Raw genomic sequence first — 57671 nt, forward strand, 5'->3', positions numbered from 1 at the left:
CTATGACGCGGATGCGGATGTTTACCGATGTCCGGCAGGCGAGACGCTGACATACCGCTACACGACTGAAGAAGGCGGCCTGGTGGTGCGGCGCTACTGGACCGACGCCTGTCAGACCTGCCCTGTCAAGGCGGGCTGCACCACCGGCAAGGAACGTCGTATCACCCGATGGGAGCACGAGCATCTGGTCGACGACATGCGCGACCGCTTGAGCCGCGACCCGGCCCTGACGGGCCTGCGTCGCTCGACCGTCGCGCACCCGTTCGGCACGATCTAGGGCTGGATGGGGGCAACGCACTTCCGGATGCGGCGGCTGAAGAACGTCCGCACCGAAATGGCCTTCCATGTCCCCGCCTATAACATCAAGCGGAGGGTCGCCCTGATCGGGGTACGTCGGTTACTGACCGCCAATCCGGCTTAAACTGGGGCGATCCGTTCAAATTTCACGACGGGAAACGCCGCAAGAGCGCAGATTCAGCCCCCTGCGGCGCATAAAGCGCCACAATGGTCAAAAATCCGGGTGCCTCCACAAAAAGCAAACGGAGCATCCTCTTCGTCGAGAAATCAAGCGAGTTTCCACACACCCTCAACCCAAAGTGGACGCGCCATTTCCGTGGTGAAGACAAGCAGGGCGAGGCCGGTGTTTCGAGTTGTTTAGCTAGCGGGGCTAACCTCGTGCAGGCGCCACTTATTCGGAACGCCCTTCAACTCGTGCTCACCGCAGTCCTGAAATTGAAACGGCGCACCAAGCATCAGTTGACGCGTGAGATCCGAGGTCAGTACCTGCCCGTCCTTGGCTTGGCCCATCACGCGCGCGGCCACGACCACGCCAAGGCCGCTGATGTCATCGCCGCGCATTTCAATCTCACCGGTATGTGCGCCGAAGCGTGCGTTCAGGTCGATTGCCGACAAGGCTTCTCGTACAGAACCAGCGCAGGTCAGCGCGCTGGTCGGAGAGCTGAACGTCGCCACCACACCGTCGCCCGTGAACTTTACAAGGTGACCACCGTGTCGTGATATTTGGGTTGCGCAGATGTCGTCGTGGCGGTTCATCAGGTCGCGCCAACGGTCGTCACCGATCCGTGCTTGTTGCGATGTGGACTCGACCAGATCAGAAAACAGAACGGTGGTAAGAGTACGCGTGGGTTGGGTTGTCACCGGGGCCGCGCCGGTGACAAACTCGACGATTGCGGCTGCATAGCTTTCCACGTCACCTTCCCAAGGCACATGTTCGTGGCCGGGAATGGTCTTGTATTCGGTCTTGGGCATCAAACGCAGAAAATCCTGGGCGCAATCCGCCCCGTTCGCTTCTTCGGTTTCGCGATGAATGACCAATGTGGATTGGGAAATAGAAGGCAGCAATTCCCGGATATCGATCCACGCGGCCAATTCGAACAGGTTGGCAACTGTGATCGGGGTCGCGCTCATCCGTTGGAAATGCGCCCAGGCTTCCTGAGCCTCGGCATCGTCCTGACTTGGGCCGAATTCGGAAAATGGGTGAGGTTTGTAGGGCTTTCCCCAGTTTTCGCGGAACTGGGCCAACGCAAGTTCAAGGCTTTCAGGTGTCAGATAACCACGGGTTAAACGGCCTTGAGCGTACCCGCCGCAAAGGGCCAGACGTTCGACCCGTTGAGGGCGCATCGCGGCATAGACACAGGCAAGTGAGGCACCCTCGGAAAAAGCAATAATCGTGGCCGAGGGCATGTCGGCGACATCCATCACCGCCTCGATATCCATCATGCGTTCTTCAAGGGTTGGTGTTCCCTGAATACGGTCGGACATGCCGTTGCCGCGCTTGTCGAAAGTAACGAGCCTTCCAGCCGAGCTGAGAGATGTCATCCACTGCAGATAGCCCGGATGTTCCATGAACGCTTCCAGATGCGAGATCATGCCGGGGACCAACACGAGATTTCGCGGTCCATCGCCCCATACCTGATAGGCGATGGAGAGCCCGTCGTTTTCAGTGAAAAGGGTCTCCACGCTGGCAGTCATGCACCCCTCTATTAGTTCTCTGGCCACTCTGCCGCCTGCGATTTCAACATAGATCGAAGCGAAGGTGACGCGCGATCATAATGAAGTCCGAAGGGCGTTTTGGCAACGACCGCTTTGGTTTAGGGAAGCTGCGGCGACAGTGCATGGATAGACGCCGGAATTTCTCTATGGCTTCGTACGCAGCTATTGGCGCGGTGGGGGCTCGCGCACGCTTTTTGTGTTGGCTTCGCCCGCAGACCGTGAGTTCGGCCATCACCTGATTTCGCGCCAGCGGCGAACGGCGGCACAGTGGGCTGCAATTGCAGCGTCAGGGTATTGGGTTGGGTATCGGTTATGTGTCGTTCTGCATCTCAGCGTGGTTTCCTCAGGTAAGGGTCAGGCTGCGGACAATACGGTCACTCGGGGCATGATGCCAAATGTCCGTTAATGGGAAAGAGGCTGGGGAATGACCGGATCAGAGACCTGACGATTCCGACAAGGAGTTAAGTAAGCAAATCGCCCGGTTCCGCAGCCGAGCTCGGCACGCAACCCGTCAAAATGCGCCGCCAGAGCTGCTGTTTTTGAAGGAGCACTTCTCAGGGTGATCCCGCACGACCCCTAATCTTGACGGCCATTTCCTGCCGAACAACCCGCTTAAACAGAACCTCATTGCATCGACTCGGCCATGAGGTGCAAAATCGACGTATTATTTTTATTTCAATCTATACTGTGGGCGGGCCAGAACATGAGCCGCGAGCCATTCCAGTTTGAAGATTTTCCCCTTTCCTTCGCAGAGGCGTCGCAGGCGAACTATTTTCGGTGCGTCTGTGAACACGTCGTGGATGGTGACACCATTGATGTCGTCGCTGATCTGGGCTTTCTCACCTACAACTATGTTCCAATTCGTCTCAAGGGCGTAGATACGCCGGAATTGCGGGGCACCAGTGGGGTCACGCACGAACGGGCTGTTGCAGCCTTCGCGCTGACACGTGACCGGGCATTGGGCCGCAAGATCCTGTTACGGACGAGCAAAGGCGCGCGATCTTTTGATCGCTTTGTCGGCACCGTGCTTGTCCCGCCCGAACCCGGTGGGAATCCCACTGAAGGTGTCGAAACCGTTTCCGGCACGACTTGGACCTCACTCACTACGCTTCTGATCGACAGCGGTTTGGGGGACGCAATCGATTGACCGACCCGGCCATGAGAGGAGGACACAATGATCGACACGACGTGGCATGACACACAAGTGCTGAACGGTATCGGCCCCGTAATGGCCGAAGCGCTCTCAGGCGTTGGCATTCACCACTCCGAACAGCTGTTGGGTCATCCTGATATCGTCCTTGCGCAAAGCCTGGCCGATCTGGGCGGGCTGACGGTGGAAAACCTGATGGCAGAATTCATCCCGCAAGCACGGCTTTTGCGGCTCGATGGGCTTAGCGAGGCACAGGCCCTCGATCTTGCCCAACGGGGGCACGACTATGGCACGCTGATGCTGTCGGATACCGAAGACCTCATGTCCACGCTGAACGGTGCGGGACATCCGGCTGCGATGCAAGATCTGCTGAAAGCTCAACTCGGTGCGGCACAGCGCTATCAGAAAGGCACGCTTCTGGTGCGTGTTGTCGACCCGGACTTGCAGCCGGTAGCCGATGCCGAGGTGTTCATCATCGACCCGCCCGGCAGCGGCACAGCCGTGGCCTGGACCTATCGCACCAATGAACGCGGTTATGCCCTGATTGAAATGGTCGCCGCCGGACAAAGCGCGATCCTCGCCTTTGCCGATGATCGTTCCGCCTATCTGCCGATGGCGCTGACTGCGCAAGCGCGGTCACTGATGTTGGTGCTTGATCGCGACGCGCCAGATGGGATCACGCATGACGAGGCAGTCGACGGCCCCGTCGCCATGGCTGTACCCGCCAGCCGCCCACAAGTCGACCTGGCTGATCTGGCCGATGGCGCATTGTTGGAATATTCGGGGATGCACGAAAACCATGGCGTTCTCACAGTATTCTTTCGCAAACGTTTCAAACTGACCTGGCGGATCGAAATCACATCGGTGCCGCAAAACGACCTGCCGGCCGGGATCAACCCCGGCGCGCTTCTGCTTTGGACGGGCAGTGCGCTCACCGACACTGGTCTAACCAGCCTTGAAGCCCGCCTCACCCTCATGCAGGGCGACCCCCTGCCAATCTGATTCCGGAGACCTGCCATGCCCCCGCCTCCTCCACCCAATAACTCGTCAATCACGGTCTATCAGTGGACCTTTGGACCGCTTGGATCGCCCTGTGGCGCCTGTATGCAATTGGGAGCAGTGCCATCGCTCGTGCGTCGCTCCAGCCCGCATGCCTTCTGCGTATGTCTGGGCGATATTCCTACACCCTGGCCGTGTACCTATCAGGGCCGTTCAAGCGTCGAATCCGAGACTGAAACGTTCGAAGTCCCGGGTCCTGTCATACCGGCCGGAGGCAGCCGGAAATGGACGACCTCGGCTTCAGCGACAGGTAGCGTCTCGGTCACCGGCGAGGGTGACGGAACTGCGGCCACCGTCTCAGGCAGCACGACCACAGGGGAATCGACAGAATGGAATATCAGCAATCCAAATGATGATATGGCAGTTCAGTTGTTCGAAATCTGGAACAACATCAACGAAAGCTGGGTCGATACAGTGGAATGCACTGTCGTGGGTTTTACCGTGACCCATAACATCCCACGCAGCGAAGCACGCCAGGAATTCGGGGGGTTTATCTCACGACCTTTCGTACCCTGACGAAAGAACGGTGGGCGCGTTCCCTTTTCAAAGCCGAACCGTGCGAGAGGTGGGTTCCCTCTTGCCGCAACCATACCGAACGACCAGAGCTGACGAAACGCGTCCAGGTAGTCCAGAGCAAAACCAGGCGACCCGTTCAATTTGAAATCGCGGAAACCACAGGGGACTCTGTCCTGGCATAGTTTCTCGCCGCAGCAATGGTTTGAATCGAGCCCGGCCTGCCGGATGCCGCACGGTGCATGAATGGCCGGTTTGCGTGAACATCGCCGCGCTTATGAGGATGGTGCATAGCTTCCGTCTTTGCGGTGCACCTCGCCGCCGCTGAGTGGAGGATTGAAGACGCAGACAAGCCGCAGATCAGCGTCTGTGGCCCGCACCATATGCCGGTCATGTTGATCCAGCGCGTAGAGCGTAAATGGTTCAACAGGATGCCAAGTTTCGTCGTCAGACGTCTTGATCTGACCGTTACCCTCGACACAATAGCATGCCTCTAAGTGATGGGTGTATTCAATTTCAAGCAAGGCACCCTTTTTGATGACCGTGTCCGTAAGCGAAAACCCCATCCCATCAGAGGCAAGTAGTAACCTTCTGCTGTTCCAACCCGGACCGGATACGTCCTGATCTGTGCCAAGGATATCTCTGAGCGCCGTAACAATCATATTTCACCGCCTCATTGCTATCGTACCGCGCGGTTCATCCCACCGTCTGACAGTATACTCTGACCATTAATATACCGGGCTGCATCGCTGGCGAGAAATACGCAGGTTTGTCCGATTTCCTCGAACGTTGCGGGTCGCTGAGCAGGGATTTCCCGACGGGCTTGTTCGGACAGGTTCACATTCTCGCAGAACCCTGGAAGCAGGTTGTTCATGCGGATGTTGTGCCGCGCATAGCGATCTCCGTAAAGCTTTGAAAAACTGTGCAGTGCACCGCGCAGCATGCTCATTGGATAGGGTGCGCGTGGTTCGATTGTGTTCATGGACGAGATGTTTACGAAAGCACCCCCGCCTTGTTCGATCAGTATCGGCGTGACGATGCGGGCAATCTTGACGACGTTCAGCACATACATGTCCAGGCTTTCGTGCCACAATGCGTCGCTGAGCTCCAATAGAGGTCCGTCAAAGTCAGGATCGAACCCGACGGTCTTGATGGTTTCGGGCACCGTTCCACCGTGGCCCATATTGCTGACGATCGCATCGATCCGTCCATATTTACTCATGGTGTCGTCGATCATCGCCTGTAAATCATCAACGTCCAGCACAGAGCCGCGGCGGCCAATGCCCCCAAGGTCCTCCGCCAGTTCGACAGAGCGGTTTGATGGTGACATCAGTGAGACCTTGTAGCCTGCCTTTGCCATTTCAACGGCGCAGCCCCGGCCAATGCCTTGCCCTGTACCTGTCATCAGCGCGACTTTGACTTCGGCCATTGCTTTTCCTTTCATCAGGCAAGTTGTGTGTGAGATTTTTTTGATCTGAAACCATGTAGCCTCGAACAAGCAGAAGGACCTATCGATTTTTTGAGGTTAGGCTGTTAGATTTTCTCACATGGCAGAGAATCTCAGACACCTTCGTGCCCTTCAAGCCTTTGACGAAACCGCAACCCATTCCAGCCTGACCAAGGCTGCGGATGCATTGAACGTCACACACGGGGCAATCAGTCGGCAAATCAAGTTGCTGGAACTGCACCTTGGCGTGACACTCTTTCATCGCCGCCCCAATGGGGTTGAACTGACTAAGGCCGGGGAACGCCTGCATCAATCAACACGCGGGGCGTTTTCTGCTTTGCAATTGGGCGTATTGGAGGTGAAGCGATTACATCGCCGCCAGTCGATTACAGTGTCCTTGTCCACCTCGCTGGCGCTCAAATGGCTTGTACCGTTGCTCAGTTCGTTTCAGCAAGCGCATCCGGGTATCGCATTGTTGCTGGATACAAATGACAGCTTTGCAGATTTCAATGCAAGTGAGGTGGATGTGGCCCTGCGGTTTGGGGAACCCGGTTGGGGCGGGCTATATCATGAGCTGATAAGACAAGAAGAACTGGTTGCAGTGGCCGCCCCATCCCTTGTTGAGAAAGCACGCCTGCCAATGCGCGCCGAGGACGTGGCTGATCTCCCGCTGTTGCACGATGCCTTCAACGTCGGGTGGGAAAGCTGGGCCGCGCAAGTTGGGTTGAGCGATGATCGACTTAAATCTCAGAGTATCAAGTATGTCGATAGTGCTGTTCTTTTGGAGGCCGCGATTGACGGGCAAGGCGTGGCATTGGCCAGACATCTTTTGGCGGCAAGAGATTTGGAACTTGGCCGCTTGATCCGTCTCGATGAAAGTTGTGTTCCCTTGGATCGTGGGCTCTACTTCGTCTGCCGCCCTGATGATCAGGAACGGGTCACGGTGAGACTGTTCAAAAAGTGGCTCATGTCGATTTGAACTTCGTGCCGACACTGAATATCCGCGAAAGCAGTCATTGAATCACGTATTACAGGAGACGGCTCCGTCCGCGCCTTTCATATCTAGGCTTGGTGTGGCGAACGTGCGGTCTTGATGTAGTTTCAAAATCCGCTTGGCAACGACCGCTTCAGTAATCTGGGCTATGATGCAACCCATTGGGCCGCTTGAAAGTGTGGTGCCGGAATTCCGGCACCACGTTGAAATTATTTGTCGGTCACGTCCGATATCCATGTTCCGGCGGCGACAGCGCGCGGCAAGCCCAGAGGGCCGATCGCCAGAAGCGCAACCTGCTGCATGTCTTCAGCCGAGATGCCCTCGGCCAGTCCCCGGCGGCTATGCGAGTGCACGGCACCTTCGGATGCGGCCCCAATTGCAAGCGCGAGTTTGACGAGGCGGCGTTCCCGGTCGGTTAGTGAACCCGCCTGTGCGGTTGCTGATCCAAGTGCGGCATATGCATCCCAAATCGTCGGATGTTTCGCGGCAAGCGCCCCTGCGGCGCCGGGCAGATCTTTGGTCATCTCAGTCTCTCCATCCTGTTAGTTTGTCCCTGTGGCAACGATGTCTTCAAACGCCTTTTTGGCTTTCTTGGGCATTTTCGCGTCGAGGAACCCATCGGGCATGTCACCAGCGCCGACCTGAATGACCATTACCATACCCATGCCAAGATGTGGTTTGCATTTCACGCCGATCATGCCTTCGGTGGTCAATTCGACCTCGATCTCTTCATTGATCTTGCCGGCGAAAGGCTCTTGTCCTTCGGGGACCATGCCCTTGACGGTTTCGGCATTGTGACCTTTGTCCGCCGCGCGGAAGACCACCACATCACCAACCTGGGCCGAGACAAATCGCGGTTCGAACACCATAGTGCCCGCTTCGCCGCGGTTCAGCATCTGGACCTCGATGGTTTCGGCAAGCGCCGGGATCGGGGCAAGCGCCAGCAGGGTGGCGGCAGTCAGGGATTTGAGTTTCATCTTACGTTTCCTTGTCAGGCTTGAACGTTTCATCCACCAAGCGCGGACATATGGCGCGCCACGGCGGGTTTTGACATTTGTGAAAGGTCGAAGCGGTGACGCTCGGGCTTCATCAACAGCGCGCTTCGAATGGCGGACGAGGCCTCATCCTCGGATCGGCGCAAGGGCGCGCGCAGATCAACCGATCCTTCGTCGCCCATGCAGGTGTAGAGGCGTCCGGTGCAACTGACCCGCACCCGATTGCAGAGCGCGCAGAAGTTGCAGGACATCGGGGAAATGAAACCAAGCTGGCCACCGGTCTCAGCGACCTGCACATAGCGCGCCGGACCGCCGGAACGGCGGTTAAGCGGGGCCAGCGTCCAGCGGCGCGCCAGGTCCGATTGCAGATCACGCAGGGACAGCGCGCTGTCACTTCGATCCTGACCGGTATCGCCCAGCGGCATTTCCTCGATCAGCGTCAGGCCCATGCCGCGCCCATGGGCAAAGCGGATCAGATCGTCGACTTCGTCTTCGAACGCGCCACGGCTGGCAACCGCGTTCAGCTTGACTTTCAGGCCCGCGTCCTGCGCGGCATCCAGCCCGGCCAGAACCATGCGAATATCACCAAGCCGGGTCAGGCTGCGGTATCGATCCGGGCATAGCGTGTCGAGCGAGACGTTGACCCGCTTTACCCCGCAAGCGGCCAAACCATCTGCATGGCGCGCCAGCAATGTGCCGTTGGAGGTAAGTGTCAGTTCATCCAGCGCGCCAGACCGCAGATGCCGCGACACATCCCGAAACAAGTCCATCACATCGCGGCGCACCAGAGGCTCGCCCCCGGTAATGCGCAGCTTGCGCACACCGCGCCGTATGAAAATGTCGCTGAGGCGGGCCATCTCTTCAAGGCTCAGAAGGTCGCGCTTGGGAAGAAATGACATCTTCTCGGCCATACAATAGGTGCAGCGCAGATCGCAGCGGTCGGTCACGGACAAACGCAGATAGGTGACGGTTCGGCCAAATCCATCGACCAGCGGGGCCAAAGGTTGGCGCGCTTTGCTTGCGGGGGCCAAAGAGGCGCCAAGGCGGGCAATTTTGACGGGGGTCAGGTCAGAAGGGCCTGTATTCTCGCCGAAACCACTGCTGTTAGTATTGTCCAGCATCGGACCCTCCTGCATGTGATAGTGAAAATCTGGGGGGGTACGCGGCCGGGCTTTGGCCCGGCCGCGCTGCTCTTTGGTGCCTTAGTTGGCGTCGGCCGCGTTCATCATCAGGTATTCCATGACGAGCTCGCGTTCGCTGTCATCAAGACCAGCCCGTTCGAACATGGACGGCACGATGCCTTTCCATTGTTGTTGCGTGTAGTGGGTCACTTCCCGCGGGGCGTGACAGACGGTGCAACGCTGGAAGAACATCTTTTCGCCTGGGGTCATGTCGGCATAAAGAGACGCGGTCAAAGCTTCGAGCCGTTCCAGACCAAGCTTGTCATCGTCAATCGCGGCAAGCTCTGTGTCCTCGATGATCGCGGGCTTTTCGTAGGCCATGTTCGGGCCTTCCGGGTCTTCGCATTTGCGCATTTCGATCAGGACCGTGTTGGCAGTCGTGGCCTCGCTGAGGCCCGAGGCGCGCTGCGTGGAGGTCAGGAAGTTTACCAGACCCGAGTTACAACGTCCCTTGCTGTCCAGTGACGGCCAGCACCCTTCGTAGATCGAAACGACGCCCGGCATGATCTCGTCGCTGACAACGGCCCCGGCAATAACGGTGCCCCGGTCGTTGTAAAGCTCGACCAGATCGCCATCGGCGATGCCGCGTTTTGCGGCGTCATCGGCGTTGATCCGAACCGGTTCGCGGCCCTGAACCTTGTAGATACCCCGCAGCGTTTCCGACTGGTCCATCTGGCTGTGCAGACGGTACCACGGGTGGGGGGACACGACGTGCAACTGGCCTTCTTTGGCGTTGCCGAGATATTCGTGTTTTTCCATCCAGGTTGGCATACCGGGGCAGTCGTCGATCTCCATGTTCGCGATGTTTTCGCAGAACATTTCGATCTTGCCAGATGCGGTGTGCAGCGGGTTTGTGTCCGGGTCCGAGTAGAAATCGCCGTGGCGCACCCATTTCCGGGCCTCTGCAGGAACCGGCATCCGGGCGTACCCTTTTTCCCAGAACTCTTCGAACGGGGTTTCCTTGGCCGCGCCCGATGCCTCATAGGCCAGTTTGATGTGATACATCTTGTCTTCGCTGTCGGTGAACTGCGCCCACAGACCCAGTTTGTCGGCCAGACCTTCGAAGATTTCATAGTCGGGCAGGCTTTCGCCAACGGGTTCGATCACCTTCTTCATCGCGTAGACGCGGTCGTTCGAATAGGTGCCGCCCGAGGTGATGTCATCCTGTTCCAGTGTCGATGCCGCAGGCAGGACGATATCAGCCCAGCGGGTTGCAGCGGTCCACCACACATCGACCGAGACGATGGTGTCGACCTTCTCAAGCGCGCGGATCAGCCGGTTGGTATCCTGCTGGTGCGACATGAAGTTGTTGCCGGCGTTGAAGATCATCTTGATGTCGGGATAGGTGTTGGTCTGCCCGTTATAGAAGAAATCCACGCCCGGACTTTCCAGCGCCTCGGTAATGCGCGAGGCCGGGACGATCTTCTTGACGAAGTTCCGGCCCTGGCTCATGCCGACCGGAGTGGCGTTACCACCTTGGGGCATACCGCCGTTACCGTAGTGCCACGAGAATCCTACGCCCTCGCCCGGTTTGCCGATCTTGCCAAGCAAGGCTGCAAAGTTGATCAGCGACCAATAGGCCATTTCACCATGCTGGGCACGCTGGATGGCCCAGGAACCGGCAATGCTGGTTTTCGACGATGCAATGAGTTCGGCGAGATCCTTGATCTCCTGCTCGTCAATGCCGGTGATTGCCGAGGCCCATGCGGGTGTTTTCGGTGTGCCGTCTGTTTCGCCTTTCACATAGGCAATCCACTTGTCGCTGCCGACTGTGTACTTGTCCATATAGGCCTGATCTTCCAGACCGTTTTCCAGCGCATGATAGGCCATCGACAGGAACAGGGCGGTATCGGTGTTCGGTATGATCCGCTTCCATTCTGCGTTCAAATAGTCGTCGCTGGCGGTGCGCTGCGGGTTGATCGAGATGAACTTGACACCCGCATCGCGGATTTCTTCCCAATGGGCGTACATGCCGTGGTCAGCCACGCGGTATTCGATCCGGTTGTTCTTGATCGGGTCACAGCCGACAAGCACGAACAGTTCGGTATTGTCGCGGATGGTTTCCCACGCGGACTGCGCGGAATAGACTTCCATGTCGCCGATGATATGGGGCAGGCAGACCTGACCGGCACCGGCCGACCAGTCGCCCGCGGTGTTCGTGCAGCCGCCCATCAGGTTGATCAGACGTCCCTGCAGAACATTCGGACGGAACACACCGGCATTCGACCAGCCGCCATAGGACGAGCTGAAGATCGCTTCGTTGCCGTGGTTGGTGGCGGTATCCAGCAGCGCCTTGGCGGTCAGGCTCCAGGCGGTATCCCAATCGACGCGGACATATTCTTCCTTGCCGCGCAGTTCAGGTTTGATGTCGCCACTTTCCCAGCCTTCCAGATAGGATTTACGCACCATCGGATAGTTGATCCGGCTCTTGTCATAGGTCCGATCCATGACGCCGTAGGCCAGCATCTCGGTGGGACGAGCATCAAGTTCCATGATCTTGTTGATGCCGATCAGTTTGCCATCGCGGACCACGGCCTCGAACGGGCCGAAATGGGTCGCGTGGAATGTGCGTCCTCCGAACGAGTTGGGATCAAGCGCGGCGAGCGCGGTGGAATTCATCAGAGCGGTTGCGCCGAATGTGGCGATACCCCCTTGCAAAAAGGCGCGGCGGGTTGGCGTTGAGAAAGACATATCGGGCCTCCTGTGGCTGGCTTCTGGGCGCACATTATTCTTTGGACGAAGCTGACACCTTGATTGCGCACAACTGCGGTTGTCCGAATATGTAAAGAAATGTAAAAGTGGCTTATGGCGCAGCATATCCTCATCGTCGAAGACGACCGCACAACCCGGTTGCGGCTTGCCGCTTACCTGCAAGAGCAGGGGCATCGCGTCAGCATGGCCGAGGATGCGGACGGGATGGAAAGCATCATCGAATACGATCCGCCGGACCTGTTGCTGGTCGATATCAACATGGACGGAAAGGATGGCCTGACGATCACCCGTGAACAGCGGGCAAAATCACGGGTTGGTATCATCCTGCTGACGGCTCGCGATGATCAGGTCGACAAGATCGTCGGCTTGGAAATGGGCGCCGACGACTATGTGACCAAACCCTTCGACAAACGCGAGTTGGCAGCCCGCGTGAAAAATCTGCTGGCCCGGATTGCGGATATCGGTCAGGCCCCTGAGGGTGCTCCGCCGGTCGAATTGTTTGGTGTTTGGTGTTTTGACCGGATTCGGCACCGGTTGATCTCGGCAGCAAGAACAGAAACGCTCACACCCCAGGAATTCGCGGTTATGACCGCGCTGGCGGATCACCCTGGGCAGACGCTCAGCCGTGCGCGGCTGTCCGAACTGATCGGCCGCAGCTCAAGCCGCGCCAATGACCGGATGATCGATGTGGTGGTTGGACGGCTGCGCAAGAAACTGGAAAAGGACCCGGCAAATCCCGAATGGATTCTGACCCAACATGGTCAGGGCTATCACTTCGTCGACCCGGCCTCGACCTGAAGCCCCGCCTTTGCGGCCGCCGCTTCAAGGGTGATCGCCGCAGTCTTGGCACTGGCGCAGACCCGATCCAACTGGGCCTCGCTGGCATCACTGTCTTGGGCCTCCAACTCGGCAAGCAGCGCACACAGCGCCTCAAGCCGGAAATTCGAGGCGGCCCCTTTCAACCGGTGCGCGGCCTTGCGTTGCTGGTCGGCCCGTGTGGACTTGATCGTTTCTACCGCCTCGGGCAATGCGCGCAGAAACTCGGATAGGATCAGCCCGGTTGTTTCGGGGCCGAGATCTGAAATATCGCTGCGAAGACTGTCCAGAACCGCCGTTTCGTGCCGGGGCGTTTCGGTCGGGCTGACGGGCGAAAGAACTTCCGTCAAAGCTCTGGGCGAGATCGGCTTGGCCAGAATGCGGGCAACACCCAGCCGGGCGCGGTTCTGTTCGGTGTCATCGATCAGATGCGCCGTCAGCGCGACCAGCATCGGCGCGTGTTCCCCGGCGCCAATCCGTGCAGCCACCTCCTCGCCCCGCATGTCCGGCAAATCAAGATCGATCAGGATCAGATCGAAACGGTTGTCGCGGTAACACTCCAATCCGGCCGTTCCGGTTTCGGCTTCCTGCACCCGACAGCCCAGCCGCTCCAAGTACCCCCGTGCCACCATACGGTTCACAGCATGATCGTCGATCACCAGAACACTGCGGTCCAGATCAGCCTCGGACAGTTGGGTTTCGTCTTCGGGCACACAGTCTGCATCGCCGGGCATCAACGGAACGGTCAGGGTAAACCGGGTGCCGACGCCGGGTTCACTTTCGACGCTCAGCACCCCGCCGAGCGCTTCGGTCAGATTGCGCGAGATGGCAAGACCCAGGCCCAGCCCCTCAATTCCCGCGCGCTTGACGGCTGCTGTCCGCGAATAGGCATCAAACGCCTGAGCGATCGCCTCGCGTGTCATGCCTATTCCGGTGTCGGCCACCGTGAAACTGACAACCGGCTGTCCGGTATCGTCCGCCACCGCATGATCCACGGTAAGCGTGACAGTCCCGCGTCTGGTATACTTGACCGCGTTCGAGATCAGGTTGCCCAGAATCTGGCGGATTTTCACAACATCGCCAAACAGCACCGGCGGCGCAGGCTCTGCGAGTTCAACAACGGTCTGCAGCCCTGTCTTAGCGGCCAGCGACTGCAACTGGTGACCAAGCTGGCCAACCAGATCGCGCAGGTGAAAATGCACCGGGTTGGTGCGATTGCCGCGGTCTTCACTGCTCGCATAGTCCAGAATGTCATTGGTGATCTCAAGCAATTCGCGGGCCGAGCGGTGTGCCGTTCGCACCCGATCTTGCCGGGCCTTGTCCGTCACTTCGGCCTCCAGCAGCCCCAACATCCCGATAATCCCGTTCAGCGGGGTGCGGATTTCATGGCTCATCCGGGCCAGAAACTCGGTCTTGCTGCGGTTTGCGGCCTCGGCCTCGGTGCGCGCCGCGTCCGAGGCCTGCATCTCGGCGACGACATCGCCGGTACGCGCGATCACCGCCTCTTCCAGATGTTCGCGCAGATCGGCCGCTTCGCTTGCACGGCGCCGCAGGATGTTGAGCGCCTTTTCCATGCGCCCGATCTCATCATGACCGCTGATCTGCAGCGGAGCGCCATAGTCCCCTTCTGCCACGGCCACGATGCGTCGGGCCAGCTCTCCCAGACGTGCGACCAGTTGCCGTCGGGCGTAAAGCCACAAGATCGAACCGGTGATCACCGCAGCCGCGACCACCACAAGCAATGCGATGTTCATCACCGACGACTGCCGTTCCGCAGCCGCGATCTGGGCGACCCCCTGGGCCTGCACTGCGTCGCGTGCCTGTCGGGCTTGCGATGACAGGCTGGTGATCATGGATTGCAGGTGTTGACTGTCGTCAGCAATCGCCATCTGCAAAGCGATCCTGTCCCTCTGCGTATCAACCAAACCGCCTTGCGCAATGGTTCCGCGCAGCTGGTGCAGCGCAGCCTGTGCCGCATCCCGTGCTGTAGGCGTCGGCAGATAGCGGATGCGGTGGTCGGCCAGCGTCAGACGATCCGATAGCTCGGCGCGCAGATCGGCCAGCGTATCCTGCGCGGCCATCACCTGCACCTGCTGCAGCTTCAGCCGGATCGCATCAACCACGTTTGCGAGCTCGGTCAACCGTTCGAATGCAAAGAAATGACGATCCGCAAGCTCGTCCAGCGCCGGGCGCGGGTCGCCTTCAGACTCGGTATAAATCCCTACGATGCCAGCTGTTATCCGCAGACGCGCCAGATCGGTCTCGTCGCTGATGAGTGAATCCAACTGGCCCGCCAACTGGATGATTTCGTCTGTCTGTTCCGCGATCCGGATGGCAAGCTGCAACTCCTCCTGTCCGTTTTCGGCCATTTGGGCGACTACTTCGCTGGCACGAGGTTCCGGCCCCGCGCCTGCCATGGCGGGGGTCATGCCCTGCAGGACCTGAACCCCACGTTCGATGCTTTCGACGGTCTGACCAAGCGCAACTGAAATGCGATCAAGATCATCGCTGGTATCCGCCTGCGTGAATGCGGTGGCAAGCGTGCCGACAACTTCGGCAGAGGCACCGATCCGGCTGGCCAGCTCAATCGCGGGCAGGTTGGTTTCGATCAGCTCGTTCTGCGTGCGAATAAGATATCGGTTGACGGCAATCGCGACGATACCCACCATAATGGCAAGCGCCCCCATTGCCGAAAGAATCTGGATCAGCCGCGTGTCAAATCTCGTCCGTCGCATTGTCAGACACTACGGGGCCTTCTGGGCTGGTTCAATCTTGGCGACCGGACTATGTGTCGCGTTCTGGTCTGCTGCTGCGGCAGGCCCGCGCCCTCTGGTGTGCGTGCTTGTTCCCCATTTCAAGGATGAATACTGGCTAAGCGTCGGCTATGGCCTGGAACAGCAGGCTGAGCGGTTGGGATTGGACCTTTTGTTCTATGAGGCGGGCGGCTATCGCGCCCGGTCCCGCCAGATCGAACAGATTGATACCTGCATTGAACAGGGCGTCGATGCGATCCTCATCGGTGCGGTGACATCCGATCATGCGGATCTGATCGCGGCAATAGAACGGGCCGCGCTGGGGACCTCTGTTTTTGGTCTGGTCAACGAGCTTCATGCAGAGACGCTGAGCGGACGCATCGGGGTCGACTGGCAGGATATGGGACAAGCCGTTGGGCATCACTTGGCCAAGCTGCATCCCCAAGGATCGCCAGCAAAAACCGCAATCCTCATCTCTGGCCCGCCAGAAGCCGGTTGGACCGGCCCGCTGGAGGTCGGGTTGCGCAATGGCCTGAGCGGCAGCGAGGTGACAATCCTTGAGGTCTTTGGTGCCGATACAGGCCTTAGTCAGCAATTGGCTCAGGTCGAAATGGCATTGGAGCGCTACCCGAATGCCGATTACCTGATTGGCAGTGCACCAGCGATCGAAGCGGCCATTGGCACATTAATGCACTCCGACAATCCAAGCCCACCCGGTTTGATTTCGACCTATATCAGCCACACAGTCATTCGGGGCCTCATGAATGGCAAAGTTCTGGCGGCCCCCTTTGATGACCCGACCATGCAGGGGACTATGGCGCTTGATCAGGTGGTTGCCGTACTGACGTCTGGAGAGCGAGAAGGGCTGATCGGCCCCGACATCGTTCTTTTGACCCGTTCGGATGCGGAATTGACCAAGATACTCATTTCCCCTGCCGAGTACTTTCCAAACATTCAGTGATCGCCAGTGATTTCATCACCTACATGTCCTTTCAGGTGATTTGATCCGCAGTTGCGAGTATTGAACAAGAGCAGTCCCGAGGCATGAAAGCTTCAGCGATATGCCCTCTACACGACATTTGCGTGAATGGCCCGGCAACGTCGTATTAGTCCGCAATCGATGGCTTCACACGCTGCGCCTGATTGTGAAGGCAGGCTTTGGCCGGAATTCGCTCTGCATAGAACTGACCGGGTGCCGTCAACTTTTGGTGCTACGATGCCCTTGGCCCGATGATCTCAACCAGTTGCTATGCGAACGTCCCATGTGTCGTTCAAGGGGCTGCTATTTGTGAACGTTCCAATCGGGTTTGTTGCTTTTGATTAAAAGCTCTTCGATTGCGCTTCTGACTTCATCAGGGGTAACCTGAATTACACTTACACCAACATCTTGATTGTTCTCCAGACACATTTGCACATTTTCAAGCTGTGCGCCTGTCCGCCTGTCTTTTGAAAACAGGTGTTGGCACAGTCGCTCTCTTATGCCTTTGGATTTCCTTTGGCCGATGTATCGAAGTTGCCAATAGCCGGTACCTTGATCCTTTGACCAAAGAGCATATACGTTGCCGCCCTCAACCAAGAGTGTTGCGAGGGAAGCCTTGTTAAGCTGACGAGACTCTTTCATCCTCTGCGTCAGGCAGTTGTTCGGATCGCCTCTGTAGTCGATTTTGACAACTCGTTTTTGATCCAAGAGGATATCTCCGGCATTCGTAGCCGCAGCCTCAAGCTCAGGTGTTAAGTCAATGCTCGTTTGGTTTTGTTCTGTCATAGTCTTGCAGGCCAAATGAAAATGAATACACCGCGTAACCTGATCTAGCTGGTTTGTTTTTTGATTGTAAGCGGATAACCGTTTCATAAGAGCAGGCTGTCGAACTGATCAACAGCGGCGATATGATCTCGGCGGGTCAGGCACACGGCCTCTTGGTGACGCTAATTCGCGCTGACCCAAGATCAATTCGGGCGTAATATTGCTGGGGCCGTTCCGCAGATCGATTGATAGCAGGGTGTGCGGGGCAGGGGCATGTCTGTGGCGATACTTTCCTGCAACTGGCTTGCTGTGGTGCGCGAGCGTAGCCGCCACGCGACAGGCGCCAGAAATGCTGATGGGTGTCAATCATCGGCTTTGCCTTCTGATCTCTGACGTAATCCCGGTCGCAATAAGCTGAGGCTGCCTCGTCTCGTCAGGCTTGCGACTTACCTGTGTAGAAACCGGTCAGTTCATCGGCCAGCGATTTATAAAGCAGATGCACTTCTTCCAGTCCGGGAACGTCCAGTTGATCGATCCTTTCCAGAAACGGACAGTTCACGACGCTGATTGCCGTCCCTTCATGGTCGAGCACAGGGTAGGCGAGGTTCGTCACCCCAACCGCGGTGGCTGATGGCATTCGCTCATAGCCCAACTCGCGGATGCGGGCCACATGTTCCCTGAATTCGACCGCATCCAGTTCCGGTTCGCCCTGCGCCAGCCTGTGTTTGTCCAGCAGTTCGTCAAGTTCGATATCGCTGCGGAAGGCGGCCAGAACGCGCCCGGTGCCGGTGTTGCCGAGGCCAATCACGGTTCCAACGCGCAACGCCAGACCCCAGTTCCCGGGAGAGGCGATCGACGCAACAACAACAATGTCCCCATTGCTTTCCATCCCCATATGGCAGGACTGCCAGGCTTTTCGCGTAACGGCCCGCATTTTGGGTGTCGCCATCTCAAGCAGCCGCTCGACTGGCGGATATCTTTGCGAAATCGCAAACATTTTCAGGCTGAGCGAATAGAGATCATCATCAGACGACCGGATGACATATCCGCGCCGCACCAAAGTCGAGAGCATCCGATAGATCTCGCTTTGAGAGCGATCGAGCGCGCGTGCAATGTCACCCTGCGCCAGTCCGTCGGCGTGCTGCGATAGCAATTCGATAATGTCCAGCCCCTTCTCAAGGGCAGGGGCGCGATATTTCTCAGAAGCTGCCGACACGTATTCCTCCCAAGTCGCGTTTGAGGGCGACTGCCTCAGAAAGTGACTTGAAAACATGGCAAATGTCAACGTAGATTTACATATGAAAAAAGGTTTTGCATACGAATAAAGGCGATACGGGAGAGCCACCAAAGAAAAAATCTAGGGAGAAGCACGTGATGAATTCGTCCAGAACAATCAGCGGGTTGCTTGCCAGCTGCGCCGTTATGGCTGCAGGTGCGGTGCACGCGGAATCGGACTGGGGATCGTTCCCCGGGGCTTTTGTCGAAGCTCTATCGAACTGCGCATGATCGACCTGATCCCATTGGTCAAACAGGTCGATGTGATCCAGCCCATTGTCAGTCGGGAAACACTCATCGTGACCGATAGCGACGGGCGCAGGGTGTGGGCTATTGTTATACCATCAGCACCTGTGGCCCGTCGGTGATGGCGCTGCCAGAGAAAACGCTGGCGCCCGCTGTGATCGGGCGCGAGGCCGTTGGGCCGGGTTATGAAATCCTGACCGATGGCAATCAGGGCTTTACCCTCTCTGAGGCGATCCGCCGGGCGCAGGTATTGGAAGACTATGATATCGGTTGGTTCGAGGAACCTCTTCCCGCTGATGACGTCGCAGGCCACGCCGAGCTGTCGCGCCGGAGTTCTGTTCCGATTACCGTCGGTGAAAGCATGTATTCGCTCAGTCAGTTCAAGGATTTTTTGCAAGCGGGCGCGGCCAGTATCGTACAAGTTGACGCAGCGCGGGTCGGAGGGATCACACTATGGCTGAAAGTGGCGCATCTGGCCGAGGCGTATAACATGATGGTCTGCTCGCATTTCCTGATGGAACAGCACTTGCCGCTGGTCTGTGCGGTGCCGAATGCCAAGTGGCTGGAATACATCCCGCAGCTTGACAATGTGACCACGCATACGATGCAGATCGAGGACGGCTGCCATTCCATCAGATACGCCGGGTCTGGGCGTCGCGTGGGACTGGCAGGCTATCGCTGCCCAGCCCCCACCGATTGAGATCAGGGAGGTCGTATAATGAAACGTATGGGTATGGTGATCGGTGTAAAACCCGAAAAGTTGGACGATTACAAGCGTCTGCACGCCGCTGTTTGGCCGGATGTGCTGGCGCAGATCGCTAAAAGCAATATCTGCAGTTGCACGATCTTTTTGCGTGAACCCGAGAACCTGTTGTTTGGGTGCTGGGAATATCACGGCACTGATTTCAAAGGGGATATGGCCCGCATGGCGCAAGACCCCCGAACGCAGGAATGGTGGACTTTCACCGACCCTTGCCAAAGCCCGCTGCCCAGCCGCGCCGAAGGCGAACAATGGGCACCCATGATTGAAGTATTCCACACGGATTGAGGACGACATGACCAAACCACAGGGCCGTCTGGCCGGAAAGAAAACGCTGATAACCGCCGCAGGGCAGGGCATTGGACGCGCCAGCGTCGAAAAATATGTGGCCGAAGGCGCGCAGGTGATCGCCTGCGATATCAATGAGGCAACGCTTGCTGAACTGGCTGCAATCGAGGGCGTGACAGCTCTGAAACTGGACGTCACCGATGCGGATGCCGTGGCCGAGGTCGTGGCAACCGCCGGCGCTTTGGACGTACTGTTCAATTGCGCAGGGTTCGTGGGGGCCGGGTCCATTCTGGAATGCGATGACGACCAGTGGGATTTCAGCTTTGATCTGAACGTCAAGGCAATGTATCGGCTGGCCAAGCTGGTGCTGCCCGGCATGTTGGAAAATGGCGGCGGCTCGATCATCAATATGTCTTCAGTCGCCTCGTCGATGAAAGGCGTGCCGAACCGTTTCTCGTATTGTGCTTCGAAAGCGGCCGTGATTGGCCTGACCAAATCCATTGCCGCCGACTTCATCACGCAGGGCATCCGCTGCAACGCGATCTGCCCCGGCACCGTCGACAGCCCCAGCCTGCACGACCGCCTGCGCGCCACCGGCGATTATGAACAGGCGATGAAAGACTTTATCGCGCGCCAACCCATGGGCCGCATCGGCCACGCGGACGAGATCGCCGCCTTGGCCGTCTATCTGGCCAGCGACGAGACCGAATTCACCACCGGACAGACCTTCGCCATTGACGGTGGCTGGACCGTTTGATCAGGGAGGTTTGAGATGCAACTGCTGCGTTATGGCCCGGTTGGACAAGAAAAACCCGGCCTGATGGAAGAGAGCGGTGCGATCCGTGATCTGTCCGGTAAAGTAAGCGACATCGCAGGTGACGCGCTGTCGGATGCCGGGCTTGATGCTTTGCGGGCTTTGGATGTGAATGCGCTGCCTGTGGTCGAAAGTGCGCCTCGTATTGGTGCCTGTGTTGGTCAGGTGGGCAAGTTCATTTGCATCGGTCAGAACTATGCGGACCACGCCGCTGAACCCGGTATGACGCTGCCCGAAGAACCGGTGATCTTTTTTCAAGGCAACGTCGGCGATCATGGGTCCTGATGACACCGTGAAAATCCCGCGCGGTTCGGTCAAGACCGACTGGGAGGTCGAGCTGGGCGTGGTGATCGGCAAGCACACCAAATATGTACCTGTCGAGGACACGCTGGACCACGTCGCTGGCTATTGTGTGATCAACGATTTGTCCGAACGGGACTTTCAGCTGCACCGCTCGGGTCAGTGGGTCAAGGGCAAGCCCGCCGACACGCTCGGTCCCATCGGCCCCTGGCTGGTGACCCGCGATGAGGTGCCGGACCCGCAGAACCTGCCGATGTATCCTGAGGTCAACTGGCATCGCTATCAGGACGGCTCGACCAAGACGATGCATTTTGATGTGGCGACCGTGATCTCGCACCTGCCGCAGTTCATGTCCCTGCAGCCCGGCGATGTGATCTCGACCGGAACGCCTCCGGGCGTGGATATGGGGCAAGACCCGCAAACCTATCTGAAGCCGGGCGACAAGATGGAGCTGGGCATCGAAGGGTTGGGCGTTCAGCGTCCAACCGCAGAGGCAAGCCTATGACCCGTACCACCGGCATTCGGACAGAAGACCTGCGCTTCCCGACCCCGGTCACGCGCGCAGAAGGTTTCTCGCTGCACCGCCGCCAATATTTGATTTGCAGCGCAGCAGAAAATGCGGTCATTCATGCGAGTTGCAGCACGGCTTTGATTGGCAAGAACAGGACCGCGCAGACAATGCTGCCAATCAAAACGGTGCATGCTGGGTTTTTGATAGGTGAGTTGAGAGGACGTTTCGATGGCAGACACAGAAATTTACGAAAAGCAGCAACTGGGCGGAGCCCTGGAAAAGGGAAACCGAACAGCGCTAATTGTGGTCGATTTTGTAAACGGGTTTATCGACCCGGAGATATTCGGGGGTGGAAATTGTTTGGAGGCGGCGCAGACAAGCATCGGTGTTCTATCAGCGTTCAGAAAACAGGACCTTCCGATTGTATTCACCCGTATCGTTTATTCAGAGGACGGGTCTGATGCGGGGGTCTGGTGTGAAAAGGCCCCCCGGTTGCGCGAACTGAAGGAAAGCAATCCTGCAAGCCATGTAATTGACATTCTGCGACCGATTCGCGGCGAATATGTTCTTTGCAAAACTCAGCCTTCGGCATTCTTCGACACGAACCTTGGATCGGTACTGCGCGGCAAGAACGTTGATGCGGTCGCCGTCATCGGAGCGACAACAAGCGGATGTGTTAGGGCCACTGTGGTAGACGCTGTCAGTGGAAATTTCCGTCCAACAGTCATTTCGGACTGCGTCGGAGATCGGGCGCAAGGCCCTCACGAAGCAAACTTGTTCGACATGGAGCAGAAATATGCCAACCTGATCCACTCGAAGGATGTGCACAAATTGTTCTGACAACAGGCAAGTGGCCGCAAGGGCTCCGTGCCGACTTGCGGTGCCACAGAAATGGGCAATCCCACCGCGATTTGTGACCAGCCGTTCATGTCAAATCACATGGATCATGTGAGGCTCCTGTATAATGTCGTCATTTTTGAGAGGTTTTGCCTGAAGCTCGCCATTCGCTGAAACGGACCGGTCGTCATAGAAATTGCGGTGGTCGCTCACCCCGAGTCCACAATGGAACGGTCGATTTCTCGCTGCGCGCGCTCGCATCACAAGAAATGTCGCAGTAGCGTAAACAGGCGCGCTGCCCCGCAGCAGGAAAACCGGTCATTCATGCTGGCCGCGACAAATCTAAAACTGCAAATTTACATAGCGGTGAACTAAGTATGAGTTCGTTGCAATGGCGCGAAAATTTTTTGCTTTATTTTGATTTTAAGCTCACTCAATGCGGACGGGCAATTTGCGAGATACGCTGGAATTTCTTCCTGTACGCGGCCGGGGACAAGCCGGTGCCGCGTTTGAATACGCGCCGAAAGGATGCCGGATCGTCATAACCGACGGCCGCGCCAACATCGTCATTCGAAAGCTGATCTGTCTCCAGCATCTGTTTGGCTTCTTCGACGCGGAGCGCCTGAACATATTCAATCGGGGCAAAACCCGTTGCCGCGCGAAACCGTCGCGAAAAGGTCCGTGCATTCAACCCCGACCGTTCAACCATCTTCTCAACTGGTTTGGTTGTCGCATAATGATCCGCGATCCACACCTGGCAGTCGGAGATCGGACCGTCGTTTGATTCCATCGGGCGGGTCATCACCGAATAGGGTGACTGACCTTCGGAATGCCCACTGAACAGGAAGACCTTGGCGGTTTCAATCGCAGTCTGGTAGCCACAGTATCGTGCAATCAGATAGACCGTGAGGTCATGCCAGGCGGTGACCCCACCGGCAGTTACGATCCGGTCAGCCTCAGCTGCCAGGCAAAGCACAGTTTCATTGCGAAACGTAATCTTGGGAAAATGGCGCTGAAACATATCGCGATAGGCCCAATGTGCAGTCGCCTGATGGCCATTCAGCAACCCGGCCTCCGCCAGCAACAGGGAGCCGGAACACACCGATGTCAGCAATGCCCCTTGCTGGTGCACCCGCTTGAGCCAGTCTATTTCGCGTGGATATCGACCTTTGGGCACATCATAGATCGATGTGTACAGGTCGCAGATCACAACAGCGTCGGCATCTTCAATCTCGCCAATGGCGCTTTGGGGCTCCACCGGGATGTTGCCAATACAGTGAAAGGGCTTGCCATCGGCAGATACGATGCGGACATCCAGCATTTCGTCGCCCGGCGCACCAGTTACCATATCCGGATAAACCGCGCCTGCGGACATCAGAACATCATAGAGTCCATAAAGGACTGATGCCGATGTTTCTGGCGCGGCGAGCAACACGATGAGTGGTCTTTTGGCTGTGTTCATTTGACGGCCCTGTCTGAAACGGCACGTTTTTGACCAGTTTGCCATATTCGTTTGTCCAGTATGCCGCAGCTTTGGCCATCTTGCCACTGATATGAGGGCCGCCAGTGGCATAGCATTCCAGAAGATCGCAAAGGGAACTGCATTATGAACAGTATGGATACAGACCGGAATTTATCACCTGTCGGACTCAAAGCTGAGACATTGATGCCCGACTCGGCTGAGTATGATGAGGCACGCGCCGTGTGGAACGCGATGATCGACCGGCATCCTGCAATGATCGTGCGTTGCCGGAATGCGAATGACGTGATAGCGGCTGTCAATCACGCCCGCGACAACGATCTGCCGATCTCTATCCGCTCAGGTGGCCATAATGTAGCGGGCCATGCGGTGGGTGACGATGGATTGATGATCGACCTCAGCCTGATGCGCAATGTGACTGTAGATGTCGGCAAGCGCACCGCATCGGTGGAAGGCGGAGCGCTCTGGCGGGACGTGGACGCTGCAAGCCAGGCCCATGGGTTGGCAACGCCCGGTGGCTTGATCTCAGATACCGGTGTCGCCGGTTTGACCTTGTCAGGTGGGATCGGCTGGCTGAGAGCCAAGCATGGGTTGTCGATCGACAATCTGGTTGCCGCAGATGTGGTAACCGCAGACGGCAGATTGGTACATGCCAATGCAGATGAAAACTCAGAACTGCTTTGGGCGCTCAAGGGCGGAGGTGGCAATTTCGGAGTGGTTGTCCGGTTTGAATTTGCCCTACATCCGATCGGCCCTGAGGTCATGTTTGCCGCCCCGATCTATGCGGTTGAAGACGGGCCGGGACCCATCCGCGCATGGCGCGATTTTTTGGCGAAACACGGTGATCTTGTCGGATCCCTGTGCGAGTTCTCAACGGCAGGAGGTGAAGATTTCCCTGAAGAGTTTTGGGGCAAGCGCGTCTACACTCTGGCTTGTGTCTACAACGGAGATGCGGCCGAGGGAGAGACGCTGCTTCAACCGCTTCGTGAACTCGGCAATATGGTGACCGACTTTTCGGGTCGAATGAATTATTGCGACGTGCAACAGCTCTTTGACATGCTGATGCCAGCCGGAGAATATCGGTGCTACTGGAAGGCGCGCTACCTGACGGATTTGTCGGATGAGATGATTGATCTGGCAATGAAAAATGCAACTGCCGCGCCCTCGGACAATTCGATTTCATCTTTGTGGAATTTTGGCGGTGCAACGGCAAAGGTCACAGCCGAAGCAACGGCCTTTGGCGACCGCTCGATGGGCTGGATGTACTCTCTGGATGGGGTGTGGTCAGACGCAGGTGACGATGCAGCCAATATTGACTGGGCACGTCAAGGCTGGGAAAGCGCTGAACCCTACGGGCATCACGGTCGGGCCTATCTGAACTTCCCTGGGCACGGAGAGGACGGGGATTCGCTAACCCGGGCGTCGTTCGGCGCGAACTATCAACGGCTGGTCGAGATCAAGTCAAAGTATGATCCCGAGAACCGGTTTCGTTTCAACCAGAACATTCAGCCGGAGGTTTGAGATGACCGTTCAATCCCCACTTCCACCAATGGGTTCCGGCGAGTTCTTTCTGACCGAAGGTGGTACAGAAACAGAAATCATGTATCGCCATGGGTTTGAATTGCCCGAGTTTTCAATGCTACCGCTTCTGGACAATCCTCGGGCTGTCTCCGCAATGCGAGATGTGATTTCTAAGCAGCTTGATGTTGCTGCCGAATTTGGCTTGTCGTTTCTGCTGACTGGCTTTGACTATCGTGCCAGCCCGGACTGGGGTGCAAAACTGGGCTATTCAGCCTCAAGCTTGGCAGATGCAAATATTGCCGCAATTGAGCTTCTCCGTGAAATTTCAAAAGGGTATGAAGGAGAAATACCAAACCTTCTGATTGGTGGAATTCTTGGGCCACGCGGAGATGCCTATAGTCTCAACCAGGAGATCACCGCTGAATCCGCCGAGGATTACCACGCCGTTCAACTCGAGACATTGAGGCGGGCAGATGTGGAATTTGTCAGCGCCCTGACATTCAACAATATCGCGGAATCTGTTGGCGCGTTACGCGCGGCAGAACGGATCGGCCTGCCTCTTTCGGTGTCTTTGACGCTCGATAGTTCGTGCAGGTTGAAATCGGGGCCAACTCTGGCCGAGGCGATCGTTGAAATTGACGCTCAGGCCGGTGAGGCCGCGCCTGAGTTTTACATCGTTAATTGCTCCCACCCGCTTGAATATGAACCGGCCCTTGAGAACGGAGATTGGATCAAACGGTTGCGCGGCGTGCGCCCGAATGCGTCGAAGATGGAGAAGCTGGCCCTGTGCAAATTACACCACATTGAGGATGGCGATCCCGCCGAACTTGCCTCACAACTGTTCAGCCTGGCAGAACGATTCCCGCATATGGACATCTTCGGCGGTTGCTGTGGAACAGGACACAGACACCTGCGAGAGATTGCGAAAGCGCTGGTAAGACATTGACGGTCAAGTTCAGCAGATCCACCGAGTCGCTCAGTTCTATGCACAGCATTTGGGACCAAGGACTCAAGCACTTGTGTCAGCCAGCAGCCAAACCATGCGGTCCAGAAACCAGAGTTTTGCACCTATAGCCAGCGTCAAGCCTACGATTACCCAACTTAATTCGAGCCGCCAAAGCCCAATTGCGAGGATGGCGACCCCGAGCGCGGCAGAGAATGTCAACAGACGGATGACTTGTGCATGATGGATAGGGATCGGCGCCGTTTTGCGATTCAGCCAAATCCGTTCACCCAGCACACCTTTGGTCATCCAAGCGTCGTGATGTTGCGGCGGGCCAAACAGGCGTGGATTGAGCCACGTCCAAATGACAACGGCCAAAACAAGCCACAATGCGCCCCAACCCAGCCAGATCCGGCTCCAGATAGCCAGGCAAATGAGCGGAAGGATTGTCATGCGCGACCAACCACTCCAGGGGTTGGCGTGCCGTTGCCAGGTGGTGTCATCCATACCCATTAGGCGGGCCGATAGTTCTGCAATATCCATGGTTCATTTCTCTTGTTTTGAAAGAGCCTTGCGAGAACAGACCCTGCGTCATCTGATGTCAGAAGCATGCGCATCCTGAACGCAAGTTAGCGTTTCGATCCGATTTGCGTGGGCTCGTTTGGCGGGCCAATCCCGGGTGCAAAGTCCGGAGTCGCATATCCAGCGAGACATAACATACATGTAATAATCTGCACCATTGGGAGTGTCTGCACACAAATATTGCCGCCCCGTCAATTGTGTTTCAATGACGGACAACCGATTTTTCAGGTGCTGTTGACCGGGCACTAGGAACTCTCGCGGGGTGTTCGGGCGAAACAGCGGGCTGAAGCTTTTGTGGATTTCGGTCGCGACAATAGCAAACCAAGTCGTGGCCTCTTGTCGCGAAGTGGTCCCTTGCAGGCCCAGTAGCGCGGCCTGCGGTGCTCTAAAATCGATCCAGTCAAGAATTGCGATCACCTCTGTCAGGCAACGCCCATCATCTAACACCAATGCCGGAACATAGGCCTTTGCGCTAACTTTGGAAAAGTCGGAACCATCCCGCAATTGACGAGAAGCGTGTCCGAGTGTCCAAATTGCTGGTCTCTATGCGCACCGCCCCAAGAACCACAGCTGGTGCAGTGTGCACGCATCAACATAACCTGCAGGACGATGCATCATCAGAACGCCCTTGGCATCTAACGGCAGCGAGGTGCGATATCCCGATGGAGAGGGTGGTGTGAAACTGCCTTTTTCAGGGACCCAGGCATGATTGGAAAATTGTGAACCTCCATTTTCTTCTTGGTCAATGCATGTGATTTCCATGACAGGGCTCCTTGTCGGGGCGGTTTTCTCACCGACGCAGCCATGCTGTGGCCTCGCAACCAAGCCTGTCCATATGGCAGGCGGTTTGCTCGGTTGGTCCCATTAAGACCAGTTGTCGATATCTATCGTTGCATTCCATTTCTATTGAGCAGGGCATGGCACAAAAGTGTTGCGTCTTATCAACATGAGGATGTTCCCCTGCTTTCAAAGATTGGAGCGAGCACGAAACTCGCCCCGATCCGCAGCTTCAGAGACCGGTCCGTTCCGGCAGAGCCACATACATCTGAACATGCGTGACGGTCGAGAACTCGCCCGGCAGCGGACCATAGGTCTTGCCATCGGAATGCCACGCCAAACCCAGGTCGGCGGCAAGATGTTCGCCGCTGAGCTGGAGACAGGGTGTGATCGTGCGGTCAAATTCAGCGGACCCGTCGGCATTGGCGACAAACGTATTTTCAGACCCGTCGCGCGCGCCAAATGGCAGATCGTAGGTGCCGATGAACGGGTCCGTAGGCGGCCAGGCCATGAAGTCATGCCAGATCGAGTAAACCCCATTCGGGATCAGGTTTTCAAAGGCCAGATCGACGGTGCCGACACCATTTTCACACGTATATGTGCCGCTGCCTTTGGCCGCGAACCATTCACCAAGGGTTAGTCCCAGCGGACGTCCCTTGGGGTATGGGCCCGTGTCACTGGTGTCGAGAAAATTGTGTTTTACTTCGACCCCCGGCGCATAGAGCGGCGCGTCCATATCGCGGGTCGCTGTCGTGGGGCGGAACACCTCGCCTGAGCCCGGGACTTTTTCATAGAACACATCCTGTTCGGCCATGCCGTCGTCAATGTGAAAGATAAAGGTCAGCGACATGCTTTCCGGCGGATCATAACTGGTTTTGGTGGCGTCCTCAGCGCCAGATTGGGTCGCAGTGGTAAGGGCAAGCGCGGCAGCGCTGACAAGAAAGATGGGTTTCATTTTATGGTCCTTTTGGTTGGTGGGAGGCAAATCTGCCTGGTGAACCGGCAAGTACGGGTGCCGGAACTCTGGTGAATTTGCAGATGAGGCCGGGAGGCCGCGGAGTGGGCCTTTAGCCGTCCGGCAGTTTCGGCATTGGCTGCGGGGTAAGTCCTGAGGGAACGCTTCGCGGAATAAGATCAGAACGATCTTTGGCAGAGGGATCCGTCAATGCTTCGAGGAAGGCCATAATTCTGGCCACTTCGCGATCGCTCAGCGCCACAGGTGCCAGGGTATTTGCCTGTGCAATCCTTCCACGCAACGCATCAGATTTCTGCACCCATGTGTCACGCAGGTCAAAGGCCACGCGGCGCTCCGGGTTCACGGGGCGAAAGATCAATGACGACCCTTTGCCGGTCTGTTCTATGATCTGGTCAATGACCGGAAATTCGGTGGTATCGGCATCATATGCCTCCAGCGAGGCCACGCTGTCGAGATGATGGCGCACCATCATTTCCAGATCGGCAAAAGCGCCATCATGCCCCCATGGCCCCGTGAGCGTGACATTCCGCAGGGACGGCGTGCGGAATGCAAAGAGGTCAGCCGGGTCGAATGATACACGATAACGCCCCTCATCCTCTGTGGCACGGGCAAACCCGGATGCCCGCCAAAGGCTCTTGTCCTCACCGTGGCCTTTGCCCGGTCCGATTTGCGGCACGGCAATGGCGTGAAATTCGTGATCCGTCAGCAATTTGCCCGTGTGGCAGGCCGCACATTCTGCCTTGCCATAAAACAAATCAGCCCCGGCGCGAGCGTCCTCGGACAAAGCCGTAAGATCGCCGCGCAAGAAGGCATCAAACGGGCTGTTGTCTGAGCGGAAAGCACGGGACTGAAATGCGGCCAGCGCATTGGCCGCTGCCACCATGGTGATCGCGTCCAGATCGGGAAAGGCGGCGCGGGCCAAATTCTGGTATTTTGGTGTGGCCTGCAGACGTGCTGCCAGCAAATCCCAGGCGTCCGTGACGCGGTCTTCGGCGACTGCGGTTGCCACGGGGTTTTCGCCTTTTTGTCCTGCCATCTCAGAGGCGGAAAGCACCGGGAACATGGCCTGCGCCGCCAACAGATTATCCAACCCTTGTGGCAGGTGTTCGCGTGCGGGTGTCCAGAACCCGCTTTGAAAGGTGTGCGCCGGATCAGGCTCCACCCGTCCGTCATGAAACATCGACAGGTACTCTTTGGCGCCGATGTTCCACAACGCTTGCGCATTGCGCGGAATACGTTCGGTGATACCATCTTTGGTCCGCCGTTCCGGGCCAAACCCGATCCCTCCTTCGCCTATGGACAAGGCGACGCCATCGCCGCTGCCGCGCGCCGGATCATGGCATGTCCCGCAGGAAATATTGCGATTGCCCGAAAGGATCGGGTCAAAGAACAGATTGCGCCCTAGCTCAACGATGGCTTCGTCTGGTGCGCCTTCAAAAAGGAAATCACTGTCCTCTAGGCTTTCGGGCCATTGCGTCGGCGCGGCGTTTTCCGCGCGGGTAGATCCCGTCGCCAGCAAGAGTGCCAGCGACAGCGAAGTACCCGCTACAGCAATGTATCCCGTCAGCGTCGCTGCGGTAAGCGAACCGTTTGATCCAGGTGCGATGGCCAATTTACAAGTCTTGTAGATAGACATGTGGTTTCCTTTGGGATTTGGGACGATTGAGACTTGCGTTGCTAAAGTATGCGATGCGGGAATGTTGGATCGGTTTTGAGATCATGCAGATGTTCCAGCCCGACATCCCGGAACAGACCGAGAGGCAGCTCTGCGAATCTGCGGCCCCTATGGGCAAGCCGTCGCCGATCCCGCCACATGCAAAAATGTGCCCAAAAATTGTAGAAGATTGATGGTTTAGCATAGGGCACATTAGTGCCGTTTGTTATGCTCATTATTCTGCTCTTTTTGCGAAGCGGGGCTGTATCTGGGGACGATGGGCAACTTGCCGCTGGTGCGGCGCATTGGGTGCCTTTGCCGTGCGGGCGGCCACAAGCGCAGCGATGCGAACCGCGCACACTCCTGCGGCGTGGAAAAACCCCTGAAACACAGGAGTATAGCCTGTGAACCACAGGCCGGGATTGTTGACATCCTCCTGCCCCATCGGATGCAGCGGATACCCCTTGGCATCCAATGCGCCAAGTTCTCCAAAAAGCCGCTCAAGATCAGGCCGGTAGCCTGTAGCGCAGATCACAACATCAGGGCGAAGTTTGCGGCCATTGGCCAGTTCGACGGTGTAATCACCAAAGCCAACGACCTGAGGCACGACCTCAAAGCGCCCCGCTTTCAGCGCAGCCACAAACCCGTCATCCAGCGCAAATGTCACGCCATCCTTGAGCATGCGAGAACCGCCGCCAAGCTTGTGGCGCGGCAAGCCATGACGCCGCAGATTGCCAAAAAACGTCCATTGCATGAAGCCAAATACCGGATCGAGCGACCACTTTGGGAAACGCGCAAACAGGTTCGCCATGCGTTGCAGTGAAAAGCCCAGGATTTTGGACGGCAGGATCGAAGGTCCATAACGAACGGCGACCCAGACCCGCGCGGGGTTGTTGCGCGACAGGTGGTTCAGCACATCGGAACCAGAGTTTCCGGCACCAACAACAACGATGTTCTTGCCGTCATAGTCCGACGGATCGCCAAAATCCGCCGCGTGGATCACCTTGCCGCCGAAATCCTCCATTCCCGGCCAAACGGGCATATCGGGCACTTTTTCGCGCCCGGTGGCCACGACAAGATCAGTGCAGGAATAGCTGCCATTGTTGGTGTCGACCTGCCAAAGACCGCCTTCGCGACGCACGGACAAGACAGACGTATTAAACACAATGTGATCTTTCAGCCCGTCCGCGTAGTCACCCAGATAGTCAACCACAGCGTCACGGGGCAAAAACCTGTCTTTTGCGCGTGGCTCATGGTGCCCCGGCAGGCGGGTAAAATGGCGATGGATGTTCAGTCGAAGTCTAGGATGACGCGCGCGCCAAGGGTCAGCGACGCGATTGGATGCCTCAAGGATGGTGACAGGGACGCCGCGTTTGAGCAGTTCCGTGGCCGCAGCCATGCCGGACAATCCGGCACCGATAACGATGGCATGTGCGGTAAGGGGGATAGTCATTTTTGTGTCTCCGTTGATGCTATGAGGCTAAGGGCGCGCAAGAAAATAGGCGTTGAGCGGGTCGTGAGGCAGGCGATGGGTTTCGACCCGATCAAATCCCGCGCGGGCGAGGTATTCTTGCGCGGTTTCAACCCCCCACATCGCCCCAAGACCGGGGCCGCCCTGACCAATTGAAACCGGCGTACAATGCATCAGAGACAGGCTATAAAGCAGCGGTGCAAAAGGGTTCTCGATGTTCTTCTCCAGATCACGTGATCCGCCGATGTCTTGCATCAGGAACAGCCCGTCATCGGCCAGAGAGTTTTTCACAAGATCCAGCAGGCCTTGCGGGTCCTTTTGGTCATGGACCGCGTCAAAAGCAGTGATCAGATCGTAGCTGCCCATCGTTGCGACGCCTGACAGATCCTGTCCACGAAAGGATAGGTTGGAAAGCCCGTTCCGATGTGCCGTGACCTGTGTTACCGCGAAGGCATCGGGGCAAAGATCGACACCGACAAACCGGCTGTTTGGAAAGGCTTTGGCCAATTCCATCATCGCCCGGCCTGCGCCGCACCCAACGTCAAGCACGTCAATGCCGCTTTCCAGCCGTGCAATCAGCCCGGGGTCTAGAGGCAGAATGTGTTCAATCAGCGCGGAAACCACAAGCTGCGCACTGTCTTCGGCCATGACCTCATGAAAGCGGCAGTAATCGTGATACTGCGTCCCGCCGCCATCGCGGAATCGGGCCACAATCTCTTCTTCGACAGACGCCATCACACCGATAAACTGGCAGGTGACGGCCATATTGTCGGGCGCCGCCGCAGTGGTGAGAAAGGCCGCGTGTTCTGGGGGCAGAAAATAGGTTCCTGCCTTCGCGTCATATTCCACGACCCCGGATGTCACCATCACGCCCAGCCATTCGCGAACGTAGCGCTCCGCCAGGGCCGCGCTGTCAGACAACGCGCGCGAGGTGGAATTGGGCAATGCTGCCAATGCGTCAAACAGGCCGGAGCGATGGCCGATCGAAGACATAAGAGCCAGCGAGGCTGCGTTCAGCGCGCCACCCATGAGTTCGGCAAATCCTTCGGCTTTGGCCGTATCAAATGTGATTGCGGGTTGCTTGTTCATTGGATTTCTCCGGTCTGACAGGGTTTCGGCTGAAATGCTGGGAACTGTTTGGCAGCCGCGGCCGAGTCGCGATATGCTCAGATATGCCAAAAACGGTGAATTTCAGACACATTCACCCCTATGCTACAGACCAGCGCCCTCTCTTGGCGGCGCTCAATCGTGCGCGTTTTGGTCAGGAACGAGGTATTGCGTAACGAGGTTTTGTGATACTACGCCTGCAAAATGCCAAAATAGGTGAATATCGGACACTCTGATGCTGCAAGAGAAATCCACCTGCCGAACCGCGGTTCTGACCATGCCCTGCGTCGGCACCTCAACCGCTTATTGCATTCTCGACGCGCTGGCGTCCGTCGGACGTGACTGGGAAATGTTGCATGGTACGGCCCCCAGACCGCCTGTTTTTGATGCGGCATTGATATCGTGTGACGGTGCTGCCTATCAGGACATCAACGGACGGCGCATCACACCGGATGGGTCGCTGGACAGTTTTGGAAAGCCCGATCTCGTCATCGTCCCAGACTTTCACTTCGCACCGGGAACTGGTGTCCCGGATGAGTTCGCCCCGATGATTATCTGGCTCAAGAAAGCACGCGATGACGGAGCCTTGATCACATCGGTCTGTTCCGGGGCCTATCTGCTCGCCGAGGCCGGGATGCTGGATGGTCTTGATGCGACAAGCCACTGGAGTTTCTGTGATGTCATTGCCCGGCAGTATCCCGACATAAGAATGCGCCGCGAACGCATTCTGGTGCCTGCGGGCGAAGGGCACCGGATCGTGACAGCAGGTGGCGCATCATCCTGGGGCGATCTCGTGCTCTATCTGATCGGGCGCATCGCAGGCCCAGACGAGGCCCGTCGCATTGCCAAGATCTATCTGTTGCAGCCCCATACAGAAGGACAGTTGCACTATGCCTCGCTGACGGCCGGCACACAGCACGATGATGCACTGGTTGCAGACGCGCAGGTTTGGGCGGCTGACAACTACGCATTGCCGACACCGGTCGCTGCCATGGCCGCAAGAAGCGGCCTGACGGAACGCAGCCTTTTGCGCCGTTTCCGAAAAGCCACAGGGCAAACCCCGGTTGATTATGTTCAAACACTGCGGATCGAAGAAGCAAAGCAGATGCTGGAAACAACGGATCTGCCAATTGACGCAATCGCCGGAGAGGTTGGGTATACCGAAACGTCGAGTTTTCGAAATGCGTTCCGGCGATATGTCGGGATGCCAGCGTCGACCTACAGAAAGAAGCGGCTGCTATTCACGCAAGTCGGTTGACGGATGGAAAAGGAAGTGTTTCGCGACCATCCGTCAATTGGCCCGACAGCGTGTTCGGTTTCAGGTGTTATTTCGTTTTTTTTCACTGCGTCCACGATTTCCGGTTCCCTTTGCTCGTAAACCGCGAGCAGGCATCCGGCCCGCACAACGGCGTCGAGCGGTAGGTCGGTCTGCAGAGAAAAGCGCAGAAATCGGTTTGATGCGCTGCCAGAGATTTTTTCGGCAGACGCTTCATGAAGAAATAGGTGCGGCCTCGCCGCATAAGATATGGGCCGACGCGAGCGCGTCGCCTGGGTCGAAATCCGATCTTGGAGTGACGAGCGTGTATCCCGCATTGTATCCCACCTTCGGAGGCATGGGATACATGTCGGCTTGAAGGGGCGGAATTCCCCTTATTTCGTGGCTCTTTCGGAGAACGCTGGCTGGGGTGGTAGGATTCGAACCTACGATACACGGTACCAAAAACCGCTGCCTTACCACTTGGCTACACCCCAACGGTGAGCGGCTATCTACGATTGTTGATCGGAGGGTTCAAGAGGTTTTGAGTGAAAAACTTTGGCTTGGAGCAAAAATTTTTGGCTCGCGTTCTCGATGGCTCAGAGCTCTGAATTTTCGCCTGTCGGCCAACTGAACGAAAAGGTGTTCGAGGTGTATGGGCAGTCGCGACTGCGCAAAGTCCTGGCTGGGGGTGCACCAGTTGTTAGTCTTGTCGCGTGTGGGGGGGCAGCTGATCGCGTTGGGTTGTGGAAGGCCTCAGACGTTGCAAGTGCAATTCACTTGCAGAAATTCCAGGTAAATTATTGAAAAATATTTGAAAAACCAAAAGCCAGCGGTTGCGCCAGTAGGTTGGAAATCATAGCTGTATGCTAACCCCCGCACCTCGTGACACAGGAGAAGAAGATGAAGTTGAACCCGAAGGTCGCAGAAGCGTTGAATCGTCAGATCAACAACGAACTTCACGCATCCTATACCTACCTCGCTATGGCGGCGTATTTCGAATCCGAGGACCTGCCCGGATTTGCCCAGTGGTTTCGCGGGCACTCGGTCGAAGAGAGCGGGCACGCCATGCGTATCTTCGACTTTGTCGCCCAGCGTGGCGGAAGAATCGAAATCGACGGGATCGCCAAACCCAAAACGGATTATGCCTCGCCGGTTGAGGCGCTGGAACACGCGCTTGCGAACGAGGAAACCGTGACCGGCCAGATCAATGCGTTGTTCGGGCTGGCGCATGAGGTCAAGGAATACAGCACTCAGAATATGCTCAACTGGTTCCTGGCAGAGCAGAACGAGGAAGAAGACCTGTTCGGAAAAATCCTCGACCAGACCAAAGCGGCCAACGGGGATCGCTGGAACCTGTTGCTGCTGGATAAGGAAATGGGCACACGTACCGCCGAAAGCGCGTAGCAGCTGCACGTTTCACGCGGGGCGGCAGGAACGCCCCGCTATTCGCGAATCTCGGCGGGGTCGACGCCCCAGAGGTTCGATTTTTGCGCCCAGCCGCGATAACCGCCGGCCGAGATGTGGCACCAGTCCAGGCTGCAATTGCCCAGACGCGCCACCACTCCGGATTCGAATTTAGCGCTGACCTGAGAATTTTGGTCGGGGCTGGTGTAGACGGTCAGCAATTCGGATTCGATCAGCACCGTGCGGGCACCGGATAGCAGAGCGTAGTGAACCCAACCGCCGGCACCGTCGCGATCCTGGACCCTGCGCCAGTTGCCGTATTCAGCCGTGATCTGCAGCGGCATTCCGCGCCTTTTGAACACCCAGTCGATTCGATGAGTCAGCGAGGGCCCGCGGCGCACGTTGCCCTCGGCGGCTTTCATCGAAACATATCGCGGCAGGGGCAGGTTGGTGACTGGGCCACGCTTGTCCTGTGCGCTGGCGCTCAGAGTGCCCAGTGCAACCAGAATTGCGGACGTGACCACCAGAAGGCGGCGTTTTACTGGTAGAAAACCACTCACTGACTGTTTGCTCTTGTGCCTGTTGATCGGGTTTCGAAAAAAGGTCGTCTCAATGCGATGGGGTTCTTGTGCCCCGCCTTATCCTGCGCCACGATGCCATGGCGCGCGAAAGTTTGCAAAGCGGTGGGAGGACAAAGGTGCCAAGAGAACGTCTGAGTGTTGTCGTTACGCGACGGTTGCCCGAGGCGGTTGAAACCAGGCTGAGCGAGTTGTTCGATGTACAGTTGCGCGACGATGACACGCCCATGACACGAGACGAACTGGTCGCAGCGGTGCAAAGCGCGGATGTCCTTGTGCCCACCGTGACCGACGCCATTGATGGCGGGTTGCTGGGGCAGGCGGGGGAAAATCTGCGCCTGATCGCCAATTATGGGGCGGGGGTCGACAATATCGATGTGGCCACGGCCCGGCAACGGGGCATTCTTGTGTCGAACACGCCCGGCGTGCTGACCGACGATACCGCGGACATGACCATGGCGCTGATCCTCTCGGTGACTCGCCGGATCCCCGAGGGGCTGTCGGTCATGCAAAAAGGCGACTGGATAGGCTGGGCCCCGACCGCGTTGCTGGGTGGCCGGATCGGCGGGCGCCGCCTTGGTATTCTGGGCATGGGCCGGATCGGTCAGGCCGTGGCCCGCCGTGCCTCGGCTTTCGGGATGCAGGTGCATTACCACAACCGCCGCCGGTTGCGCCACGAGATCGAACAGGAGCTTGAGGCGACCTACTGGGAAAGCCTCGACCAGATGGTGGCGCGGATGGATGTGATCTCGATTCACTGCCCGTCTACGCCGTCGACCTTTCACCTGATGAATGCGCGGCGTCTGAAGCTGTTGAAGCCATCGGCCGTGATCGTGAACACGTCGCGGGGTGAGGTGATCGATGAAAACGCGCTGACCCGTCAAATCCGCTCGGGCGATATCGCCGGGGCGGGGCTGGATGTGTACGAGCACGGCACGCATGTGAACCCGCGCCTGCGGCAATTGCCGAACGTCGTATTGCTGCCTCATATGGGATCGGCCACGTTGGAAGGGCGGATTGAGATGGGCGAAAAAGTCATTATCAATATCAAGACCTTTGAAGATGGGCACCGCCCGCCGGATCAGGTTGTGCCATCCATGTTGTGACGCGTTTGCGCCGCAGGGATGACAAACGAATTTTCAGGAGGATACGATGAAACGAAATCTGATTTCGGGATTGTTTTTGACGGCGTTGATGCTGGGCGGGGCCTCGTTTGCCCAGGAGACGGCGGATGCGGTAGCCCCCGAGGGGGCCTCGGACGGCCAGGTTCAGGGTCTTACGGACGAGATTATCGCCGCGCTTGAGGCCAAGATGGCCGGTCAGCCGGTGACTTCGCAGAACTGGATGGTTGCTGCCGCGAACCCTCTGGCCGTCGAGGCCGGGGCCAGGGTGCTGCGGGCCGGAGGATCGGCCGCCGATGCGATGGTCGCCGTGCAGGTCGTGCTTGGGCTGGTCGAGCCGCAATCCTCGGGCCTTGGCGGTGGAGCATTTCTGGTATGGTACGACGCCGCAACCGGCAAGCTGACCACACTGGACGGGCGCGAGACGGCTCCGCTTGAGGCGAGCCACAGGCTGTTCCACGATGAAAACGGCGAGCCGCTGCAATTCTACGATGCCGTGGTCGGCGGTCTTTCGGTCGGCACGCCCGGAACGCCCGCTTTGCTGGCCGAGGCACACCGGCGCTGGGGCCGCAGCCCGTGGCCCAGCCTGTTTGAGGATGGCATCACGCTGGCGGACGAGGGGTTCCTGGTCTCGCCGCGCCTGGCCACATTGGTCGAAGCTGATGCCGAGCGTCTGTCACGTTTCCCGGCGACCGCTGAGTACTTTCTGCCGGGCGGAGAGCCATTGCAGCAGGGACAACGGCTGATGAACCCGGATTATGCCGAAACGCTGCGGGTTCTGGCCAGCGAAGGGTCGGCCGGGTTTTATGGAGGTGAGATCGCGGCGGGGATCGTCAGCACGGTGCGCGGCGCGCCGGGCAATCCCGGTGTACTGTCCGGTGTCGATCTGGCCCTGTATCAGGTGATCGAGCGCGAACCGATCTGCGCCGCCTATCGAGCCTATGAGGTCTGCGGCATGGGTCCGCCCTCGTCCGGGGCGCTGACGGTTGGTCAGATACTGGGGATGCTTGACGGGTATGATCTGGCGACGATGGGGCCGGAGGACGTGCATACATGGCGTCTGATCGGCGATGCCTCGCGTTTGGCCTTTGCGGATCGCGGTCGATACATGGCCGATCACGATTTTGTCCCGATGCCCACACAGGGCCTGGTTCATCCCGACTACCTGTCCGAGCGCGGGCAACTGCTGGGCGGCGAGGGGGCGTTGACCGAAGTCGCGCCCGGCAACCCCGAATTCGACCACGCGTCGAACTGGGCGGATGATGTCTCGCTGGAGTTACCCTCGACTTCGCATATCTCGGTCGTCGACCAGTATGGCAACGTGCTGTCGATGACCACGACAATCGAGAACGGGTTTGGCTCGCGGCTGATGACCAACGGGTTCCTGTTGAACAACGAACTGACCGACTTCTCGTTCAAGACCCATAGCGACGGCGTTCCGATTGCCAACCGGCTGGAGCCGGGCAAGCGCCCACGCTCGTCCATGAGCCCGACCATCGTGATGCAAGACGGCGCGCCCGTACTGGCGATTGGTTCTCCGGGCGGCAGCCGGATCATTGGTTACGTGGCCAAGTCGATCATCGCCTGGGCCGATTGGGACATGGATGTGCAACAGGCGCTGTCTCTGCCGCATCTGGTCAACCGATTTGGCACCTATGATGTCGAGCAGGGAACAGCCGCCGAGGGCTATGCCGATGCGCTGATCGAGCTGGGGTACGAGGTCAACCCGCGTGACCTGACCTCGGGCCTGCACGCGATTGAAATCGGAGATGTCCTGACCGGTGGCGCAGACCCGCGCCGCGAAGGCATCGCGCTAGGCGAATAAGAGGGGGGTCTTCATGGTGCAGGCAGTAGCGTTGCCCCGAAACGAGGCCGGGATTGAAACAGCTGTCGGCATTCTGAAGCAGAAGTTCGGCGATCGCCTGCAAACCGGTCAGGCGATCCGCGAACAGCACGGCCACACGACCACATGGATCGAAAACCAGTGGCCGGATGCGGTGGTGTTTCCGCATTCGACCGCAGAAGTATCCGAGATCGTCAGAACCTGCGCCCTGCACAAGGTGCCGGTGATCCCCTTTGGAACCGGCACCTCGCTGGAGGGGCATGTGAATGCTCCGGCAGGTGGTATCTCGGTGGACCTGAGCCAGATGAACAAGGTGCTGGCTGTCCATGCGGGCGATCTGGATTGCGTCGTGCAGCCCGGCGTCACGCGCGAAGACCTGAATACCCATCTGCGCGATCAAGGCCTGTTTTTTCCCATCGACCCCGGTGCCAATGCCTCGCTGGGTGGAATGGCGGCAACGCGGGCCTCGGGCACCAATGCGGTGCGCTATGGCACGATGAAGGACAACATCCTCAGTCTGGAAGCGGTGATGCCGGACGGGCAAATCATCCGCACCGGGCACCGGGCCAAGAAATCCTCGGCCGGGTACGATCTGACCCGCCTGCTGATCGGGGCCGAGGGCACGTTGGGCATTATCACAGAACTTACCCTGCGCCTGCAGGGCATCCCTGAGGCGATCACCTCGGCCCGGTGCTCCTTTCCAACGGTCGATGCGGCCTGTCAGGCGGTGATGGTGACGATCCAATATGGCGTGCCGGTGGCACGGATCGAACTGCTGGACGAATTGTCGGTCAGAGCCGCCAACGCCTATTCCGGGCTGGACCTGCCGGAAACGCCGCTGCTGCTGCTGGAGTTTCATGGTTCCGAGGCTGGTGCGGTCGAGCAGGCCGAGACATTCGGTCAGATTGCCGAAGAATTTGGCGGTACGGATTTCGCTGCCACCTCGACCACCGAAGAGCGCAACAAACTGTGGCAGGCGCGGCACGACATGTATTGGGCCAGCTTGCAACTGCGCCCCGGCGCGCGCGGCATCTCCACCGATGTCTGCGTCCCGATCTCGCGCCTGGCGGAATGCGTCGCGGCGACGCGTGCCAAGGCGCAGGAGCTTGGCTTATTGGCCCCGATTGTCGGGCATGTGGGTGACGGGAACTTTCACACTCTGCTGCTGATCGACATGGAGAATGCGGACGAGGTGGCCAAGGCCGATGGCTTTGTCGGCTGGCTGAACGATCTGGCGATCTCGATGGAAGGGACCTGTACCGGCGAACACGGAATCGGGCAGGGCAAGCGACCCTATCTGGTTAAGGAACTGGGCCCGGCGGTCACCTATATGGCGGCGATCAAGATGGCTCTGGACCCGGATAACGTCATGAATCCGGGTAAAATTCTGCCGTCCACATGATTGTTATCCGCACCGAAATTCCGGCGTTGCAGCCATAAGACCGCCCCAATTTGGGTCTATCTTTCGCAAAAACGAGCAGTGATTGATTTCGGATATTCAGATGGATGGTTTGCGGATTCTTGGGTTTGTGATGATCATAGTCTTGGTCATCATCGGTCTGGACTATTATCAACAGGACAAAAAACACGAAGGCACTTTGTCCGCCAATGGCTATGTGGACACGATCAAGCATCGCTTTGCGCAGCAGCAGGTCGAGCGTGATGTCAAAGCCGCCGAGCGGGAACGCAAGAAGTTGTGGGAAGCGGGTGCAAAACCCCATCTTCCCGCCTCTACCAAAGAATGGATGCGGTACGAGTTGACCGATGCGGGTAACGAAGACGTTGCGACCGCGATCACAGAATATGGCATGACGCCTCTGATCAGTTCCATTTCTAACACGGCAGAACTGATGAGCCTGACCAATGCTGGCAAGGACGGCATTCTGCGCAAACTCAGCAAGACGGGTGCGGTCTATGTACAAGGTGAGGAAATCGCCTGGTTCGATATCAGCCTGAAGCCGGAATCGGCGCGCAATACGCTGGCAGGGATCGCGCTGTCCCGGCAGCAGAATTTCATGGCACATGCCGTGATCAAGAAAGGATTCGCCGTCGTTGATGGTGTCGCCTTCATCGAGATTACTCAGGACACGACGTCTCCGGCTAAAGCGCTTGCGTATCGCAAGATCGTTGGGCGGATCGGGATCGACGAAGAGGTCGTCGTCAGGATGCACACCAATGCAAGCGACGCCTCGATCCGCGAGCTTTTAGGCGAGGTTGATTATGCGGCGCTGAATGCTTTGATGACCTTCCCTTCGCCTGTGGTGGGGAAGGGGCTATCGGTGCCGATGGCCCGGCAGCCGGAGGTCGCCACGAAAATGGACCGCCTGTATTCCAAAATGAAGATGGTTCAGGAGAAGACAGCCAGCAAAAAGCTCGAGAATCTGGATTTTGCCGCGGTTATGGTGAACGCGATGACAGCGTCGGGTTTCAACAGCGAAGGTCTGATGGACATCACCGGCGGAGAGGTTTTCGAAAATCAGGATATTCTGCAGATCGGTTATGGGCGGGCGCAGAAATTGCTGCTGGATTCGGATGAACGTCACGCCGCGTTGGATGGCCCGGCCGAACAGGACACCGCAGCAACGGATATTGCCGCTGAAGTGGATAACGCAGCAAAGGACGCCGCCGCCGAACAAGAGGCGCCTGGCTTTTTTAGCCGACTGAAAGACAAGCTGCCGGCGTTCGGGGAATCGGAACCCAAAGAGGCTGCGGCAACGCGCACAAAGGCCAGCCAACCGGTGCGTGTGCACAAGGGCGGGCTGGGTGGTGGCTGTGCCAAGGTCGGTAGCATCAAGCGGTGTTCAGTCATCGGGCAATAAGCTCAGATAGACAGATTCCGCCGCTCATATGCAGCGGCGGGGTCGTTTTCCTTCTCTCACTGGTCGGATGAATGTCGCGTTTGGCCCTGCAAATGCGCCATATGGTTCCAACAGATTCCAAGGAGAGACGTCCGGTTATGAAAACCCAAGTCAAAGCACTGGTCGTTGGCGGCGGCGCCGTCGGGACCTCGATTGCCTATCACCTGGTCAAGGCAGGCTGGGACGATGTGATGTTGATCGAACGGGACGAGCTGACGTCCGGATCCACCTGGCACGCAGCGGGCCTGTTGCCGCTGTTCAACATGTCCTATGCGACGACCCACATCCACAAATACTCGGTTGATTTCTACAAGCAGCTTGAGGAAGAAACCGGCCTGAACGCAGGTTTCGCCGTGGTCGGCAACCTGCGCATGGCGCAGACGCAGGAACGTATGGACGAGTACATGCTCTATGCGTCCACTGCCGAGACCTGCGACGTCGCCTATGAATGGCTGACGCCTGAGCAGATCAAGGAACGCTGGCCGCTGATCGAGACCTCGGACCTGAAAGGCGCGATCTACCACACCGAAGACGGCTACATTAACCCTGCCGATGTAACGCAGGCGATGGCCAAGGGTGCGCGTCAGCGCGGCGTCGAGATCGTTCGCAAGATGCAGGCCGACGCCTTCCACTGGACCGGCACCCATTGGGAAGTCACCTGCACCAAGATGGTGGAAAAGGGCGGCAACCTTGTTCCGTCAGATGAGCAGGTGGTGATCACCGCCGAACATGTCGTGACCGCATCCGGCAACCACGCGCAGCGCACCGCCAAAATGCTGGGCATCAAGATGCCCGCGATCCCGGTTGAGCATACCTTCATCGTCATGGACAAAGACCCCGAGCTGGTCAAATGGCGCGAAGCTGGCAACCCCGAACACCCCGTTGTGCGTGACGCCGACAACGAATCCTACGCGCGTGAGGAACGCGGCGGCTGGATTCTGGGTATCTATGAACACGGCGCACCCGCGCAGTTCGAGCATGGCGTACCGGACAGCTTCCGTGCCGACCTGTTCCCGCTGGATCTGGACCGGATCGCTGAACAGTATATGGCGATGGCCGAGCGTGTTCCGTCCTGTGCTGAGTCCGGCCTGAAAGACGATTTCAACGGCCCGATCTGCTACACCCCCGATGGCAACCCGCTGGTTGGCCCTGCTCCGGGCCTGCGCAACATGTGGCTGGCCGAAGGCTTCAGCTTCGGCATCACCGCAGCAGGCGGCACCGGCTATTATCTGGCGCAGATGATGGTCGATGGCGAAGCCGAGATCGACATGGCCTCGCTGGACCCCAAACGCTACAGCAGCAACTGGATGACCACCGAGTTCGCGGCCCGCAAGAACGAAGAGTGCTATGAGCACGTCTATATCCTGCACCACCCGGATGAAGAGCGCGCGGCTTGCCGTCCGCTGCGGACCGTCCCGGCCTATGACCGCCAGAAAGCGCGTGGCGCCCAGTTCGGTTGGGTAAACGGTTGGGAACGCCCCAACTACTTTGGCCCCGTCGATGCGCCTGAAAACTTCGACGAGGAAAGCCGTTCGTTCCGCCGTGGCAACTGGTGGCAATATGCCGTCGAAGAAGCCAAAGCGATCCGCGAAGGTGTTGGCCTGATCGACGCGTCGGCCTTTACCAAACACGTCGTCAAAGGCCCCGGTGCGACTCAATTCCTGGATTGGTTCACCTGCAACAAGCTGCCCAAGGTCGGTCGCATCAACCTGACCTATGCGCTGACCTCGCACGGCACCACCCGCACCGAATACACCATCGTCCGCAATGGCGAGAACAACTACTACATCGTCTCTGCCGGTGCCTGGACCGAGTATGACGCCGACTACCTGCGCAAGGCGGCTGAGGACAAGATGGAGGAGTTCGGCTATATCGAAATCCAGGACGTGACCACCCAGTGGGGCGTCTTCGCCATCGCCGGACCCAAGTCGCGTGACGTTCTGAAAGAGGTCATCAAGGACGCCGATCCGGAAACCGCGCTGTCCAACAAGCGCTTCCCGTGGCTGTCGGCCCGCCAGATCGAACTGGGTATGTGCCCGGTGAACGCGATCCGTGTGGCCTATACCGGCGAGCTTGGCTGGGAACTGCACCACCCGATCGAGATGCAGAACTACCTGTTTGACCTGCTGGAAAAAGCCGGTGAGAAGCACGGTATGAAGCTGGTCGGTGCACGTGCCCAGAACTGGCTGCGTCAGGAGAAATCCTATCGCGCCTTCGGCACCGAACTGGGCCGCGACGCGACCCCGCTGGAAGCCGACCTGCCGCGCTTTGTCGACCTGTCGAAAGACTTCTACGGCAAGGCCAAGCTGGAAGAGACCGGTGTGCGCGTGAAGTGCTGCACTCTGCTGATCGACGGACCGGACGATGCCGATCCGTGGGGCCGCGAGGCGCTGTATACGCCGGAAGGTGAGCGTGTGGGTCGTCTGACCTCGGGCGGCTACTCGGTAGCGTTCGAGAAATCCATCGGCATGGGCTACGTAAAGCCCGAGATGGCGGTCGAAGGCACCAAGCTGCAAGTCAAAATTCAGGACAAGCTATGGGATGCGGTCGTCACCTGCGACAGCCCCTACGATCCGAAGAACGAAACCATCCGCAAGGACGGCTGAACACACAAAGGCCCCGGCTAAGCCCGGGGCCTTTTGCTTTCGGGATCAGGCGCTCAGTTCATCGTAGCATTCCAGCGCCTTGGCGGCGTACATCATCGATGGCCCGCCGCCCATCTGTACGGCCATGGCCAACACATCGGAAAACTCCTCTCGCGTTGCGCCCGCTTTGACCAGCGCTTCGGTGTGAAGCGTGATGCAGGGTTCGCACCGGATCGCAATGGACATGCCCAAGGCGATGTACTCTTTGGTCTTGTAATCCAGTGTTCCGCCTTGTTTGACCGCAGCGCTGAGCGCACCGAATGCGCGGGTGGCATCGGGTATCGCGCCGTTGAGGTTGCGCAGACCATTGCGTGTGTCTTTGATCTTGTCCTGCCAGCTCATGTCATCATTCCATTTAATATCAGGCAAACGGAATATGTTTTGATGCGTCAAAGCGGGCCTTGATCTTGATCAGGTGACGGTCTTTTCCGCGACAAAGGCCAGATTGTTCGCAGGCATCTCGACGATATCGAGGACAATCAGGTTCTGCCCCGCCATCCAACCGGCAATGTCCTTGTCGTCCTTATATCCAATCTCGGGGTCTTGCTGGACCAGCGCGCTATGGAACCTATGGTCGCCGTCGCTGGTCAGTTGGCCTGAGCGTTTGAACGGCCCGTAGAGGATGAACCTTCCCTCGGGGGCCAGTGCCTGTGCGGTTTCGGCAATCAGTACTTGCGTTTCCTGCCAACTGATCAGATGCACCAGATTGATCAGAACGATCAGGTTCTGATCGGCGAACGCTTCATGCCACCCTTGCGCTGTTGCATCCAGTGCGACGGCGTCAGCGACGTTGGGCAGATCGGTGGCATAAGCGTCGATGCTGGCACGCCGATCGGGTTCAACTTCGGTCGGTTGCCAATGCAGGCCGAGCAAGGCTTGAGCAAAGGCGCTGACATGCTGGCCTGTGCCGCTGGCGATCTCCAGCGCCTGTCCGGTCGTTGGGGCCCATTGCGTCAGCAGGTCACACAGCGCCTCGGCGTTGCGGGTTGCGGCGGGGGCAATCAGCCGCCCATCCTGCCCTTCAGTGGCGACACTGGCATTGGACGGTAAAGGGCGTTTGGTCATCTGCGTAACCTTTCCGGGCTGAGGGCCGCAATCGTTTCCGCATCCAGGTCCGGCGCAGCACCGATCACGCGGTCCGCAACCAACTGCGACGCGGCCGGAGAGGTTTGGAACCCGTACCCGCCCTGACCGGCCACCCATATGAACGACGGGTCAGCCGGTTCCGGCCCCAGCACAAGGGTTCCATCGGGCGCAAAGCTGCGCAACCCCGCCCAGTTGGTTTCAACCCGCGTGACGGGCTCGGTGACCATCTCTTCGTACCGGGCCAGACCTTCGGCCAGAACCATATCGTCGGCATAGGCATCATGTGGCGGCACCGGATCGGCCTCGGACGGAGAAACCAGCAGCTTGCCCGCATCGGGTTTGGCATACCACGCCTCACCCACGCCCAGCATCATGGGCCAGTCTTTCACGTCATGCCCGCCCGGCGCAGGCAAGCGTGCCATCGACCTGCGTTTCGGAATGATCCCGATCGGGGCAATCCCGGCCATTGCTGCGACCTCGTCCACCCAGGCGCCCGCAGCATTGATCAGAGTATCTGCCTCGTAGGTGCCACCGGCCTCGATTATCCAGTGACGGGCTTTGCGAATGGCGGTGACCTTGGCTTTGGTCAAAACCTCACCACCATTGCTGCGAATGACGCGGGCGAAATCCTGCAGCAACCTGTCCGTGTCGATGTCGAACGCTCCATTGCTGATCGCGGCAAAACCCAGCGTCTCGAGGTTCAGGATCGGCACGCGGGTCTGTGCGTCGTCCGTGGTAATGACCTGCATGTTCAGATCTGCCACGTCCTGTTCGAAGGCCTCGCCCTGATCCTTTCCGCCAACCAGCATCAGCCCGCGCGGCGTCAAGTAGCCACCGTTTTCGGTGTGCATAAAACTGGCGCTGGCCCTGTTCAGCGCCACAACCGATGGCGGCCCATAGCTTTCTTCGAACAATGCGGCCGAACGGCCCGAGGCATGATAGCCCAGGGCCTCCTCGGCCTCGAGCACGGTGACTTTCCCGTGCTGAGACAGCCGCGCCCCGGTGCTGAGGCCTGCAATGCCGCCGCCGATGATCAGAAAATCAATCATGTGCCCCCTTTGGTCACGTGCTGTGTTCAGTGCATGAAAACGTCTGAAAACTTTAAGCAGGCTTGAATTTACGCATCAACCCATCCAAACAAGAACCAAGCAGAAACAGGAGGGCAGGGTGAGTACCGCAGACCTACACCCGATGGCCACGGGGCATATTCCGTCCTACGTGACCCAGGCGGACGGCAGTGATTTTCTTTTGACGTTCATGTTTATTTTTACCGTTGTCGTCATCATTCTGATTGGCGTGGGATATTTCACCCTGCACTCGATCCCCGAAAAGATCGCGCATGAATCCAACCACCCACAGTTCCAATTGGTCGGCATACTGGCCCTGTTGGCGCTGTTCACCCATAACGGTCTGTTTTGGGTTGCCGCCGTCCTGGTGGCAGGGTTCCAGTTCCCCGACGTTGCCGCCCCGCTGAGGGCAATCGCCGACGCGATCCGATCTTTGGGCAAACAGGACCCGCCCGAACCGGCGCCGACCCAGTCCGCCGAACCCGCCGCGCAGCAGGAGCAGTAAGACATGCTTGAGACATTGATGTGCGCGCTGGTAACGGTGCTGCCCGACTATCTGTTCCGCCGGTTTGTACAGGGCAAGCGGATCGGTCATGAAATCACGCTGTTTACCATGTGGTACGAGCTGCGCTGGGGCCTGACCACCTGTGCCATTCTGGCGCTGACGGTGATCACCACGCTGTTTTATTTCCACCCGGCCAGCAAGACGGCCGCTTCGTATTTCCGCACGGTGACGATCTTGCCGCAACTGGGTGGCCGCGTGTCCGAGGTTTACGTCTCCAACAACCAGCAGGTCGTCGCAGGCCAGCCGATTTTCCGGATCGAGGATTTCACCCAGACCGCCATGGTTGAGGCCGCCCATGCCCAGATCGCGCAGGTTCAGGCCTCGTTGAAAGTGGCGGAAACCGATCTGGCCGAAGCCGAAGCCGGGATTGCTGGGGCTCGCGCCTCGCTGGATCAATCGCTTGAGGATTTGGAGCGCAACACAACCCTGCGCGACGAAGGCTCCAGCGCCGTGAGGCTTGCCGAGATCGACCGGCTGGAAAACATGGTGGCTGAACGTGAGGCGCAACTGAGGGCGGCAGAGGCGCAGCGTGCCGCTGTCGTTCAACAGATCGAAGAGCTGATCCCCGCCCAACTGGTCAGCGCCAGCGCGCAACTGGATGCCGCGTTGACCGAACTGGACAAGACCGTAATCAGCGCTGGTGTGACGGGCCGGGTTGAACAGTTCGGTCTGCAGGTCGGTGACTATGTCAGCCCGCTGTTGCGCCCGGCTGGTATTCTGGTCCCGTCAAGATCGGGCCAAAACCGGTTTCAGGCGGCCTTCAACCAGATGTCAGCACAGGTTATCAAACCCGGTATGATCGGCGAGTTGGGCTGCATGACCAAACCCTTCACAGTGATCCCGATGGTGGTGGTCGAGGTTCAGGACGTGATCCCGTCCGGGCAAATCCGTCCAACGGATGAGCTGCGGGATGTGCAGGCCAACAAGGTGCCGGGCTCAATTCTGGTGTATATGGAGCCGCTCTATAAAGCCATGGCCGATGACATCCCGCCGGGCAGCAACTGTCTGGCCAATGTCTATACCGACAATCATGAGCGGCTGGAGCACGAGGATCTGGGCTTTTGGCACTCTGCCGCGCTGCACGTGATCGACACGATCGGTGTGGTCCACGCGGCAGGCCTGCGCTTGCGCCTGATCCTGATGCCGGTGAACACGCTGGTTCTGACGGGGCATTGAAGCTCGGCGTAAGCTGGAAAACTGCCATCAAGCGGCGGGTCATGCCCGCGGCTTGGTGGCGACCCACCCCATACCCCTTAGAGAGGAGCCTGCCGTCGCGTGTTAGGCTCGGGCTCGGGTCGTCTCGTTCGGACCTTAACGGTTCGTGCGCGGCGCGGCGGCAAAAGGCCGGATCACGCGGCGTGCTGTGACGCTCACAAACCTGACGCAGGGACTGTGTTTCAGGCGCTGCCAAAGTTTGCCCTTTTGGGCGGCTTGGTTGTGGAGGTGCAGATTACTCTGCGAGTTTGAACTCCACAAGGTCATCCAGTTTGTACCCGTGGTTGAGCAGTGCCTCGGTGACAAGAAATGGCAGTTGTTCGAGTGTTGGGAAATTCTTGGTATTTTCTACGCCTGCCAGATGTTGAGTCAAATTTCGTAACTTGCCTAACCCTACAATGTATATGGAATGATCAAGGGGTCCTTCCAAAAACCAGGCAGCCAGTCGATCTGTGATCAGGGGCATTGCGCCGGTCTGTTTATTCCGGTCCGGGTACAGGGCATTTGTATATTCAATTACTAAAGCAAACTGAACAGCGCCTTGACGATGGATCGATGCCCGGAGCGTTGTCGTCGTGTCATTTTGGGTGACGCCCCGAAACTTCTCACGCAGGATCAGTTTCCCTTCGACACGAACATACTGTCTGGGTTTTTCCGATGTTGCGGCGGTTTGGTAGAGTTTGAAGGGCGCGCGGAACAGTAAATCGCCGTATTCTTGCAGTAGTGTCTGAACCTGAGCGCGGTTTGCCAGTGCTTTGCCGTTGAGCCATCTGCTGACTTGCGTCTGGCTCACTCGGCACATTCTACCAATTTCATCTTGTGATTTACCGTGATTGACGGCGATGCGGATCAGTTCCTTGGTCTGGGGAAAGGGGTCTTTTTTGGTCTTGCCGCTCATATTCAAACCTTGAAAAGACCGGGGAGCGTTCGCGCCCCGGCGTGGTCCATTACTTTTTTACGGGCGCAGGCTTCCTGTTCGGATTCATCTGCGCGCCGCGATTGCCTTGGTTTTTAGCATGAGTTTTGTTTTGGCCCGGATTGCCCTTGTTTGCGTTTTTCATATCGGCGTTGTGATTGGGTTTCTTCATGTCATTCTCCTTTTTGGTCCAACATGAACTTTTTAGATCCGGCAAGTTCAGTCTCGTAAGGGTTCAAAACGGAATACTTCGGAATATTCGGGAATACTCTGACATTTCTTACCTTTTTCGCGTGGTTTCAGAAAAAAGCCCGCCGATATGGCGGGCTTTTCGATCGCGTTTGATTGCAGCTTACTGCGGGATTTCGCCTTCCAGCCCTTCGACATAGAAGTTCATGCCTGCCAGCGTACCGTCATCGGCGGTTTCGCCTTCGGCCAGCCAGTCGCTGCCGTCCTGCTTTTTCAGCGGACCGGAGAAGGGGTGGTATTCGCCCGCGGCCATTGCGGCTTTCATGGCCAGGGCTTCTTCTTTCACGTCTGCCGGTACGGCGTCGGAAATCTCACCGATCTCAACCATGCCTTCGCGGATGCCGTCCCAGGTGTTCACGGTCGCCCACGAACCATCCATGACAGCCTGGGTGCGCGCGATGTAATAGGGGGCCCAATTGTCGATGATCGACGACACGCGCGGGAACGGAGCGTATTCGCTCATGTCCGAGGCCTGACCGAAAGTGATTACGTTGCCTGCCTCTTGCGCGGCCGCCTGCGGCGCGGTCGAGTCGGTGTGCTGCAGGATCACGTCCGCGCCCTGTTCGATCAGAACGGTGGCCGCGTCGGCTTCTTTCGCGGGATCGAACCAGGTGTAGGCCCAGACAATCTTGAACTCGACATCCGGGTTCACCTTTTTAGCGTGGATATAGGCCGAGTTGATGCCGCGGATCACTTCGGGGATCGGGTAGGAGCCGATATAGCCGACGATGTTGGACTCAGTCATCTTTCCGGCGATGTGACCCTGAACAGCGCGGCCTTCGTAGAAGCGGGCAGAATAGACCGAGACGTTGTCGGAGGTTTTGTAGCCGGTCGCGTGTTCGAACTTCACGTCCGGGAATTTCTTGGCCACGTTGATGGTCGGGTCCATGTAACCGAACGAAGTGGTGAAGATCAGGTCGGCTCCTTCCAGCGCCATCTGGGTCATCACACGCTCGGCGTCGGGACCTTCGGGAACGGATTCGACAAACACCGTCTCGACCTTGTCGCCGAAATGTTCTTCCACGGCCAGACGGCCCTTGTTGTGTTCATAGGTCCAGCCGCCGTCACCCACCGGGCCGACATAGACGAAGCCGACCTTGGTCTTGTCTTCGGCCATGGCCCCCGAGGCCAGACCCAGCGCCACGGCGGCACTTGTCAAAAGTGTAGTGAATTTCATGTTTTACTCCCCAAGTTGGTTCAGTTGGCCCCTAGTGCGAGGCATGGAAGGTCCGGCCCAGTGCGGCAGGTGCGCTGCTCTTGTCGGCCGAAAGGATCACAAGCACAAGGATCGTGATGATATAGGGCGACATTGCCAGATACTCGACAGGAATGGCAACGCCCGCTGCCTGCAAATTCAGCTGCAACACCGTGATTCCGCCGAACAAATAGGCACCCAGCAGGGCCCGCCACGGCTTCCAACTGGCAAACACCACCAGAGCCAGAGCGATCCAGCCAACACCGGCCGTCATGCCCTCGGTCCATTGCGGCACGCGGATCAGGCTGATGTAAGCCCCACCAAGGCCCGCGCAGGCTCCACCGAACAGGATCGCCATGATGCGGATTTTGATGACCTTGTAGCCAAGCGCGTGCGCGGCATCGTGGTTTTCGCCCACCGCACGCAGGATCAGGCCGACGCGGGTGTATTTCAGTGTGGCCCAGACAGCGGCAGTCAGGGCGATGCCGACATAGAGGATCGGATCATGCTGGAACAGGATCGGGCCGATTACCGGGATATCACTGATCACCGGGATATGGATTTCCCCCATGCTGGGCGGTTTGATCCCCACATAGCTTTGCCCCAGAAGCGCGCTAAAGCCCAACCCGAACAGGGTCAACGCAAGGCCACTTGCCACTTGGTTGGCCAGTGCAAACTGCGTCAGCAGCACGAACAGCAGGGACAGCACCGCGCCGCCAATGGCCGCCGCGATGAAGCCCAGCCAGGGCGAGCCGGTCTCGACCGAGATCGCAAATCCGCTGATTGCGCCGACGATCATCATACCCTCAACGCCGAGGTTCAGAACGCCTGCCTTTTCGACCACCAGTTCTCCGATCGCGGCGAGCAGAAGGGGGGTTGCGGCCACCATCAGAGAGGCAACCAGAAGTACGGGATTAATTTCACCAAGGTCCATGGTTACGCCACCTCGCTACGAGCCGCACGGATGCGGTAATTTGTCAGAAGGTCGAATGCCAGCAGGAAGAACAACAACATCCCCTGGAACACCTGAATAGCCGCGGCAGGCAGGCCCAGTTGGGACTGCGCGATCTCACCACCGATGTAAGTCAGCGCCATCAGGCCACCGGCCAGCAGGATGCCTACCGGATGCAGGCGGCCCAGAAAGGCCACGATGATCGCGGTAAAGCCGTAGCCCACGTTAAAGTCGATGCTGACTACGCCCGCGGGCCCCGAGACCTCGAACATCCCCGCCAGTCCTGCCAGAGCGCCGGACAGGCCAAGGCAGAACAGGATCAGGCGGGCCGGGTTCACGCCGGCGAATTTGGCGGCCCGAGGGGCCTCACCGGTCAGGCGGATGTGGAAGCCCAACATATGCCGGTTCAGCAGGACATAGGCAAAGATCACCGCGATCAACGCCGTCACCACGCCCCAATGCATCCCCGAACCTACAATCAACTCGGCGTTATGGGCGCTGTCATAGGATTGCAGGTTGCGCGAGCCTGGAAAGCCAAACCCCTCGGGGTTTTTCAGCAGCCCTAGCGAGACCGAGGCCAGCATTTGCTCGGCCACATAGACCAGCATCAGCGACACAAGGATCTCATTGGTCCCAAACCGCACTTTCAGAAAGGCCGGGATCGTTGCCCAGAGCCAGCCGCCGAACGCACCGAAAATCACCATGATCGGAAAGATGTACCACGCATCCAGAGGGTAGAAGGCCAGACCGGCCCCCGCGCCAAAGATGGCGCCCATGATATACTGCCCCTCGGCCCCGATGTTCCAGATACCGGCGCGGAAACCCAGCGACAGGCCGATGGCAATCAACACCAATGGCGCGCCTTTCACCAGCAATTGCGGGCGGTAGTAAAAGGCGAACTCACCAAACAGAGGCTCCCAGAAAATGGTTCCGATGGCCTCAACCGGGTTCTTGCCCAGAATGGCGAACAGAATGCCGCCGCACACCATCGTCGCCAGCACCGCGACCAGAGGGGTGGCATAAGACCACGCCTTGGACGGCTGCGGCCGTTTCTCCAACACAATCATCTGCTCATCCCCCACCCATTTTCATCTTTTTTCAAGTACTCTCGCCGAAGGCGACGCGATCGTTCAAACATGCGCCACCTCCATGCCATGTGCCCCACCCATCATCAGGCCGATCTCATCAACCGTCAGGCCCGTGGTCGGGCGCGGGGCGCTCAGGCGGCCTTCGTTCAGGGCCGCGAAGCTGTCCGAGATTTCCATCAACTCATCGAGGTCCTGGCTGATGCAGATCACCGCCGTACCTTTTGCGGCCAGATCCAGAATGGCCTGCCGGATCGAGGCCGCTGCCGCCGCATCCACGCCCCATGTCGGCTGGTTGACCACCAGCACGTCGGGGTTCTGCAGAACTTCGCGTCCGATCACGAATTTCTGCAGGTTTCCGCCCGACAGCGAGCGCGCTGCGTTCTCCGGCCCCGGCGTGCGGACATCAAAGGCGCTGATGATCTTTTCTGCGAAACTCTTGGTCTCGGCCCATTTGAGGAACCCGTTGCTTTCCAGCCCCTCCCGAACCGATCCGGTCAGCAGCGCGTTTTCGGTCAGACTCATATCCGGAGCCGCCGCATGACCCAACCGTTCCTCGGGGGCGGTCAGCACGCCCAGCTTCCGCCGAGCGGTGGGGCCGAGCTTGCCGATTTTCTGGCCGTTGAATTTGATCGCATCGGCGGTTGTCGGGATTTCGCCCGACAGCACGCCCAGCAATTCGTCCTGTCCGTTCCCGGCGACGCCTCCGATCCCCAGAACCTCGCCCTTGCGGACCGTCATGTGGACATTGCGCAAGGCCGTGCCGAATTCCGACGGCGAGGGCACAGACAACCCGCTGACATCCAGCGCGACCTCGCCGAATTCGCGGCCCGACCGTTCAGGTGTCTGCAGGGTCGATCCGACCATCATCTCGGCCATGTCGCGGGCTGAAGTTTCAGACGGAACACATTCACCCACATTTTTGCCCAGACGCAGGATCGTGGCGTGGTCGCACAGGGTCCGGATTTCCTCCAGCTTGTGCGAGATATATAGGATCGAAGTGCCCTCGGAGCGCAGTTTGTTCAGCGTCTCAAACAGGATATCGACCTCTTGTGGGGTCAGAACCGAGGTCGGCTCGTCCATGATCAGCAACTTCGGATCCTGCAAAAGGCAGCGGATGATCTCAACCCGCTGGCGTTCACCTGCGGACAGATCACCAACCGTGCGGTAAGGGTCCAAAGGCAGGCCGTACGTTTCAGATACTTCGTGGATGCGCGAGGCCAGATCGCCCATCGGCGGCGGGTTCTCCATCCCCAGCGCGATGTTCTCGGCCACGTTCAGCGCATCGAACAGCGAAAAATGCTGGAACACCATTGCGATCCCGTCAGCCCGCGCGGCGCGGGGTTCAGGTGGCGCAAAGGGCTGTCCCCGCAGCAGCATCGCACCGCTGTCGGGTTTCACCAACCCGTAGATCATCTTCACCAGCGTGGATTTCCCCGCGCCGTTTTCGCCCAGCAGAGCGTGGACTTCGCCTTCACCGATGTCAAAGGACACCTGATCATTGGCCACGACGCCGGGATAGGCTTTGGTCAGCCCTTGCAGACTTAAAAGTGGAGTGGTCACGCGCTCAGGTCCTTCTTCAACTCGTTCTGTCGGGCCGGGCGCAAGAGCTGCGCGGCGACGCCAACGGCGATCATCTGCGGGTGTTTGCCCAGGCCGGGGTCCCCAATCGGGCAAGTGATCCGGCTGATCCGTTCGGGCGAATGCCCGAGGGCCGCCAGCCGCGACCGGAATCGCGCCCATTTCGTAGCCGAGCCGATCAGGCCAGCAAAGCGGAAATCATGCGAAAGCAGTCGGTTGCACAGTTCTAAATCCAGATTGTGCGAATAAGTCAGCACAAGATGTTCAGCATCGGGTGGTGCATGACGCACCAGTTCCGCTGGTTTTGCGGCCGGAACCACTGTCACTCCGGCCGGAATTGCATCCGGAAACCGTTCGGGGTCGGTATCGACCCAGGTGATTGCCAGATCGGGCAGCGGCGACAAGACATCCACCAGCGCACGGCCTACATGGCCTGCGCCCCAGATCCATAGGTTCCGTGTTGGCTTGTGCACAGGCTCAATCATCCAGCCGTCGATCAGTTGTGGTTCGGGGGCAATCCCCTGACCGCGCGCGGTTGCCAGCAACCTTTTCACGGCCAGAGGCATTTCACCTTCCGAGGCTGACCGCACTATGACCGTGTCGTCGAGCGCTTCAACCGCCTTTAAATCAAAGACTTCGCTGAGCAGTGATACCGCACCGCCACAGCATTGACCCATGTCAGGGCCAAGCGCGTGATGGGTCAGGCGCGTAGGGGCGGTCTGCGAGCGCGCGGCTTGCGCCGCCTGAAACTCCAGCGTCCCACCGCCGATAGTCCCGCTTTGCCCATGCTCCCAAACCAGCATTGCAGCACCGACCTCGCGCGGGGATGACCCCTTGATCGCAGCGATGACCACCCGGGTGACTTTCCCGTGGGTTTTGACCGCCTCCCTCAAAGCCTCTCGATCAAATCCCATCAGGTTCCTCCTTTTACCCGTTGGATGCCGTGCCAGATTTCTTCGGCCGTGGCGGGTGCATCCAGCGCCGGATAGCTGTCACCACAGGCGGCCACCGCGTTGGACAGCGCCAACCAAGCCGAGATACCCAGCATGAAGGGCGGCTCGCCCACCGCTTTTGAGCGATAGATCGTGTCCTCGCGGTTTTCGCCATCCCAGAGCGCGACATTGAAGATGTCGGGTCGGTCGAAACAGGCCGGAATCTTGTAGGTCGAGGGGGCGTGGGTGCGCAGGTTGCCCTTGCCGTCCCAAACCAGTTCCTCGGTCGTCAGCCAACCCGCGCCTTGCACATAGCCACCTTCGACCTGCCCGATATCCAGAGCCGGGTTCAGCGAGGCGCCCGCATCATGCAGGATGTCGGTGCGCAGGATGCGGTTTTCACCGGTCAGAGTGTCCACGGCGACCTCGGTGACCGAAGCGCCATAGGCGAAGTAGAAGAATGGGCGTCCACGTCCAGCAATTCGGTCCCATTCGATCTTGGGCGTTTTGTAGAACCCTGTTGCCGACAGGCTGATGCGCCCCTGATAGGTCAGCGCGGCCGCTTCGGCGAAGCTATAGCGCTCTTCGCCGACCGAAACCTGGCCGTCCGAGAAAGTGACTGTCGACGGATCGGCCTGATGACGCTCGGCCAGATACTCGGCCATCCGGTCGCGGATCGTGTCGCAGGCCGCTTTCACGGCCATGCCGTTCAGGTCACTGCCCGAAGATGCTGCCGTAGCCGAGGTGTTCGGCACTTTGGCGGTATCGGTGGCGGTGATCTTCACCATCTCCAGCGGGATGCCAAAGCGCGACGCGGCGACCTGAGCGACTTTCTGGAACAGGCCCTGTCCCATCTCGGTACCGCCATGGTTCAGGTGGACCGAGCCATCCTGATAGACATGCACCAGCGCACCCGCCTGATTGAGGTGGGTCAGCGTGAAGGAAATCCCGAATTTGACCGGAGAGAAGGCGATGCCTTTCTTGATCACGCTGTTCTCGGCGTTCCATTTCTGGATCTTGGCCTTGCGCGTGGCATAGTCGCTGGATTTTAGCAGCGCTTCGGTCATGCCGTGCAGTTCGAAATCGCTGACCTCCATACCATAGGGCGTGGTGTTGCCGCCTGCGGGCAGGGGGCGTACCGGGGCGTCCCCCATTTCCACTGCACCACGGCTGGTCAGGTCCTCATGCGGGTCGGGATGGCCCAGGGGTTTTTCCTTTAGCTCTGCCTCGGCAACTTTGTGCGCGGGTTCATAGTAGTTGCGACGGCGCAGTTCGACCGGGTCCAGCCCCAGTTCATGGGCCGCGTGATCCATCACCCGCTCGATCCCGACCATGCCCTGCGGACCCCCGAACCCGCGATAGGCGGTGGCCGATTGAGTGTTGGTCTTCAACCGGTGGCTTTCGATCCGCGCGTTGGGCAACAGGTAGGCGTTGTCAGAATGCAGCATTGCGCGGTCGGCGACGGGCAGGGACAGGTCCTGTGCCCAGCCGCAAATGGCGTGGTGCAGGAACGAGACGCCCTGAATATGGCCGTGCTCATCGAACCCGGCCTTGTAGGAAATCCGGAAGGCGTGACGCTTGCCGGTGATGATCATGTCATCGTCGCGGTCATAGCGCATCTTGCAGGCCTTGCCTGTCACCCGTGCAGCCACGGCGCAACCCACGGCCAATGCGTTGCCCTGACTTTCCTTGCCACCAAAGCCGCCGCCCATCCGGCGGGTCTCAACCCGGACCGCGTGCATCGGAACGCCCAAAGCATCGGCCACCTTGTGCTGGATTTCGGTCGGGTGTTGGGTCGAGCTGTGCACCAGCATATCCGCGCCTTCATTCGGCACGGCCAGCGCAGCCTGACCTTCCAGATAGAAATGCTCTTGCCCGCCGAGTTCGAAGGATCCTTCGATCACGTGGGCCGCGCCCGCGATGGCCGCGTCCGCGTCACCCTTGGCATAGATGCGCGGGCCGTCCTCGAACCGACTGTCGGCGGCCAGCGCCTCTTCAACGGTCAGAATGGGTGTTTCTTCGGCATAGTCGATCTTACCCAGACGCGCGGCCTTGCGGGCGGCCAGATGGTTGGTGGCGACGACCAGAAACACGGGTTGGCCGATATAGTGAACTGTTCCGTCAGACAGCAGCGGTTCGTCATGGATCGAGGGTGAGACGTCGTTGGCAAAAGGCAGGTCATCCGCCGTCATCACCATCACG

Annotated in this window: 50 protein-coding genes, 1 tRNA gene and 2 pseudogenes (1 of these 53 running past the window's edge); 23 read left to right on the forward strand and 30 right to left on the reverse strand. The window is 58.4% G+C overall.

Annotation, left to right across the window (positions count from 1 at the left end; translation table 11 throughout):
* Positions 1-421, forward strand: a pseudogene (locus tag ACOQFT_RS16880) (transposase); the annotation flags it as partial.
* Positions 422-654: 233 nt separating this feature from the next.
* Here ACOQFT_RS16880 and ACOQFT_RS16885 read toward each other — a convergent pair.
* Positions 655-1992, reverse strand: coding sequence for an adenylate/guanylate cyclase domain-containing protein (locus ACOQFT_RS16885; protein WP_421599056.1), 1338 nt, complete (start codon positions 1990-1992; stop codon positions 655-657).
* Between the two features lie 664 nt (positions 1993-2656).
* Here ACOQFT_RS16885 and ACOQFT_RS16890 point away from each other — a divergent pair.
* From ACOQFT_RS16890 to ACOQFT_RS16900, 3 genes are read left to right on the forward strand one after another with little or no spacing between them, the layout of a single operon-like run.
* Positions 2657-3160 (forward strand): thermonuclease family protein, encoded by a 504-nt coding sequence (locus tag ACOQFT_RS16890; protein WP_421599057.1) that lies wholly within the window; start codon positions 2657-2659, stop codon positions 3158-3160.
* A 27-nt stretch (positions 3161-3187) separates the two neighbouring features.
* Positions 3188-4165, forward strand: coding sequence for a hypothetical protein (locus ACOQFT_RS16895; protein WP_421599058.1), 978 nt, complete (start codon positions 3188-3190; stop codon positions 4163-4165).
* A 15-nt stretch (positions 4166-4180) separates the two neighbouring features.
* A complete protein-coding gene (locus ACOQFT_RS16900; protein WP_421599059.1) occupies positions 4181-4738 on the forward strand; it encodes a hypothetical protein in 558 nt (185 codons plus the stop codon).
* Between the two features lie 272 nt (positions 4739-5010).
* Here the strand turns inward: ACOQFT_RS16900 and ACOQFT_RS16905 are convergent, their stop codons facing one another.
* Together ACOQFT_RS16905 and ACOQFT_RS16910 are read right to left on the reverse strand one after the other, a co-directional pair.
* Positions 5011-5397, reverse strand: a complete 387-nt coding sequence (locus tag ACOQFT_RS16905) for an ectoine synthase (protein WP_421599060.1) — start codon at positions 5395-5397, stop codon at positions 5011-5013.
* A 17-nt stretch (positions 5398-5414) separates the two neighbouring features.
* Entirely contained in the window at positions 5415-6164 is a 750-nt protein-coding gene (locus ACOQFT_RS16910) for an SDR family oxidoreductase (RefSeq protein WP_421599061.1), read from the reverse strand.
* 118 nt (positions 6165-6282) lie between these two features.
* Here ACOQFT_RS16910 and ACOQFT_RS16915 point away from each other — a divergent pair, with 118 nt between their 5' ends.
* Positions 6283-7161 (forward strand): LysR substrate-binding domain-containing protein, encoded by an 879-nt coding sequence (locus ACOQFT_RS16915; protein WP_421599062.1) that lies wholly within the window; start codon positions 6283-6285, stop codon positions 7159-7161.
* Between the two features lie 224 nt (positions 7162-7385).
* Here ACOQFT_RS16915 and ACOQFT_RS16920 read toward each other — a convergent pair whose 3' ends face one another.
* From ACOQFT_RS16920 to ACOQFT_RS16935, 4 genes are all read right to left on the reverse strand, one after another.
* The gene (locus ACOQFT_RS16920) at positions 7386-7700 is read right to left on the reverse strand and encodes a carboxymuconolactone decarboxylase family protein (RefSeq protein WP_421599063.1); all 315 of its coding nucleotides are present in this window, start codon (positions 7698-7700) and stop codon (positions 7386-7388) included.
* A gap of 18 nt (positions 7701-7718) precedes the next feature.
* Complete coding sequence (locus ACOQFT_RS16925; RefSeq protein ID WP_421599064.1) at positions 7719-8153, reverse strand: pseudoazurin; 435 nt, start codon at positions 8151-8153, stop codon at positions 7719-7721.
* 29 nt (positions 8154-8182) lie between these two features.
* On the reverse strand, positions 8183-9292 hold the full coding sequence (moaA, locus tag ACOQFT_RS16930; protein WP_421599065.1) for a GTP 3',8-cyclase MoaA: 1110 nt from the start codon (positions 9290-9292) through the stop codon (positions 8183-8185).
* A gap of 81 nt (positions 9293-9373) precedes the next feature.
* Positions 9374-12043 (reverse strand): molybdopterin-dependent oxidoreductase, encoded by a 2670-nt coding sequence (locus ACOQFT_RS16935; RefSeq protein ID WP_421599066.1) that lies wholly within the window; start codon positions 12041-12043, stop codon positions 9374-9376.
* 114 nt (positions 12044-12157) lie between these two features.
* Here ACOQFT_RS16935 and ACOQFT_RS16940 point away from each other — a divergent pair, with 114 nt between their 5' ends.
* On the forward strand, positions 12158-12862 hold the full coding sequence (locus tag ACOQFT_RS16940) for a response regulator (RefSeq protein WP_421599067.1): 705 nt from the start codon (positions 12158-12160) through the stop codon (positions 12860-12862).
* On the opposite strand, the gene ACOQFT_RS16945 is transcribed toward ACOQFT_RS16940, so the two are convergent.
* Positions 12835-15615, reverse strand: a complete 2781-nt coding sequence (locus ACOQFT_RS16945) for an ATP-binding protein (RefSeq protein ID WP_421599068.1) — start codon at positions 15613-15615, stop codon at positions 12835-12837. The genes ACOQFT_RS16940 and ACOQFT_RS16945 overlap by 28 nt on opposite strands.
* Between ACOQFT_RS16945 and torT the strand changes: the two genes are divergently transcribed.
* Positions 15593-16594, forward strand: coding sequence for a TMAO reductase system periplasmic protein TorT (gene torT, locus ACOQFT_RS16950; protein WP_421599069.1), 1002 nt, complete (start codon positions 15593-15595; stop codon positions 16592-16594). The genes ACOQFT_RS16945 and torT overlap by 23 nt on opposite strands.
* A 321-nt stretch (positions 16595-16915) precedes the next feature.
* Here the strand turns inward: torT and ACOQFT_RS16955 are convergent, their stop codons facing one another.
* Both ACOQFT_RS16955 and ACOQFT_RS16960 read right to left on the reverse strand, forming a co-directional pair.
* Positions 16916-17398 carry a hypothetical protein gene (locus ACOQFT_RS16955; RefSeq protein ID WP_421599070.1) on the reverse strand — a complete coding sequence of 161 codons (483 nt, stop codon included), beginning with the start codon at positions 17396-17398 and terminating at the stop codon, positions 16916-16918.
* A 412-nt stretch (positions 17399-17810) separates the two neighbouring features.
* Positions 17811-18593 (reverse strand): IclR family transcriptional regulator, encoded by a 783-nt coding sequence (locus ACOQFT_RS16960; RefSeq protein ID WP_421599071.1) that lies wholly within the window; start codon positions 18591-18593, stop codon positions 17811-17813.
* Positions 18594-18977: 384 nt separating this feature from the next.
* Between ACOQFT_RS16960 and ACOQFT_RS16965 the strand changes: the two genes are divergently transcribed.
* From ACOQFT_RS16965 to ACOQFT_RS16985, 5 genes and pseudogenes are all read left to right on the forward strand, one after another.
* A complete protein-coding gene (locus tag ACOQFT_RS16965; RefSeq protein ID WP_421599072.1) occupies positions 18978-19598 on the forward strand; it encodes an enolase C-terminal domain-like protein in 621 nt (206 codons plus the stop codon).
* 18 nt (positions 19599-19616) lie between these two features.
* On the forward strand, positions 19617-19946 hold the full coding sequence (locus ACOQFT_RS16970) for an L-rhamnose mutarotase (RefSeq protein ID WP_421599073.1): 330 nt from the start codon (positions 19617-19619) through the stop codon (positions 19944-19946).
* Positions 19947-19953: 7 nt separating this feature from the next.
* Positions 19954-20703 (forward strand): SDR family oxidoreductase, encoded by a 750-nt coding sequence (locus ACOQFT_RS16975; RefSeq protein ID WP_421599074.1) that lies wholly within the window; start codon positions 19954-19956, stop codon positions 20701-20703.
* 15 nt (positions 20704-20718) lie between these two features.
* Positions 20719-21565, forward strand: a pseudogene (locus tag ACOQFT_RS16980) (fumarylacetoacetate hydrolase family protein).
* A 234-nt stretch (positions 21566-21799) separates the two neighbouring features.
* On the forward strand, positions 21800-22411 hold the full coding sequence (locus ACOQFT_RS16985; protein ID WP_421599075.1) for an isochorismatase family protein: 612 nt from the start codon (positions 21800-21802) through the stop codon (positions 22409-22411).
* A gap of 430 nt (positions 22412-22841) precedes the next feature.
* Here ACOQFT_RS16985 and ACOQFT_RS16990 read toward each other — a convergent pair whose 3' ends face one another.
* Positions 22842-23783 carry a GlxA family transcriptional regulator gene (locus tag ACOQFT_RS16990; protein ID WP_421599076.1) on the reverse strand — a complete coding sequence of 314 codons (942 nt, stop codon included), beginning with the start codon at positions 23781-23783 and terminating at the stop codon, positions 22842-22844.
* Between the two features lie 291 nt (positions 23784-24074).
* Between ACOQFT_RS16990 and ACOQFT_RS16995 the strand changes: the two genes are divergently transcribed.
* The gene (locus tag ACOQFT_RS16995; protein WP_421599077.1) at positions 24075-25409 is read left to right on the forward strand and encodes an FAD-binding oxidoreductase; all 1335 of its coding nucleotides are present in this window, start codon (positions 24075-24077) and stop codon (positions 25407-25409) included.
* Between the two features lies 1 nt (position 25410).
* A complete protein-coding gene (locus ACOQFT_RS17000; protein ID WP_421599078.1) occupies positions 25411-26355 on the forward strand; it encodes a homocysteine S-methyltransferase family protein in 945 nt (314 codons plus the stop codon).
* A 63-nt stretch (positions 26356-26418) separates the two neighbouring features.
* On the opposite strand, the gene ACOQFT_RS17005 is transcribed toward ACOQFT_RS17000, so the two are convergent.
* From ACOQFT_RS17005 to ACOQFT_RS17030, 6 genes are all read right to left on the reverse strand, one after another.
* The gene (locus tag ACOQFT_RS17005; protein WP_421599079.1) at positions 26419-26895 is read right to left on the reverse strand and encodes a DUF6653 family protein; all 477 of its coding nucleotides are present in this window, start codon (positions 26893-26895) and stop codon (positions 26419-26421) included.
* Between the two features lie 582 nt (positions 26896-27477).
* Positions 27478-27696, reverse strand: coding sequence for a hypothetical protein (locus ACOQFT_RS17010; RefSeq protein WP_421599080.1), 219 nt, complete (start codon positions 27694-27696; stop codon positions 27478-27480).
* Positions 27697-27943: 247 nt separating this feature from the next.
* Positions 27944-28666: a hypothetical protein gene (locus ACOQFT_RS17015; protein ID WP_421599081.1), complete on the reverse strand. Its 723-nt coding sequence runs from the start codon at positions 28664-28666 to the stop codon at positions 27944-27946.
* 112 nt (positions 28667-28778) lie between these two features.
* The gene (locus ACOQFT_RS17020; protein ID WP_421599082.1) at positions 28779-30323 is read right to left on the reverse strand and encodes a cytochrome-c peroxidase; all 1545 of its coding nucleotides are present in this window, start codon (positions 30321-30323) and stop codon (positions 28779-28781) included.
* 253 nt (positions 30324-30576) lie between these two features.
* A complete protein-coding gene (locus ACOQFT_RS17025) occupies positions 30577-31794 on the reverse strand; it encodes a flavin-containing monooxygenase (RefSeq protein WP_421599083.1) in 1218 nt (405 codons plus the stop codon).
* A gap of 27 nt (positions 31795-31821) precedes the next feature.
* Complete coding sequence (locus ACOQFT_RS17030) at positions 31822-32901, reverse strand: class I SAM-dependent methyltransferase (RefSeq protein WP_421599084.1); 1080 nt, start codon at positions 32899-32901, stop codon at positions 31822-31824.
* Positions 32902-33154: 253 nt separating this feature from the next.
* Between ACOQFT_RS17030 and ACOQFT_RS17035 the strand changes: the two genes are divergently transcribed.
* Entirely contained in the window at positions 33155-34177 is a 1023-nt protein-coding gene (locus ACOQFT_RS17035) for a GlxA family transcriptional regulator (protein WP_421599085.1), read from the forward strand.
* 419 nt (positions 34178-34596) lie between these two features.
* Here the strand turns inward: ACOQFT_RS17035 and ACOQFT_RS17040 are convergent.
* Positions 34597-34671, reverse strand: a tRNA-Gln gene (locus ACOQFT_RS17040).
* Between the two features lie 406 nt (positions 34672-35077).
* On the opposite strand from ACOQFT_RS17040, the gene ACOQFT_RS17045 reads away from it, so the two are divergent.
* A complete protein-coding gene (locus ACOQFT_RS17045) occupies positions 35078-35581 on the forward strand; it encodes a ferritin (RefSeq protein WP_421599086.1) in 504 nt (167 codons plus the stop codon).
* Between the two features lie 38 nt (positions 35582-35619).
* On the opposite strand, the gene ACOQFT_RS17050 is transcribed toward ACOQFT_RS17045, so the two are convergent.
* Positions 35620-36108, reverse strand: coding sequence for an SH3 domain-containing protein (locus tag ACOQFT_RS17050; RefSeq protein ID WP_421600064.1), 489 nt, complete (start codon positions 36106-36108; stop codon positions 35620-35622).
* A gap of 170 nt (positions 36109-36278) precedes the next feature.
* On the opposite strand from ACOQFT_RS17050, the gene ACOQFT_RS17055 reads away from it, so the two are divergent.
* The 5 genes from ACOQFT_RS17055 (at position 36279) to ACOQFT_RS17075 (ending at position 44587) form a co-directional block, all read left to right on the forward strand.
* Positions 36279-37265 (forward strand): 2-hydroxyacid dehydrogenase, encoded by a 987-nt coding sequence (locus tag ACOQFT_RS17055; RefSeq protein ID WP_421599087.1) that lies wholly within the window; start codon positions 36279-36281, stop codon positions 37263-37265.
* Between the two features lie 46 nt (positions 37266-37311).
* Positions 37312-39105, forward strand: a complete 1794-nt coding sequence (gene ggt / locus ACOQFT_RS17060; protein WP_421599088.1) for a gamma-glutamyltransferase — start codon at positions 37312-37314, stop codon at positions 39103-39105.
* A gap of 13 nt (positions 39106-39118) precedes the next feature.
* The gene (locus ACOQFT_RS17065; protein WP_421599089.1) at positions 39119-40525 is read left to right on the forward strand and encodes an FAD-binding oxidoreductase; all 1407 of its coding nucleotides are present in this window, start codon (positions 39119-39121) and stop codon (positions 40523-40525) included.
* Positions 40526-40655: 130 nt separating this feature from the next.
* Positions 40656-41942 carry a hypothetical protein gene (locus ACOQFT_RS17070; RefSeq protein WP_421599090.1) on the forward strand — a complete coding sequence of 429 codons (1287 nt, stop codon included), beginning with the start codon at positions 40656-40658 and terminating at the stop codon, positions 41940-41942.
* A 137-nt stretch (positions 41943-42079) separates the two neighbouring features.
* Positions 42080-44587, forward strand: a complete 2508-nt coding sequence (locus tag ACOQFT_RS17075; protein WP_421599091.1) for a GcvT family protein — start codon at positions 42080-42082, stop codon at positions 44585-44587.
* A 45-nt stretch (positions 44588-44632) separates the two neighbouring features.
* On the opposite strand, the gene ACOQFT_RS17080 is transcribed toward ACOQFT_RS17075, so the two are convergent.
* The 3 genes from ACOQFT_RS17080 to ACOQFT_RS17090 all read right to left on the reverse strand — a co-directional run bounded on the left by ACOQFT_RS17080 (position 44633) and on the right by ACOQFT_RS17090 (position 46761).
* Positions 44633-44968 (reverse strand): carboxymuconolactone decarboxylase family protein, encoded by a 336-nt coding sequence (locus ACOQFT_RS17080; protein ID WP_170440650.1) that lies wholly within the window; start codon positions 44966-44968, stop codon positions 44633-44635.
* A 69-nt stretch (positions 44969-45037) separates the two neighbouring features.
* Positions 45038-45691 (reverse strand): DUF938 domain-containing protein, encoded by a 654-nt coding sequence (locus ACOQFT_RS17085; RefSeq protein WP_421599092.1) that lies wholly within the window; start codon positions 45689-45691, stop codon positions 45038-45040.
* The gene (locus ACOQFT_RS17090) at positions 45688-46761 is read right to left on the reverse strand and encodes an NAD(P)/FAD-dependent oxidoreductase (RefSeq protein ID WP_421599093.1); all 1074 of its coding nucleotides are present in this window, start codon (positions 46759-46761) and stop codon (positions 45688-45690) included. Before ACOQFT_RS17090 ends, ACOQFT_RS17085 begins: the two co-directional genes overlap by 4 nt.
* 118 nt (positions 46762-46879) lie before the next feature.
* On the opposite strand from ACOQFT_RS17090, the gene ACOQFT_RS17095 reads away from it, so the two are divergent.
* Both ACOQFT_RS17095 and ACOQFT_RS17100 read left to right on the forward strand, forming a co-directional pair.
* Positions 46880-47284 carry a hypothetical protein gene (locus tag ACOQFT_RS17095; protein WP_421599094.1) on the forward strand — a complete coding sequence of 135 codons (405 nt, stop codon included), beginning with the start codon at positions 46880-46882 and terminating at the stop codon, positions 47282-47284.
* Positions 47285-47287: 3 nt separating this feature from the next.
* Positions 47288-48520 (forward strand): HlyD family secretion protein, encoded by a 1233-nt coding sequence (locus ACOQFT_RS17100; protein WP_421599095.1) that lies wholly within the window; start codon positions 47288-47290, stop codon positions 48518-48520.
* Between the two features lie 274 nt (positions 48521-48794).
* On the opposite strand, the gene ACOQFT_RS17105 is transcribed toward ACOQFT_RS17100, so the two are convergent.
* From ACOQFT_RS17105 to xdhB, 8 genes are all read right to left on the reverse strand, one after another.
* Positions 48795-49457 carry a helix-turn-helix domain-containing protein gene (locus ACOQFT_RS17105; protein WP_421599096.1) on the reverse strand — a complete coding sequence of 221 codons (663 nt, stop codon included), beginning with the start codon at positions 49455-49457 and terminating at the stop codon, positions 48795-48797.
* A 49-nt stretch (positions 49458-49506) separates the two neighbouring features.
* Positions 49507-49647, reverse strand: a complete 141-nt coding sequence (locus ACOQFT_RS17110; RefSeq protein WP_421599097.1) for a hypothetical protein — start codon at positions 49645-49647, stop codon at positions 49507-49509.
* A gap of 180 nt (positions 49648-49827) precedes the next feature.
* Positions 49828-50901, reverse strand: coding sequence for a BMP family ABC transporter substrate-binding protein (locus ACOQFT_RS17115; RefSeq protein WP_421599098.1), 1074 nt, complete (start codon positions 50899-50901; stop codon positions 49828-49830).
* Between the two features lie 31 nt (positions 50902-50932).
* Positions 50933-51853, reverse strand: a complete 921-nt coding sequence (locus tag ACOQFT_RS17120) for an ABC transporter permease (RefSeq protein WP_170406899.1) — start codon at positions 51851-51853, stop codon at positions 50933-50935.
* A 2-nt stretch (positions 51854-51855) separates the two neighbouring features.
* A complete protein-coding gene (locus ACOQFT_RS17125; RefSeq protein ID WP_421599099.1) occupies positions 51856-52938 on the reverse strand; it encodes an ABC transporter permease in 1083 nt (360 codons plus the stop codon).
* A 63-nt stretch (positions 52939-53001) separates the two neighbouring features.
* Positions 53002-54519: an ABC transporter ATP-binding protein gene (locus ACOQFT_RS17130; RefSeq protein WP_421599100.1), complete on the reverse strand. Its 1518-nt coding sequence runs from the start codon at positions 54517-54519 to the stop codon at positions 53002-53004.
* Positions 54516-55451 (reverse strand): xanthine dehydrogenase accessory protein XdhC, encoded by a 936-nt coding sequence (gene xdhC / locus ACOQFT_RS17135; protein WP_421599101.1) that lies wholly within the window; start codon positions 55449-55451, stop codon positions 54516-54518. The genes ACOQFT_RS17130 and xdhC overlap by 4 nt, the downstream gene beginning before the upstream one ends.
* A protein-coding gene (gene xdhB / locus ACOQFT_RS17140) for a xanthine dehydrogenase molybdopterin binding subunit (RefSeq protein ID WP_421599102.1) crosses the window boundary here: on the reverse strand, positions 55451-57671 show its 3' portion. Its footprint extends 182 nt past the window's final position; only the last 2221 of its 2403 coding nucleotides appear in the window; the start codon falls outside the window, past its right edge; its stop codon occupies positions 55451-55453. The genes xdhC and xdhB overlap by 1 nt, the downstream gene beginning before the upstream one ends.

The organism is Ruegeria sp. MALMAid1280, assembly GCF_049195285.1.
GTDB lineage: Bacteria > Pseudomonadota > Alphaproteobacteria > Rhodobacterales > Rhodobacteraceae > Ruegeria.

What these genes read in the sequence shown, in the direction of transcription:
- ACOQFT_RS17120 (WP_170406899.1), bottom strand. Translation starts at nt 51,853, where the DNA reads ATGGACCTTGGTGAAATTAATCCCGTACTTCTGGTTGCCTCTCTGATG.
- ACOQFT_RS16920 (WP_421599063.1), bottom strand. Translation starts at nt 7,700, where the DNA reads ATGACCAAAGATCTGCCCGGCGCCGCAGGGGCGCTTGCCGCGAAACAT.
- ACOQFT_RS16885 (WP_421599056.1), bottom strand. Translation starts at nt 1,992, where the DNA reads ATGACTGCCAGCGTGGAGACCCTTTTCACTGAAAACGACGGGCTCTCC.
- moaA (WP_421599065.1), bottom strand. Translation starts at nt 9,292, where the DNA reads ATGCTGGACAATACTAACAGCAGTGGTTTCGGCGAGAATACAGGCCCT.
- ACOQFT_RS16995 (WP_421599077.1), top strand. Translation starts at nt 24,075, where the DNA reads ATGCCCGACTCGGCTGAGTATGATGAGGCACGCGCCGTGTGGAACGCG.
- ACOQFT_RS17015 (WP_421599081.1), bottom strand. Translation starts at nt 28,666, where the DNA reads ATGAAACCCATCTTTCTTGTCAGCGCTGCCGCGCTTGCCCTTACCACT.
- ACOQFT_RS16910 (WP_421599061.1), bottom strand. Translation starts at nt 6,164, where the DNA reads ATGGCCGAAGTCAAAGTCGCGCTGATGACAGGTACAGGGCAAGGCATT.
- ACOQFT_RS16945 (WP_421599068.1), bottom strand. Translation starts at nt 15,615, where the DNA reads ATGCGACGGACGAGATTTGACACGCGGCTGATCCAGATTCTTTCGGCA.
- ACOQFT_RS17090 (WP_421599093.1), bottom strand. Translation starts at nt 46,761, where the DNA reads ATGATTGATTTTCTGATCATCGGCGGCGGCATTGCAGGCCTCAGCACC.
- ACOQFT_RS17005 (WP_421599079.1), bottom strand. Translation starts at nt 26,895, where the DNA reads ATGGATATTGCAGAACTATCGGCCCGCCTAATGGGTATGGATGACACC.
- ACOQFT_RS17070 (WP_421599090.1), top strand. Translation starts at nt 40,656, where the DNA reads ATGATCATAGTCTTGGTCATCATCGGTCTGGACTATTATCAACAGGAC.
- ACOQFT_RS16890 (WP_421599057.1), top strand. Translation starts at nt 2,657, where the DNA reads ATGAGGTGCAAAATCGACGTATTATTTTTATTTCAATCTATACTGTGG.
- ACOQFT_RS16970 (WP_421599073.1), top strand. Translation starts at nt 19,617, where the DNA reads ATGAAACGTATGGGTATGGTGATCGGTGTAAAACCCGAAAAGTTGGAC.
- ACOQFT_RS16925 (WP_421599064.1), bottom strand. Translation starts at nt 8,153, where the DNA reads ATGAAACTCAAATCCCTGACTGCCGCCACCCTGCTGGCGCTTGCCCCG.
- ACOQFT_RS17020 (WP_421599082.1), bottom strand. Translation starts at nt 30,323, where the DNA reads ATGTCTATCTACAAGACTTGTAAATTGGCCATCGCACCTGGATCAAAC.
- ggt (WP_421599088.1), top strand. Translation starts at nt 37,312, where the DNA reads ATGAAACGAAATCTGATTTCGGGATTGTTTTTGACGGCGTTGATGCTG.
- ACOQFT_RS17085 (WP_421599092.1), bottom strand. Translation starts at nt 45,691, where the DNA reads ATGACCAAACGCCCTTTACCGTCCAATGCCAGTGTCGCCACTGAAGGG.
- ACOQFT_RS17045 (WP_421599086.1), top strand. Translation starts at nt 35,078, where the DNA reads ATGAAGTTGAACCCGAAGGTCGCAGAAGCGTTGAATCGTCAGATCAAC.
- ACOQFT_RS17035 (WP_421599085.1), top strand. Translation starts at nt 33,155, where the DNA reads ATGCTGCAAGAGAAATCCACCTGCCGAACCGCGGTTCTGACCATGCCC.
- ACOQFT_RS17025 (WP_421599083.1), bottom strand. Translation starts at nt 31,794, where the DNA reads ATGACTATCCCCCTTACCGCACATGCCATCGTTATCGGTGCCGGATTG.
- ACOQFT_RS16915 (WP_421599062.1), top strand. Translation starts at nt 6,283, where the DNA reads ATGGCAGAGAATCTCAGACACCTTCGTGCCCTTCAAGCCTTTGACGAA.
- ACOQFT_RS17125 (WP_421599099.1), bottom strand. Translation starts at nt 52,938, where the DNA reads ATGATTGTGTTGGAGAAACGGCCGCAGCCGTCCAAGGCGTGGTCTTAT.
- ACOQFT_RS16990 (WP_421599076.1), bottom strand. Translation starts at nt 23,783, where the DNA reads ATGTCCGCAGGCGCGGTTTATCCGGATATGGTAACTGGTGCGCCGGGC.
- ACOQFT_RS16985 (WP_421599075.1), top strand. Translation starts at nt 21,800, where the DNA reads ATGGCAGACACAGAAATTTACGAAAAGCAGCAACTGGGCGGAGCCCTG.
- ACOQFT_RS17105 (WP_421599096.1), bottom strand. Translation starts at nt 49,457, where the DNA reads ATGAGCGGCAAGACCAAAAAAGACCCCTTTCCCCAGACCAAGGAACTG.
- ACOQFT_RS17010 (WP_421599080.1), bottom strand. Translation starts at nt 27,696, where the DNA reads ATGGAAATCACATGCATTGACCAAGAAGAAAATGGAGGTTCACAATTT.
- ACOQFT_RS17110 (WP_421599097.1), bottom strand. Translation starts at nt 49,647, where the DNA reads ATGAAGAAACCCAATCACAACGCCGATATGAAAAACGCAAACAAGGGC.
- ACOQFT_RS16900 (WP_421599059.1), top strand. Translation starts at nt 4,181, where the DNA reads ATGCCCCCGCCTCCTCCACCCAATAACTCGTCAATCACGGTCTATCAG.
- ACOQFT_RS16895 (WP_421599058.1), top strand. Translation starts at nt 3,188, where the DNA reads ATGATCGACACGACGTGGCATGACACACAAGTGCTGAACGGTATCGGC.
- xdhC (WP_421599101.1), bottom strand. Translation starts at nt 55,451, where the DNA reads ATGGGATTTGATCGAGAGGCTTTGAGGGAGGCGGTCAAAACCCACGGG.
- ACOQFT_RS16935 (WP_421599066.1), bottom strand. Translation starts at nt 12,043, where the DNA reads ATGTCTTTCTCAACGCCAACCCGCCGCGCCTTTTTGCAAGGGGGTATC.
- ACOQFT_RS17000 (WP_421599078.1), top strand. Translation starts at nt 25,411, where the DNA reads ATGACCGTTCAATCCCCACTTCCACCAATGGGTTCCGGCGAGTTCTTT.
- ACOQFT_RS16905 (WP_421599060.1), bottom strand. Translation starts at nt 5,397, where the DNA reads ATGATTGTTACGGCGCTCAGAGATATCCTTGGCACAGATCAGGACGTA.
- ACOQFT_RS16940 (WP_421599067.1), top strand. Translation starts at nt 12,158, where the DNA reads ATGGCGCAGCATATCCTCATCGTCGAAGACGACCGCACAACCCGGTTG.
- ACOQFT_RS17100 (WP_421599095.1), top strand. Translation starts at nt 47,288, where the DNA reads ATGCTTGAGACATTGATGTGCGCGCTGGTAACGGTGCTGCCCGACTAT.
- ACOQFT_RS17075 (WP_421599091.1), top strand. Translation starts at nt 42,080, where the DNA reads ATGAAAACCCAAGTCAAAGCACTGGTCGTTGGCGGCGGCGCCGTCGGG.
- ACOQFT_RS17065 (WP_421599089.1), top strand. Translation starts at nt 39,119, where the DNA reads ATGGTGCAGGCAGTAGCGTTGCCCCGAAACGAGGCCGGGATTGAAACA.
- ACOQFT_RS17080 (WP_170440650.1), bottom strand. Translation starts at nt 44,968, where the DNA reads ATGAGCTGGCAGGACAAGATCAAAGACACACGCAATGGTCTGCGCAAC.
- ACOQFT_RS16975 (WP_421599074.1), top strand. Translation starts at nt 19,954, where the DNA reads ATGACCAAACCACAGGGCCGTCTGGCCGGAAAGAAAACGCTGATAACC.
- ACOQFT_RS17115 (WP_421599098.1), bottom strand. Translation starts at nt 50,901, where the DNA reads ATGAAATTCACTACACTTTTGACAAGTGCCGCCGTGGCGCTGGGTCTG.
- ACOQFT_RS17030 (WP_421599084.1), bottom strand. Translation starts at nt 32,901, where the DNA reads ATGAACAAGCAACCCGCAATCACATTTGATACGGCCAAAGCCGAAGGA.
- ACOQFT_RS16955 (WP_421599070.1), bottom strand. Translation starts at nt 17,398, where the DNA reads ATGACAGAACAAAACCAAACGAGCATTGACTTAACACCTGAGCTTGAG.